Origin of the sequence: Phyllobacterium sp. SL163 (assembly GCF_049896885.1) — a bacterium.
In the GTDB taxonomy this organism is placed as follows: Bacteria; Pseudomonadota; Alphaproteobacteria; order Rhizobiales; family Rhizobiaceae; genus Phyllobacterium; species Phyllobacterium calauticae.
Map to the genome: position 1 here is coordinate 560465 of NZ_JAFCVE010000002.1, position 54930 is coordinate 615394.

Genomic DNA, 54930 nt, shown 5'->3' on the forward strand with positions numbered 1-54930 from the left:
TCTTGCTCATCGCATGTCTCCCAAAGGGCGGAATTAGTAGGCATACTCCAGAAAAGCGGGTTCAACCGAGCCGCCCCAGACCGTGTTGTACTGGCTGAGCATCTGCTCGGCGGAGGTCGTGCCGCGCGCGACAACTTCCTCCAGCGATGCAAGATAATGCGTCTCGTCAAAGCCTTCGCTGTTCAGCAGCGCGCGGTTTTTCAGGCCAAGGCGCGAAATCGCCAGCACGTCGCGGGAAATGTCGTGCACCGAGCGGTTGCGCAGCGTGGCGCGCAGGCCCTTTGCCGGCACCTCGTCGCGCAGGGCCTGCACTTCCGGGTAGGTCCAATCGCGGGTGAGGGCCTCCGCAGCATCCAGTGCCTCGGCGTCGTAGAGAATGCCGACCCAGAATGCCGGCAGCGCGCAGATACGCCGCCATGGGCCGCCATCGGCGCCGCGCATTTCAAGGAAGCGCTTCAGCCGCACTTCCGGGAACAGCGTTGAAAGGTGGTTCGTCCAGTCGCCCATGTTGGGCGTAGCGTCCGGAATGGCATCTTTCAGCGCGCCGTTCATGAACTGGCGAAAGGTCACATGCGTGCAGTCGTGGTAACGGCCATGGCGCAGGACAAAATACATCGGCACGTCGAGTGCCCATTCCACGTAATCGGCAAAGCCGAAATTTTCGTTGAAGATGAAGGGCAGCACACCGGAGCGGTTGTTGTCCGTATCGCGCCAGATATTGGAGCGCCAGGACAACAGGCCGTTCGGCTTGCCCTCGGTGAACGGCGACATGGCGAACAGCGCCGTGGCGATGGACTGCAGTTTCACCGAAACCTGCATCTTGCGGCGCATGTCGGTTTCCGAGGCGAAGTCGAGATTCACCTGAATGGTGCAGGTGCGGTACATCATGTTCAGCCCGTCCTTGCCGACCTTCGGCATATAGTTGGACATGATGTTGTAGCGGGATTTCGGCATGCGCGGCGTTTCGGCCAGGGACCATTTCGGACTGCCGCCAAGACCCAGGAAGCGGATGCCGAGCGGCTCGGCTATCTCGCGCACCTGCGCCAGATGCGCGTTGGTTTCGCGGCAGGTCTGGTGGATGGTGGACAGCGGTGCGCCCGACAGTTCGAACTGGCCCCCCGGCTCCAGCGAGATCGCGCCCTGTCCGGTCGGCTCGACGAGGCCGATAATATTGCCTTCGTCTATGATCGGTTCCCAGCCCAGTTTCGACTGCATGCCTTCCAGAATGGCGCGGATGCCACGCGGTCCGTCATAGGGAACCGGGCTGTTGTCTTCGGTATAGAACGGGAATTTTTCGTGCTCGGTGCCGATGCGCCATGCGGATTGCGGCTTGGAGCCCTGGGCGAGGTAGGTCGCCAGCTCTTCCGTGCCGGAAAGGGGCGTCTCGTCTGTTGTATCGCGCGCCATGGATGGTGCTTCCCCACTAGAATTTTGAACTTGCGGCGTGATTGGCTGTTTTCGGAAACGAGCGCAAGCAAATTTCGCTGATGCACTCATCAAGAGAATTTGTAACTCACCAATCGCCGATCGTCGCCTGAATAAGCGCGAGTGCGGCAACGGCGGCAGTGTCGGCGCGCAGGATGCGTTGACCCAGCGGAATGGCGGTGACGAACGGCAGCTTGCGCAGGGTTTCGCGCTCCGCATCCGAGAACCCGCCTTCCGGCCCGATGAGAACGCCAAGCGGCCCGCGCGGCAGGCTTTGTAGCAGCGGCAGCGGGTTATGGGTATCATGACCTTCGTCGCAGAAGATCAGGCGCCGGTCCGGATCCCAGCCATCCAGCAGTTTCTCGAGCCTGACCGGCTCGCGCGTTTCCGGGATGGCCAGAACGCCGCATTGCTCCGCCGCTTCGATGGCGTTGGCTTCGATCCGATCCACGCCGATTCTGGCGACCTGCGTGTGCTGGGTAATCACCGGTTGCAAAATGCCAGCACCCATTTCGACGGCCTTTTGCACGAGGTAGTCGAGTCGTCCCTGTTTGAGCGGGGCAAAGCAGTAGATGAGATCGGGTGATTCCGGCTGCCCCCGCGTCAGTTCGAGCGGCTCCAGCGCCAGCTTCTTCCTGCTTTCAAAGCGCAGGGCAGCGCGCCATTCACCATCCCGACCATTGAACACGAGGATTTCATCGCCGTCCTTCATCCGCAGTACATTGGCGAGATAGTTGACGGCTTCCGCCGGGGCGTCCGCCCGCCTGCCGGTCGCCAGATCCGCGGGAATATAAAGCCGTTGCATTCTGTAATTTGCGCGCATGGGAGATGGATGCCAGAGAGGGGATGGGGCGGTCAAGCAGGCGATGTCAGCCGAGAGGCGGCAGGCGCCGTTTCACCGGCGAGGATTTGACGATGGAGGTGTTGGTTTCGGCCTTTTCCGCCAGCCGGTCGAGCAGCGTATCCAGCTGTTCCATGGTGCGGAAATGCAGCTTGCCGACAAAGCAATCGTCGCCCGTCACCTTGTCGCATTCGGTGATTTCAGGCATCTCCTGGATCAGCCGCTCGACAATATGCAGCATGCCGGGCAGGGGCCTGACCCGCACGATGGCTGTCAGATTATAGCCGAGCGCCGCCGGGTCGATATCGACGGTGAAGGCGCGGATCACCTTCTTTTCCTCGAGCCGCCGCAACCTCTCGGACACGCTGGGAGACGAGAGCCCGACTTTCTGGCTCAGTTCCTTCAGCGAGATTCGCGCATCTTCGATCAGGATACCGAGGATGGTCTTGTCCATTTCATCGAGCATAGCAACCTCGTAAGGCAGATCAGGCATTTTGCCTGCATTAAACAGGTCAAGCGAACTTTACGCCTTTTTCCATATATATCAAATTGCCATTGCTCCGAATAGTCTCGTGGTGCGAGACGAAAGGACAAGTAGTATGGAACGGGATATGGCGAGAGGCAGCGTGGAAATGACCGCTGCGATGATGATTTCGGGTACGATCGGCTGGTTCGTGCTGATGTCCGGTCAGCCGGTCTTATCCGTCGTGTTCTGGCGCTGCGCCTTTGGTGCACTGACATTGCTCGGCGTTTGCACCGCACTCGGTCTGCTGCGTCCGAATGTTATTTCTTTGAAGCTGTTCGGCCTTGCTGTTCTTGGCGGCATCGCCATTGTCCTCAACTGGGTTCTGCTCTTTGCCGCCTATTCCCGTGCGTCCATTGCCATTGCGACGACGGTCTACAATGTGCAGCCGTTCATGCTCGTCGTGTTGGGCGCCCTGATCTTCAAGGAGAAGCTGACATTCACCAAGCTGTTCTGGCTGGCTGTCGCCTTTGCCGGGATGCTGCTGATCGTTCAGGCCAAGCCGGGCGGCAATTATACCGGAACGAACTACATGGCCGGTATCGGCCTGTCGCTGGGCGCCGCGTTTCTCTATGCGATTGCATCCATCGTGGCGAAACGGCTGAAGGGCACGCCGCCGCATCTGATCGCGCTGATTCAGGTCTGCGTCGGTATCGTGCTGATGGCGCCGCTTGCTGATTTCAGTGTCATGCCCAATGGCGTTGGCCAATGGGGCAGCATCGTCACGATCGGTGTCGTTCATACGGGATTGATGTACATTCTGCTCTATAGCGCCATCCAGAAGCTGCCGACCCATCTCACGGGATCGTTGTCCTTCATCTATCCCATCGCCGCCATCCTGGTTGACTATTTTGCCTTCGGGCATCAGTTGCAACCGATACAGTTCCTGGGTTCCGCAGCCATTCTCGTCGCAGCGGCCGGCACCAGTCTTGGATGGAAGCTGGGCCGGTCGGTGCCGGCAAGTGTCAAAATCTGATCGCGGATACCACTTGATTGCCATGCTAAATTTGTTCTATATGCATATAAAAAGCATATTATGTCTGACGTATATAGAGCAGGAACATGGAACTCCGCGCACTGAAACGCAGCGAGATCGAACAGGTCTGGACCATCGATCGCCGCGAGATCATTGAAAACCTTTATACGTTGCGGGGCGGCAAGCTCGTCCTGCACGCGGAATATTTTGATGTCCCTGGCTGGGAGGAAGGCGAGGCGGAGAAATACACGCCCCTGCTGCAGGAAAGTTTCGATCGTGGTGGAAAATTCTTCGGCTTTTTCGACGGCGATACACTGGCGGGCGTTGGGGCAGTGGATACCATCTGGCGTGGCCCGGGGAAGGATCTCCTGCAGTTGAGTTTCCTCCATGTCGGCAATGACTATCGCGGCCGGCGCCTGGGTATGCAGCTCTTTGAGCATTGCAAGGATATTGCCAGGGAGATGGGCGCCAGAGGTCTGTACGTTTCTGCGATACCATCCGAAAATACGGTCAATTTTTACCGGCGTCTTGGTTGTGTCGTATCGGAAGCGCCAGACGCGGAGCTGGCGGCCCTGGAGCCGGACGACATCCAATTGGAATGCATTTTCAAATAGAATAATGCATATGAGTTATATTCCCAGAACGACTGGGATATAACCGGCGGCCAAAGCCCGCACTGTCGAGGGTGGAGTCAGCAGGCTGATATCCTTTGTGGGCGGCGGGCAGGCCGCATAGCCATCCCATGACCAGAGATAGGTCTGGCCCCGATGCACCAGATAGGCATTGTCGCCGGAGGCGATCATGCTGCCGTCAGGCAGGTCCAGGATCGCCGTTGCAAGCGGGTGGTGTTTCTTGCCGCCGTTCCCCTCAAGGCGCTCCGCGTGCAGCACACGATCCATTTCCGGCGCCGATGGTTTGGTCGTGCCATCGGCCCATGCCGCCTGAAAAGCCTTCGCCCGTTGCCGCTGGCAATAGAAGCATGGGCGGTGTCCGGCGCTGAGCGCCGTCGCTTCATCGAGGAAGAACAGCTCGGTCCAGCTTTGCCGGGCCATAACTGCGCGCCGGACGTTCCTGAAGTCGCAGACGCAGATGATCCACGCTCTCGTCGACCAGCGCCGTTTCAGCAGGGTGCGGGTTGACGGGTCGTGGATGATGCCGCGATTGCCCATGAAGGTCCCGCGCTTGGAAACGGCGATGATATCGCCGAAGGGTGTGACACGGTTTTGCAGGGGCATTTGATGGCTTCCGGCTGTGAGGGGTCCATGCTATCGCAGGATCATCGTCAATGCGATTATCAGGCAGGTAGAATGCGCGTTCTCGTTGTACAGAATTATCAGAATACCGGATTGGGACTGGTTGGACAGGCCTTGGCGGAGGCAGGTGCACAGATTGATCTCGTGCAGGCCCATACCGGTGAAGCGCTGCCTGCCGATGATGCGGGTTACGACGCACTGATCTCGCTCGGCGGCGATCAGAACGCCCTTGCCGATGAGCAGTTTCCCTATCTTCCCGCGCTTGCCCGGCTGATCCGCCGTTTTGGCGATGCGGACAAGGCGGTGCTTGGCATCTGCCTGGGCAGTCAGCTTGTCGCACGCGGTTACGATGCCGAAAACATTCTCGGACGCCCGCAGGAATTCGGCTGGCATGCGGTCACGGCGACGGCCGAAGCGGCAGCCGATCCCGTGCTGTCCGTTGTTCCCCACACCTTTCCGATCTTCCATTGGCACAGGGATACATTTTCCCTGCCGGAAGGCGCCGTGCATCTCGCCTCGAGCACGATGACCCGCAATCAGGCCTTCCGCATCGGGCGGGCGGTGTACGGCATCCAGTTCCACTTCGAGGCAGACACTGCACTGGTCGAGGAATGGCGGCATGTTTTTCACGACGAGATCATGAGGGGCAACCCGGCCTGGCTTGAAAACTATCCGGCGCGGGTCGCGGAAAGTGGCGCTGCCGCCGATGCCGCGGGTCTTGCTTTGGCGCGCGCCTGGGTCGCACTGATCTAGGGTCAGGATCCATTAATATGATCGAAATGGCGCCAGAAACGGCAAAAAGATGCGAGGAGAGATGCGAAGGGCGGGGTCTTCCCCCCGACCGAGCAGCTCGACACTGCAGCTTGCAGCCGTTTCGGCGTCCGCAGGATATGCTCCATTTGCCCGGCTCCATCGTCGCAAAGGCTCGACAATGAGCCACATTGCCATCGCCTTTGCTCCTTGTATCCAGGCAAATGGCCTCATACCATTTCGACCAGATTAATGGGTCCTGACCCTAGCGGCGGGCGATTCAGTTGCATCTGTGCAACAGGCAAAATTTGAATCAAATTGCCCCGTCGGTATTCATGGGGAGCGTGGCTTTCGTTCACTTGCTGGAAAGAATTGTGCGCTGTAGTTGCCGGGCCGGTTAGCTGGCATGAAGCCAGGCCGTAGAGACTGATGGAAACGCCCGAATGACTATGAAAAGTGCCGCCCTTTTGACCGCAATGATGCTTGCATCGATCCTTTTCATGGGCGCCGAACTGGTATCTGTTGATGCCGGAGGCCGCACCGTATCGAGCGATGGCTACGGAATCAGCTCCGCCTCGCGTTAAGACTTGTTCTAGACAATCGCTTCCAGAAAAGACTTGCCTTCAGCGTCGATCTTGATGGCGCTGAGGCGCCCGCTGGCATAGGCGCCGGTATCGAGATTGACCCGGTTCTGCCGCACTTCCACATCGCTGGCCGGTGTATGGCCATGCACGACAACCTTGGAATGCAACCGGGGATCGTCGAGAAATTCCCAGCGAATCCAGATCAGATCTTCAGGATTTTGCCGGTCGAGATCAACGCCGGGTCTGATGCCTGCGTGACAGAAGAAAAAATCGCCCAGTGTCATCGAGCGCCGCAAACCGCGCAGAAACTCCACATGGGTTGCCGGTACGGCGCGCAGCAGGGCGGAGCGTCCCACCGATACCGAGGCCGGATCGTCAAAATCGATCGTCACGCCATAGGAGCGCGCCGTCTGCCTGCCGCCGTGCCGGGCGAAGATTCCATTTATGTCGCCGGTGGCCAGAAAATCCAGAAATCCGATATCGTGATTGCCCGCCAGCGTCAGCATGCGGTGATTCTTCCTCTGGGCATTGACCAGATGGTCCAGCACCCCCCTGGAATCCGGGCCCCGATCCACATAGTCGCCAAGATGCACCGCCACCCAGTCGAACGGCGGTGACTTGGCGTTTTCAGCCAGAATGCGCCGGTGCATCTCCTGCAACAGATCGAGGCGGCCATGCACGTCGCCGATGGCATAAACCCGCAGGCGGTCGGGACCGCGCGCATGCTTGAAGTCGACTGTCTTCATGGGCGGTCCAGCTCCCTCTGCCTGCGCCGCAGCCGCGACGTTTCCTGCCAGGCATTGCTGCGTGCCGCGTCCTTTTGCGCCTGCTCGATAAAGTCGATGTGCCTGTGCACCGCAGCCCGCGCCCCCTCGGGGTCTGACGCCATGATGGCATCGGCGATGGATGTGTGCTGTAGCAGCAGCTTTTCCCGGGCGCCGGGAAAACCGTAGATGATGGTACGATTGTAGAACACATCATCGGCGAGCAGCCGGTAGCACGACCGCAGCGTGTGCAGCAGAATGATGTTGTGGGCGCATTCCCCGATGGTGCTGTGCAGTTCGACATCCAGCTCGGCTTCCCTTTTGAAGTCATCGGTCTCGAAGGCGCGCTGCATCGCGTCAACGATCCCGCGCAAAAGCAGGCGGTCATCATCCGTTGCCCGGCGGGCGGCATAGTCCGCTGCGATGCTTTCAATCTCCCGGCGATATTCTAGATAGTCCGCCGCGGCCTTCGGATGGCTCGAGATCAGGTCCATGACCGGCTTGGAAAAGACCTCGCCGATGACATCGGCAACGAACGTTCCGCCACCGTGGCGCACGACAAGCAATCCCTTGGCCTCCAGCACTTTGAATGCGCTGCGCAGGATCGGGCGGGATACATCGAATTGTACGGCAAGGTCCCGTTCGCCGGGCAAACGGTCGCCCACGCGCAGAACACCCTCAAGGATCAATGTTTCGATCTGGCTGACGATGTCGTCGGCCGTTCGGGAAGAATGGATGCGGGCAAAGACCGGGCTGCTCATGTTGAAAGTCGTCCGCAGGAGTGATGTGTCGTGCCAGCGTATCGGCAAATCACGAAACTGGTCAATTCTTTGATCCAGTGGGCAAGCGTCGCATAGCCGCAGCCTTCCGGCGCAAAGGAGCATTGAAAGGGCCGGTCATTGCGTTCACCATCTTGTGAACAGTCTATACCAAGGGGCCGATATGAAGGGGAAAAGACTGAAAACCGCAGCGGCGTTTTCAAATTCCGCCACCAGTCCGGGCGTGATGGGCTTTCCGGGGCACGCGGAGCGTTCCGTGGCGCTGGGAGAAGTGCATGCGCGGCCCTATCCATTGATCGATACGCCGCGCATTCTTATCCAGCTTGCATTCATGACCGAGGGCGGTTCCACCGTCGATCATGCGGTTCTGGCGGAACTCAGCCGCAGCATAGGTGTAGCCTCTCCGGCGCGCGATGCCCGCCACCACATCATGCCCTGGGGCAATGGCACGCTGCGCTGGGAGCGGCACACGGAATTCTCGACCTATCTGTGGGAAGGCCCGCTGCCGCGCAACGGCCAGGCAGCACAGCATCCCTTCGGGGAAGGCTTCAATCCGCCCGGCACGGTGATCGACGGTGTGCGGCTGGAGATCATCCGCAAGGACGCGGGCGCCGCGGCTTTGATTGAGGCATTCGATCCGACAAGCCTCTGCTACAGCGATGTCGAGAACGGGCTTGCCTCCATCGTGACGGATTTCCGGCAGGACGGCGACGGAATGACCCGCATTCTCATCCTCGACGATGGCCTGTCGCCCGCCCGCGCCGGCGCCTTGTCGCAGCGTGTGATCGAAATCGAGACCTACCGTACGCTCGCCATGCTCGGACTGCCGCTGGCGCATTCCCTGTCGCCGCGCATCCGCCGCATCGAAGACCGCCTGGCTGGCCTGACGACGGAAATGCGCGCGCCGGATGCCGACAATCACAAACTGCTCGATGAGTTGACATCCCTTGCGGCGGAACTCGAAGCCGATGCGGCCTCGAGCCTCTACCGGTTCGGGGCAAGCCGGGCTTACAATGGCATCGTGCTGGAACGGCTGGCCGCGCTGCAGGAAGAGCCGGTGACCGGTTATGAAACCTGGGCAGCGTTCATCCAGCGGCGCATGGCACCGGCCATGCGCACATGTCATTCCGTCAGCGGAAGACAGGAAAACCTGTCGGAAAAGCTGTCGCGTGCCGCCACGCTGCTGCGCACGTCGGTTGATGTGGAACTGGAACGGCAGAATCGCGATCTCCTGAGCTCGATGGACCGGCGCGCGCAACTGCAATTGCGCCTGCAACGGACGGTGGAAGGCCTGTCGGTGGCCGCGATTTCCTACTATGTCGTTGGTCTGTTCTATTATCTTGCCAAGGGTGCCGAGGCTTATATGCCGGAACTGCACTCGTCGGTTGTCACTGCCGCCTTTGTGCCCATAGCGATCATTGCCATGTGGTTTCTGGTGAAATCGATCCGCAAATCCCACAATGATGACTGATCAGACCCGGTCCCATGGCGCCACGGGGCCGTAAAGGCCCGCGAGATAGTCGATGAACACCCGCACCTTTGCCGGGAGAAACTGCCGCGAGGGATAAATCGCGTAAATCGCGATATTATGCGAAGCAGCATAGTCGGTTAGCACGCGCACCAGCTGGCCGGCGGCAAGTTCCGGCCCGATATCCCAAGTGGAGCGCAAGGCTATGCCAAGCCCGCCAAGCACCGCGGCGCGCACCACCTCGCTGGAATTGGTCAGGATCGGCCCGGTCGGGCGCAGGGATACGCTGCCATCCGGTCCGTTCAACCGCCAGGGGTCGCCGTTGTGGGCGGCGAGGCAGATGTGGTTGTCAAGATCGGCAATGGAGCGCGGGGCTCCGTGTTCTGCGATGTAGCGCGGCGACGCGACAAGATACCGTTGCACCGGCGCAAGTTTGCGCGCGACCAGGCTGGAATCGGACAGTTCGGCAATGCGGATGGCCAGATCATAGCCTTCCCCGACGATATCGACGAATTCATCCGTCAGCACGAGATTGATGGACAGATCGGGATTGGCCCGCATGAAGGGTTCGAGATGCGGCGCAATATGCATGCGCCCGAAGGTGGTCGGCGCCGAGACTTTCAGCAGGCCATGCGCCTGTTCGGAACGGCGCGATACGAAAGCTTCCGCTTCCTCGACGCCCGACAGGATCGCCAGGACCCGCTCGTAATAGCCTTGCCCGGTTTCCGTCAGGGCAATCTGCCGGGTGGTGCGCTGCAGAAGGCGCGTGCCCAGTCGCTCCTCAAGCCGCCGCAGCCGCTTGGAAATGACGGCGGGCGATACGCCGAGCTCCCGTCCTGCCGCCGACATGCTGCCGGATGAAACCACGCGCGCAAAAATTTCCATGTCATTCAGATGATCCATCGGCGCACTCTTTCCGCGGGATCAGCACAAGGTCAAGCCCCTGAAGGGCCTGTCGCCCGGCGATAGGCGATGGCGCGCAGCAGCGGAACGCAGGGAATGTACAGCATCGCACCGGAAATCCAGACAAGGCCGCTCCAGTCGGTCCGTGTGGCGGCGTAGATGGCGGAAAACGCCACCGGCCCGATGATGCCGGTCAGGCTTGTTGCGCTGGCAAGGATGCCCTGAACTTCGCCGAGCCTGGTTTCATCCACCTGCCGCGTGATGATCGACTGGAGCGCGGGGCTGGCAATGCCGCCCATGGACAGGAAGACAAGGATCGGCAGGACCATCCAGCTCCCGCTCGCAAAGGCCATCAGCACATAGCCGATGCCATCCATGCCCATTCCGAGGATCAGCGTGCGCCTTTCGCCGAGCTTTTCAGTGATGGGACCGGTAAGCAGCCCCTGGACGAGCGCGTGGCACAGGCCGAATGCGGCAAGTGAGAGACCGACAGTCGAAACGCTCCAGGCGAACCGGTCCTGCGTGTAGATGATCCACAGCGCTGCGGGGACCTGACCGACGAGCTGCATCAGGGTGAACACGACAATGAGCGGCGTCAGGCTTTTGATGCCGGTCGCCCAGCGGAAACCGCCGAGCGGATTGAAGTTTTGGATCGCAAGTGGCGTTTTCACACCTTTGCCGGTTTCAGGCAGGAAGAAGAGTGCGAGCAGGAAGTTGACGCCGTTGAGCGCCATCGCCAGCAGAAACGGGTAGTGGATGCCGAATCCTCCAGCAATGCCGCCGAGCAGGGGACCGGCGATGAAACCGAGGCCGAAGCAGGCGCCGATCATGCCGAAGCGCTGTGCGCGGCCGTCTTCCGGGGTGATATCCGCGACGGCAGCGCTTGCGACGGACATGGTTGCGCCGGTGACACCCGAAATGACACGGCCGATATAGAGCAGCGGCAGCACCATGGCCGACGCCATGACCAGATAATCCAGCGTCGCCCCGGCCAGGGAGACAAGGATCACCGGCCGCCGGCCGAAACGGTCGCTCAGCGCCCCCAGAAGCGGCGCGCACAGAAACTGCATCAGCGCATACAGAGCAAGGAGAACGCCGTAATGCGCGGCAACGTTGTCCGCATGCGTCAGCCCCGTCAGCAATTCCGGCAGGACCGGCATGATCATGCCCACGCCGACAGCATCAAGGGTAACGGTCGTCAGAATCACGATCAGGGATTTGTCGAAAGTCATGGATAACTCTTATTTATCTTTGATAAGTAACTGGACGCATATCACTTATCGGTGATAAATTGTCAAGCATGGCAAAACGAAGTGATATCAAATTGCAGCGCGAGGCGGTCATACGAGCCGCTCTGGATCTGCTCGGCGAAACCGGGGTCGATGGCCTGACCACAAGACGCATTGCGGCGGCTCTGGGTGTCCAGCAGCCGGCATTGTACTGGCATTTCAAGGACAAGGCTGCTTTGCTCGATGCGCTGGCCGAGACCATCCTGATGGAAAACCACAGCCGCTCCCTGCCGCTGCCGGATGAAGACTGGCGGCATTTCCTGATCGAGAATGCGCGCAGCTTCCGGCGTGCCCTGCTCGCCTACCGCGACGGGGCCAGGGTCCATGCCGGGTCGCGTCCCAGTCCGGCGCTCTATCCCGCTGCGGAAGCGCAGCTCGGTTTCATGGTTGCCGCGGGATTTGATATTGTGGCGGCCGGGTACATCCTGCAGGCGGCCGGGCATTATGTCGTCGGTTCGGTGCTCGAACAGCAGGCCGCCATGGCAGCAAACGGACGGCTGGACCAGGGGACAGGGGCCGATCTGGCATCGGAAATAGGCGCGCAGTTTCCGCTGCTCGGTCAAGCCTTCGGGAAGCTCGACAATGTCTCGCCGGATGAAGGTTTTGAATTCGGGCTTGTCGCGCTCGTTGCGGGCTTTGAAAGTCTGCTGTGAGACGCGTCACTTTGGCTGTGTGCCACCTCCGTTCAACAGTTTAGACTGTTTACAAACTCGAATGGACACTGGTAAACATAATTTACCAGTTGAAGGAGTTTGCTGGGAGGAGGTTTCATGTCCGGATTGGTGATGCCGAAGGCCGATGCGGCGACCATGTCGCGCCGCAAGGAGATCGTTGCTGCCTTGCAGGCCATCGTTCCGGGTGAAGGCGTTGTCGACGTTACCAACGAAATGCGGGCGTTCGAATCCGATGCACTGACCGCCTATCGCCAGCTTCCGCTCGTCGTCGTGCTGCCGCAGACCGTGCGGCAGGTTTCGCAAATCCTGAAATATTGCCACGACAACACTGTGAAGGTCGTGCCGCGCGGGTCGGGAACATCGCTGTCCGGCGGCGCCCTGCCGCTCGAAGACGCGGTGCTGCTGGTCATGTCGCGTTTCAACCGCATCCTTGAAATCGATTATCCGAACCGTGTCGCTGTCGTGCAGCCGGGCGTGACCAATCTCGGCATCACCAAGGCGGTGGAGCACGAAGGTTTCTATTACGCGCCGGACCCCTCATCGCAGATCGCCTGTTCGATCGGCGGCAATGTCGCGGAAAATTCCGGTGGCGTGCATTGCCTGAAATACGGGCTCACGGCCAACAATGTCCTCGGGCTGGAGATGGTTCTGATTAGCGGCGAGGTCGTGCGGCTTGGCGGCAAGCATCTCGATTCGGAAGGCTATGACCTGCTCGGCCTGATGACCGGCTCGGAAGGGCTGCTCGGCGTGGTGACGGAAGTCACCGTCCGCATCCTGCAAAAGCCCGCAACGGCGCGGGCCTTGATGGTCGGTTTCCCCTCAAGCGAAACCGCCGGGCAATGCGTTGCCGATATCATCGCTGCGGGCATCATTCCGGGGGGCATGGAAATGATGGATCGTCCGGCGATCCACGCCGCCGAGGATTTCGTCCATGCGGGCTACCCGCTTGACGTGGAAGCTCTGCTGATCATCGAACTCGACGGGCCGGCGGTGGAGGTCAACCACCTGATCGACATGGTCGAGCAAATCGCCCGCACGAACGGCGCTTCCTCCTGCATCATATCGCAGAGTGAAGAGGAGAGGATGGCGTTCTGGGCAGGCCGCAAGGCGGCGTTTCCGGCCGTCGGGCGCATTTCACCGGATTACCTCTGCATGGACGGCACGATCCCGCGCAAGGAACTGCCGCAGGTTCTGGCGGGCATGCGCGCGCTTTCGGAAAAATACGGGCTGCGCGTCGCCAATGTCTTTCACGCGGGAGACGGCAATCTGCATCCGCTCATTCTTTACGATGCCAATATTCCCGATGAACTGCGCAAGGCCGAAGATTTTGGCGCCGATATCCTGCGGCTGTGCGTCAAGGTGGGCGGCGTTCTCACCGGTGAACATGGCGTGGGTGTCGAGAAACGTGAGCTGATGCCGGAAATGTTCAACGAGATCGATCTCAACCAGCAGATCCGCGTGAAATGCGCCTTCGACGACAAGCACCTGCTCAACCCTGGAAAGGTTTTTCCGCAGTTGCATCGCTGTGCCGAATTGGGGCGGATGCATGTGCATCGCGGCCAGGTGCCCTTTCCCGATATTCCGAGATTCTGATCGATGCTGTTGAAGATATACACGTTTGAGACCATGGCGCGCTGACATGACCATATTGACCCCTTCAACCGAGACCGAAATTGTCGAGGCGGTGCAATGGGCATTGTCCGAGGGCGCGCCGGTGGAAGTCTGCGGCCATGGGTCGAAGCGCGGGCTTGGCCGTCCGCTGCAGACCGAGCACACGATTGCCCTGTCGAACCATTCCGGCGTGACGCTCTATGAACCGGATGAACTGGTATTGAGCGCCAGGGCGGGAACACCCATCGCCGAGCTGGAAGCCCTGCTTGCCTCCAAGGGCCAGGCCTTTCAGTTCGAGCCCATGGATTACGGACCCTTGCTGGGACAGGCGGCGGGGCAGGGCAGTCTTGGCGGCGTCCTTGCCACCAATCTGTGCGGTCCGCGCCGGTTGAAAGCGGGATCCGCCCGCGATCACGTGCTGGGCGTGCGCGTCGTCTCGGGGCGCGGCGAACTGTTCAAATCAGGCGGCCGGGTGGTCAAGAACGTGACCGGCTATGATCTGTCCAAGGGCATGGCCAATTCCTGGGGCACCCTTGGCATTGCAACGGAAATCACCTTCAAGGTTTTGCCTGCGCCGGAGACGGAGACGACACTGGTCGTTCGCGGCCTGATGGATGACGAGGCCGCACGGGCCATGGCCATCGCCATGGGGTCGAGCGGCGAGGTGGCGTCTGCCGCGCATTTGCCGGTGAACATTTGCGGACGGATTATCGACGGCGTTCTGAAAGGCGAGTCTTCGACGCTGCTCCGGCTGGAGGGCTTTGCCCCCTCCGTTGCCGACCGTGTGGCGATGCTGCGGGGCCTGCTGTCGTCCGCCGGTGCCATCGAGGAAATTTCCGGGGAGATATCACGCAAGCTCTGGCAGGAAGTGCGCGATGTCATTCCGTTCGCCGATGGAACCGAGCGGCCGGTCTGGCGCGTGTCCATGGCACCGATGGAGGCCCACAAGCTGGTAGCATCCATGCGCATGGGCGCTGCGGCCGACGCCTATTATGACTGGCAGGGCGGACTCATCTGGATGCGGCTCGACGGAGAGCCCGAAGCGGAGGCAGTCCGGGCGCTCATCCGCAAATATGGCGGCGGCCATGCCACGCTGGTGCGCGCGCCCGACGCGGTCCGCGCGGCCACCCCCGTCTTCGAACCGCAGCCCGCAGCTCTGGCGGCCCTGTCGAAGCGGCTGAAACAGCAGTTTGACCCGGACGGTATCCTCAATCCCGGCCGCATGGTTGCAGGAGTGTAGCATGCAGACCAACTTCACCCCGCAGCAGTTGCTTGACCCCGGTGTTGCCGAATCCGAAAAGATCCTGCGCAAATGCGTTCATTGCGGGTTCTGCACCGCCACATGCCCGACCTATGTCACGCTGGGCAATGAACTCGACAGCCCGCGCGGCCGCATCTATCTCATCAAGGACATGCTGGAAAATGGCCGACCTGCCGATGAGCAGATCGTCAAGCATGTCGACCGCTGCCTGTCCTGCCTTGCCTGCATGACAACCTGCCCGTCGGGCGTGAACTACATGCATCTGGTCGACCATGCCCGGGCTCACATCGAAAAAACCTATAAACGCCCCGTGATGAACCGTTTCATCCGGGCGCTGCTGGCTTTTGTTCTGCCGCATCCCCAGCGCTTCCGCCTGTCATTGGCGGCAGCGAAATTCGGCCGTCCCTTGGCGCCGCTGTTCCGGTCCGTCCCGGCACTGAAACCGGTTGCAGCCATGCTTGAACTCGCGCCGAAATCCGTTCCGGCAAAGTCACGCTTTGCCGAACCGGGCCTGCACAAGCCGGCGCGGGAAAAGCGGGGCCGTGTCGCCATCCTGACAGGCTGCGCCCAGCCGGTGCTGAAGCCCGGCATCAACGAGGCGACGATCCGTCTTTTGACCCGCCTCGGCGTTGAAGTCGTCGTGCCGAAGGGCGAGGGCTGCTGCGGCTCCCTCGTCCACCATATGGGCCGCGACGAGGCTGCGCTGGATGATGCCCGCCGCAACGTCGATGTCTGGACGCGTGAGTTGAACACAGGCGGGCTCGACGCCATCATCGTCACGGCTTCGGGCTGCGGCACGACGATCAAGGATTACGGCCATATGCTGCGGCTCGATCCGGACTACCGTGACAAGGCGGCTGTCATCTCGGGGCTTGCCAGGGATATCACCGAATATCTGACGACCCTCGATCTGCCCGCACCGTCGCAACCGGCGGATCTCGTCGTCGCCTATCACTCCGCCTGTTCCATGCAGCATGGCCAGAAACTGACACGGCAGCCGAAGGATTTGCTGAAAGCCGCTGGCTTCACCGTTCGCGAGCCAGCCGAGGGGCATCTTTGCTGCGGGTCCGCCGGGACCTACAACATCATGCAGGCGGAGATTGCCCGCACGCTGCGCGACCGTAAGGTGAAAAACATCGAGGCGACCGGGGCCAGTGTCATTGCGACAGGCAATATCGGCTGCATCACCCAGATTGCCAGCGCTGCGAAACTGCCCATCGTCCATACGGTCGAATTGCTGGACTGGGTTTACGGCGGACCGCGGCCCGAAGGCGTGCCTGCGCCTGTCATGCGCGCTGCCGAGTAGAGGCAAAAGAAAGGCGGTGGTTCCATCGGAACCACCGCCCAGTTTCGGCACCGCCCCCGGTGCCGTCCCCACTAACTCTCACATCACAACGACTTTTGTGCCGACTTTGACGCGTTCGTAGAGATCCGTAACATCCTCATTGCGCATGCGGATACATCCGCTGGAGACGGCGTGGCCGATCGTCCAGGGCGCGTTGGTGCCGTGAATGCGATACAATGTATTGCCAAGATAAAGCGCGCGGGCGCCGAGCGGGTTGGCCGGGCCGCCTTCCATGTGAACCGGGAGAATCTTGCCCTTTTCTCTCTCGCGCTCGATCATTGATGCGGGCGGGCGCCAGTCCGGCCATTCCGCCTTGCGGGTGATGTTGTTGGTGCCGTTCCAGCCAAAGCCTTCCTTGCCGACGCCAACGCCATAGCGGCGGGCCTGGCCATCGGCTTCGACGAGAAAGAGGAACCGCTGGGAGGTATCGATAACGATGGTGCCGGGTGCCTGCGGGCCACTATAGGCAACGGTCTGCGGCAGGAATTTCGGGTCCATGGCGCGCTTTTTGGGCTGCGCATCCGCGCCGGGTTCTGCGGGGCGGCGGAACGACACTTCGCGCACGGCCGGGTTCGCCGCCTCTTCGGTCCGGGCGGAACGGCGTGCCTCGCGGCGATGCACGCTTGTGCCGCGAGCCGGCGGGTCGCTCAGGACAACGCGGTCGCGCATATTGGCCGAGGTGCCAACGGGGCGTTCCCGCAGCTGCATCACCCACGGCGCGGACAGGTCGGGGCTCATAACCACCGGCGGCCGGGTCGCGTAGCGCTCGCTGGCATTGGCGTGGACTGTAAAGGCGGTCAGGCAGGAGGTGACAAGCAGCAATGCGGTCTTCATCGGGCAATTCTCTTGGCAATCAACGCTCCTGACAGGATTTGTCAGGTTTCGGATTGAGTTTGCGCGCGTGGCGGTAGAAAAAAGTGAACGAGGATCAATAAAAAGCGATTCTTTCCGGAAACTATTTGTTGTGGTTACCGGATGGTTTCGGTCACTGGTTAATGCCAGATGAACATGTTCCGGAAGGACAGGCAGATGACGGAAGAAGCGCCGGTAAAGACGGGTTTGATGACGGGTGAGGATGGGCAAACCAGGTGTTCCTGGCCCGGAGCGCTGCCGGAATATATCCACTACCACGATCACGAGTGGGGACGTCCCGTCACGGACGACCGCCGGCTGTTTGAAAAGATATGCCTGGAAGGCTTTCAATCCGGCCTGTCATGGCTGACCATCCTGCGCAAGCGCGAAAACTTCCGCGAGGCGTTCGACGGTTTCGATTTCGAGCGCATCGCCCGCTATGGCGAGAAGGATATCGAGCGGCTGCTGGCCAATGCCGGGATCATCCGCCATCGCGGCAAGATCACCTCGACCATCAACAATGCCAGACGCGTCCTTGAACTCCTTGAGGAGAAAGGTTCGCTTGCCGCCTATTTCTGGAGCTTTGAACCGCCTGTTGAGGAGCGACCCAGACTTGCCGACTATGGCACGCTGATGGCCAATCCGACGACACCGGCGTCGGTGCGCCTCTCCAAGGATTTGAAGAAACGCGGCTTCAGCTTTGTCGGCCCCACCACCATGTATGCGCATATGCAGGCCATGGGGCTGGTGAACGACCATGTCGAAGGCTGCAAGTGCCGGGCGGAGATCGAAAAAATCCGCGCCAATTTCAAACGGCCTGTCTGATCCACCTGTAGTAAACTGAAAACGGCATGCGGGCTTGCTTTGCTGCGGCAATTGCGAGCCGGTAATTCCTTGCCCTCCATGCCCTGATCGGTTAGAGCAAACTCCAATTCACTTCAAGGCATCGGATCAAAATCATGACAACGAAGGCAGACAGGTTGAAGGCGCGGCTGCCGCGCGGTTTTGTGGATCGGGTTCCCGATGATCTGCGTGCTGCCGACGCGATGATGGCCGACATCCGCAAGGTCTACGACCTCTATGGTTTCGAGCCTGTGGAAACACCGCTCGTCGAATATACCGATGCGCTCGGCAAGTTCCTGCCCGACCAGGACCGGCCGAACGAGGGCGTGTTTTCCTTCCAGGATGATGACGAGCAGTGGCTGTCGCTGCGCTACGACCTGACGGCGCCCTTGGCGCGCTTTGTGGCCGAGAATTTCGAGAGCCTGCCAAAGCCCTACCGCAGCTATCGTGCAGGCTGGGTGTTCCGCAACGAGAAGCCGGGTCCCGGCCGTTTCCGCCAGTTCATGCAGTTCGATGCCGATACGGTCGGCGCGCCCTCCGTCTCGGCGGATGCGGAAATGTGCATGATGATGGCTGACGTGATGGAAGCTGTCGGCATCAAGCGCGGCGATTACGTCATCCGCGTCAACAACCGCAAGGTTCTGGACGGCGTGCTGGAGTCCATCGGGCTGGGCGGCGATGACAAGATGGGCCAGCGTCTGGTCGTGCTGCGCGCTATCGACAAGCTCGACAAGTTCGGCGTCGATGGCGTGCGTCTCTTGCTCGGTAAAGGCCGTCTCGACGAAAGCGGCGACTTCACCAAGGGCGCGGGCCTCGACGAGGCGGCGATCGCCAAGGTGCTGGCATTTACCTCAGCCGGTGGAGCCAATGGCAGTGAGACCATTGCCAATCTGGAAGCCGTTGTCGCCGGAAACGACAAGGGTGTCGAAGGCGTTGCCGAACTGGCCACCATCGAGGCCCTGTCGTCCGCGGCCGGTTACGGCGCGCGCATCCGCATCGATCCGTCCGTGGTGCGCGGCCTTGAATATTACACCGGCCCGGTCTTCGAAGCCGAACTGACCTTCGATGTCACCAATGAGAAGGGCGAAAAGGTCGTTTTCGGCTCCGTTGGCGGCGGCGGCCGTTATGACGGTCTGGTGTCGCGCTTCCGCGGCGAGCCCACGCCGGCAACGGGCTTTTCCATCGGTGTATCGCGTCTGATGACGGCGTTGAAGAACCTTGGCAAGCTCAACACGTCGGATAATGTCGGGCCGGTGGTCGTGCTGGTCATGGACCGCGATACGGCAAGCCTCGGCCGCTACCAGAAGATGGTTTCGGACCTGCGGCAGGCGGGCATTCGCGCCGAAATGTATCTCGGCGGTTCCGGCATGAAGCCGCAGATGAAATATGCCGATCGGCGCGGTGCACCCTGCGTGATCATTCAGGGTTCGCAGGAACGCGACAATGGCGAAGTGCAGATCAAGGACCTGATCGAAGGTGCGCGTCTTTCGGCCGAGATCGAGGACAATACCGTGTGGCGTGAAGGCCGTCAGGCGCAGATCACCGCCAGGGAAAGCGATCTCGTCGCGGAAGTGCGCAAGATTCTCGAAGCCCAGGCTGAGGATCGCGCCAACGCCTTGAAGGCTGGCTGATCCGCTATGACCGGTTCCCGCGCTCCTGTCTTTGCCCGTGATCTTGCCGCGCTGATTTCCGCGCGGGATGCGGAGCTTGTGGATATTCCGGTTATTCAACCCGCTGACCAGTTTCTGGATATGGCGGGCGAGGACTTGCGCCGCCGGATTTTCCTCACCGAGAACGAGAACGGCCAGAGCCTGTGCCTGCGCCCGGAATTCACCATACCGGTCTGCCGCAACCATATTGAGCTCAATGCCGCGACGCCCAAGCGTTATGCCTATCTCGGTGAGGTCTTCCGCCAGCGGCGCGAGGGCGGCAACGAGTTCTTTCAGGCCGGGATCGAGGATCTGGGCGATGCCAACCGCGCCCGTGCGGATGCCCGTTCGCTGGCCGATGCCATTGCCTCCATCCGGCTTGTCGCGCCGAAAGCCGAACTTGAAACGCTGCTCGGCGATCAGGCGATTTTCGAAGCGGTTCTCGCGGCACTGGGCCTGCCACGCGGCTGGCAGAAAAAGCTGGCGCGCGCCTTTGGCAATCCGGGTCAGCTGAAGAGCCTGCTCGCCGATCTCTCGTCCAGCCAGAAGAACGGTTCTCTGCCCGGCCGTCTCACTGCGCTGGTAGCGGACGGTGACGAGACCGGACTTGCCGCCGCGCTGGAACAGGACATGCAGGTGGCGGGTATTTCGCCGGGTGCAGGGCGCAGTCCGCATGAAATTGCGCGCCGTCTGATCGAAAAAGCCAATCTGGCTTCGGTCAAGCTGCCGGCACAGGCCTTTGCCGCGCTCGAAACATTTCTCGCCATCCGGGTGCCATTGCAGACGGCTTCAACACACCTGCGCACTTTCTCGCGCGCCAATGAGTTCGATCTCGGACCGGCGCTCGATCAGTTCGAGGCCCGGGTTGTCGCCGTGCGCGAAGCGGGGATCGAACAGGAAAATATCGTTTATGACGCAGCCTTTGGCCGTCCGCTCGATTACTACACCGGGCTTGTCTACGAGACTCGCGCGCTCGCCAGTCCTGATCTTGGCGCCATTGTCGGCGGCGGGCGTTATGACCGGCTTTTGACCATGCTTGGCGCTGTCGATTCCATTCCCGGCGTCGGTTTTTCGATCTGGCTGGATCGGCTGGAGAAAATTGCCGGAGATGCGCGATGACCATTACCCTTGCGCTTCCCTCCAAGGGCCGCCTCAAGGAACAGGCCCTTGAGGTCCTTGAAAAAGCCGGGCTGAAAGTCATCCTGCCCAAGGATCAGCGCAACTATCGCGCGCAGGTCGAGGGTGACAGCAGGATCGACATCCTGTTTCTGTCGGCCTCGGAAATCGCCCGCGAGCTTGGCTATGGCAGCGTTGATCTCGGGGTAACCGGCGAGGACCTCATCCGTGAGAGCCTGTCGGCAGCCGACGAGCGCGTGCAGATCGAAGCACGGCTTGGCTTCGGCCATGCGGATGTGGTCGTGGCCGTGCCCGAGGTCTGGTACGACGTGTCGACGATGGCTGACCTTGACGACGTGGCTGCCGAGTACCGCCAGCGTCACGGCCGGCGTTTGCGGATCGCCACCAAATACTGGCGCCTGACCCAGCAGTTTTTCTCGCAGATGCACGGTATCCAGGTCTACCGCATCGTTGAAAGCCTTGGCGCCACCGAGGGCGCTCCGGCATCGGGATCTGCCGATATCATCGTCGATATCACCTCGACCGGCTCCACCCTGCAGGCCAATCACCTGAAGGTTCTGGAAGACGGCATCATCCTCAAATCCGAGGCGTGCCTCGTTTCCTCGCGCCGCAGTGCCGATCCGACGGCGGTTGCGGCTCTGGCGCAACGCATACAGGCGGCGATAGCGCGCGGCTAAGCATCAACTATCCGTGATATCACGTGGCTTTGTAACTTTTACGGCCGCTCATACGTATTTCCCAACGAGATGACTGATATGTTTCGGTCATCCTGTTCAGGGAGACTTTGTCATGATGACACGCCGATCGCTTTTTGGCGGAGCTGTTCTGGGGCTTGGAGCGCTGATTGCCGCGCGCTTTTTCCCCCACCCCAAAGCCTATGCAGCCGGTACTTTTGAAGTCGAGCATACGGATGCCGAATGGAAGAAGCTGCTCACCTCAGACCAGTATGACGTGCTGCGCAAGGAAGGCACGGAGCGCCCGTTCACCAGCCCGCTCAACCACGAAAAGCGCAAGGGGACATTTGCCTGCGCCGGGTGTGATCTGGCTCTCTTCGATTCCGACACCAAATTTGACAGCGGCACCGGCTGGCCGAGTTTCTGGGCGCCGATCAAGGGTGCTGTCACGGAAGTGTCGGACAGTTCCTTCGGCATGACACGCACCGCCGTCAACTGCCACCGCTGCGGCGGCCATCTGGGCCATGTCTTTGACGACGGGCCGCAGCCGACCGGTCTGCGCTATTGCATGAACGGCGTCGCCCTTACCTTCAAACCAGCCGCCGCCTGATATCCGGGAAAGGATTATCGATATGAAATTGCGTCAAATTCTGCTCGCTTCCTGCCTCATCTTCACGCCGGTCACTGCCTTTGCCGAAAGCATCACCATGGTTCCGCCACCCGCCATGGACCAGACGGCAACCGCAAAGACGGAAACGATCGTTCTCGCCGGCGGCTGCTTCTGGGGCGTGCAGGGTGTCTACCAGCACCTGAAGGGTGTCACCAATGCCGTGTCCGGCTATTCCGGCGGCAAAAAGGAAACCGCGAGCTACGAGATCGTCAGTTCCGGCAACACCGGCCATGCGGAATCCGTCGAGGTGACGTTCGATCCCAAGGTGGTCAGCCTCGGCAAGATCCTGCAGGTCTATTTCTCCGTGGTGCACAATCCGACAGAGTTGAACCGGCAGGGCCCGGATTCTGGAACGCAGTATCGCTCGGCGATTTTCACCACAAATGAGGATCAGGCGAAAATTGCCAGCGCCTATATCGCCCAATTGGACAAGGCAAAGGCCTATTCGGGACCGATCGTCACCAAGATTTCCGCGCTGGACAAGTTCTATCCCGCGGAGGGCTATCATCAGGATTACGCGACGCTGCATCCTTCGCAGCCCTATATCGCCTATTATGATCTGCCGAAGATCGAGGGCCTCAGCAAACTCTTCCCGCAGGACTACCGGGACAAACCTGTTCTGGTCAGCGAGGCGAAAGCGTCAAACTGACGGGAAACCGGGACAATAAAAAGGCCGCGTTAAGCGGCCTTTTTCATGCAACATGGATCGATTTCAGCGAAGCTTGGCATCGACCGAAAGCGTGCCTGCACCATGCTGGGCCAGAACGAAGAAGCCGCCGGCGATTGCAAGGTTCTTGAAGAACTGGATGCTTTCGAAGGGTGCCCAGTGACCGACATAGGCGGCGCCGAGTGTAAAGAGGCCGAGAAGAATGGCTGCATAGCGCGTCTGGAAGCCGAAGAGAACGGCAAGGCCGCCTACGAGTTCGACGAGACCGACGATAGCGGCTGTTACCGTTGGCAGCGGCAGGCTCTTGGCTGCAAAATATTCAGCCGTACCGGCCAGGTTGGTCAGCTTGCCATATCCCGCCGGGATGAACAAAAGAGTCAGCAGAATGCGGCTGAGCAGCGTGACGATGGCATTGCTGGACGTTGTTGAGTTGGCAAGTGCGTTGTCTGACATGGGATCGTTCTCCAGAGTTTGTCGTGACAACCGAATACCTAAATTCGATTGTCAAACAAAGCCACTATTTTCTCGACGCATTGTTCACAATGAAATGATTTTCTCTTCTCATTCCGGTGCGATCATGCGTTCTGGACGAACGAGACGGTCGTAATCCTCGGCCGAAACGTGGCCGCTGGCCAGTGCTTCCTCGCGCAAGGTCGTGCCATTCTTGTGGGCGGTCTTGGCGATTTTGGCTGCATTGTCGTAGCCGATGGCGGGCGCAAGCGCCGTGACCAGCATCAGGGAACGCTCGAGCAGGTCCTTGATGCGCACTTCGTCCGCTTCGATACCCTCGACGCAATTGTCGGCGAAGGACACCATCGAATCGGCAAGCAGGCGGATTGACTGCAGGACGTTGAGCGCAATAACCGGCTTGAACACGTTGAGCTCGAAATGGCCCTGGCTGGCGGCGACGGTAACTGTCGTATGGTTGCCGAATACCTGTGCCGCGACCATCGTCAGCGCTTCGGCCTGCGTCGGGTTGACCTTGCCCGGCATGATCGACGAGCCCGGTTCGTTTTCCGGCAGCTTCAGTTCACCGAGGCCGGAGCGGGGCCCTGAACCCAAAAAGCGGATGTCGTTGGCGATCTTGAAGAGATCGGTGGCAAGCGCGTTCAGGCTGCCGTGGAAGTTGGCGAGCGCGCCGTGGCTGGCAAGCGCTTCGAACTTGTTCGGTGCAGTCCTGAAGCTGAGACCGGTGATATCCGACACTGCTTCGGCAAAGCCGGTATCGAAACCAACCGGTGCATTCAGGCCGGTGCCGACGGCGGTGCCGCCCTGCGCCAGCAGGAACACATCGGCAAGGCTCTGTTCGATGCGCTTGCGGGCATATTCCAAAGCGGCGCGATAGCCGGAGAATTCCTGGCCGAGCGTGACTGGTGTCGCATCCTGCGTATGCGTACGGCCGATCTTGATGATGTCGGCAAAGGCCTTTTCCTTCTTCGCCAGGGCGGCGGTCAGATGGTCAAGGGCAGGATAGAGCCGCTTGGTCGCCTCGACGGCAGTGGCGATATGGATGGCGGTCGGGAACGTATCGTTCGACGACTGGCTCATGTTGACGTGATCGTTCGGATGAACCGGCTTCTTCGAGCCCTTTTCCCCGCCGAGCATCTCGATGGCGCGGTTGGAAATGACTTCATTGGCGTTCATGTTCGACTGGGTGCCGGAACCGGTCTGCCAGACGACGAGCGGAAAATGATCGTCCAGCTTGCCTTCGATGACCTCTTCCGCCGCAACGGTGATGGCGCGGCCGGTCACGTCGTCGAGCTTGCCGAGCGCCATGTTGGTCTCTGCGGCAGCACGCTTGACGATGCCGAGGGCGCGGACGAGCGGGATCGGCATTCTTTCGCCGCCGATCTTGAAATTATGCAGCGAGCGCTCGGTTTGCGCGCCCCAGTATTTGTCCGCGGCGACTTCGATGGGACCAAACGTATCTGTTTCGGTGCGGGTATTGCTCATCGTGCTTTCTATCCTGTTGGAAGTTGCCGGAAGAACTACTGCTAACCTCCGCGCGAGGCAAGGTTTGCCAGGAGAATGTTGTTCTGGAAATCGTTCGGCAATGGGATAAAATCGATTATACGGCGTTCTGCGCAAACGAAAATTTCGGCAAGGTTACCCATGAATTCACCCCAGGAGACGCCTGTTCTTGCCAATTGCTCGGGACAGTATCGTGAGTCGGTGCCCCAGGCGGCGCTGAGGCCGCATTTTCTCTGTGTCTGGAGCCATGTAAGCCCGCATGCCTGGGGAAAGCCGGTGACCGTTGTCCCCGATGGTTGCGTCGATATTCTGTGGTCGCAAGGCCGTTTGAGTGTCGCTGGTCCCGATATCGCACCCCATGTGGTTGATCCCGGCATAACGAGCGTTGTCGGCATGCGTTTCGCGCCCGGCGCGGCCGCAAAATGGCTCGGCCTACCCATGTCCGAACTCGTGGGATTGCGTGTTGATCTCGGCGAATTGTGGGGTGCAAAAGCCGAAGCGCTTGTGGACACACTGAGCCCGGCGCAATCGGAGACAGAGGCAATGCAACGGCTGGAATCGGCTATTGCCGCAATGGCGGGTTCGATGGATCGGCCCGATGAGGTCATGTCCCATACCTTTTCGGCACTCGGCCGGGTGGGCGAAGGGTCGCACGTATCCCGGCTCGCAAGGCTTCTCGATATGAGCGAACGCACGTTGCGGCGGCACTGCCGGACACATTTCGGCTATGGTCCAAAGATGCTCGAACGCATCCTGCGCTTCCAGCATTTCCTCCGGTTGGCACAGTGTACGCCGGAAAGCCGCCTTGGCATGCTGGCATTTGAGGCGGATTATGCCGATCAGGCGCATTTGAGCCGGGAGGTAAAAGCGCTGGCGGGCATATCGCCCGGCGATGTCTTGCAGCAGATGGCGGCCTGATTGGCCGTTTTGTTCAAGACAGGCCGGTGCGATAAGCGATAGGTAACATGCAAATGGGGAGGACAGGCCGTGGTGACGCGTGACTCGCGAACTCTACAGGTTTCCATCGAACGGGATTGGCATGCGGTCTACGACTTCGCGTCGAATCCGGAGAATGTGCCGAAATGGGCATCCGGGCTGGCATCCGGTTTGCAAAAGCTCGGGGATGAGTGGCTTGCGGACGGGCCGGTTGGGAAACTGCGCATCCGCTTCGCCCCGTTGAATGCTTATGGGGTTCTGGATCATTGGGTTATGACGGAAACCGGCGGGGAGGTCTATGTGCCGTTGCGCGTGATCCCGAACAATGATGGCTGCGAGGTCAGTTTCACGCTGTTCCGCATGCCTGACATGAGCGAGGGGAAGTTTGCGGAAGACGCCGCATGGGTTTTGAGAGATTTGACGGCATTGAAAGCCGTTTTGGAAACGCAGCAGATATGAAGGACGGATGATGGCTCAATCGGGCAGGGACAAACGGATCGACTATATCGAATTCAACGTCAGCGATATCGGCAGCATGCGCGCATTCTATGGCGAGGCGTTCGGCTGGACATTCAAGGATTACGGGCCGGAGTATTGCGAATTTTCCGATGGCAATCTCACGGGCGGCTTTGCCGCCGGCGGTGACGTGCGAACCGGCGGCCCGCTGGTCATTCTGTTCGCCGATGATCTTGCCGATGTCCAGAAACGTGTCGAAAGCGCCGGTGGGAAAATCGTCAAGCCTGTTTTTGATTTCCCGGGCGGGCGGCGCTTTCATTTCGCCGACCCGGATGGCTATGAACTCGCGGTCTGGTCCGACAAATAGGCGGGCCGTTCAGGCGGCAAGTTTCAGCATGTGCGCGTCGTAGCGCTCCATGAACTGGCGCAACAGCTGCGGATATTCCGGCGTGACCGCCGCCTTGACGCTCGGACGCTCCGACAGGGCCTGGCGCCACGCCCGGACCTTCTGGTAAGCGGCAAACACGCCATGTTCCGTGAGTGTGTCGAAGGTGTCGAAATAGCGGAAAACGGGTGCGAACACCGCATCGACAAGGCTGAATGTCTTGCCGGCAAAGAACGGCCCGTCGCCGAGAACCTCTTCGAGGCGGGCAAACTTGGCTTTCAGTGTCGCAAGCTTGTCGTTGAACAGCGCGGCATCCCCTGTGGTTTCCAGTGACCAGATATCCGAAAGGATGGTCGAGCCGAATTCCATCCAGCCACGATGGCGGGCACGCTCGAGGGCATTGTCCGGGTGCAGGCGCGGTTCTCCCTCGGTCTCTTCGATATATTCGGCAATGACCGAGCTTTCGAACAGGACAGCCTCGGAGCCATCGTCCTGTTCCACCTTCAGCAGCGGGACCTTGCCCAGCGGCGATATCTTGAGGAACCAGTCCGGCTTGGCATTGAGATCGATGTAAATCTTCTCGAAGGGCACGCCTTTTTCCGCCAGTGCAATCGCTGCGCGCTGCACGTAGGGGCAAAGGAGATGGCTGATCAGGGTCAGTTTCTTGGTCATGGCGGGTCTCCCTATTCGTGATGGCTGAACAAGCAAAAAGGGCGGCCGTCGAAACGGCCGCCCTTTGGAATTTATGCGGAGCGCGCTGCCTTCAGGGCCTTGCCCCACCAGACGATCTGATCGAGCTGGTTGGTGGCTGCCTCATTCAGATGGGCATAATCGCCAAGCGTCTTTTCGCCCTTGACCACGCTCAGATATTCCGGGAACGAGATGTGGATACCTGTCTTGACCGAGGCTGCACTCATCTCGACGAAAATCCCGCGCAGGTGCTCGATGGCCCGTGCGCCGCCGACACCGCCATAACCGACGAAACCGACCGGCTTGTGGATGAAGTCGCCAAGATCGATCGCGTTCTTCAGCACGCCCGTTGGTGCGTGGTTGTATTCGGCGACCGTAATGACATAGGCATCGAATTCACGCAGCTTCTTCTTCCAGCGTTCCGCCGTCTCGCTCTGTTCCGTGGTTGCGCGCTCTTCACCGAAAAACGCCATCGGATAGTCGATGAGATCAAGGATTTCGACCTCGACATCGTCGCGTTTGCCCGCAACGTCGGCGATCCATTTCGCCGGGAACTCGGCAAAGCGGCCAATGCGCGTGCTGCCAACGATGATGCCGATCTTCAGTTTCGTCATATTCAGAATTCCTCAGGTTTTTTGCTGTGGTAACTATTGGTTACTGGCGCTATATAAGTGACTGTTGAAAATACCCGCAAGGAGGCACTTTTTTGAAACCGAAGCACTTCCAAGTAACCTCTGCCTGTACGGCGGTGAATCACATTCTGGCCCGTGTCGGTGACAAATGGACCGTGCTGGTTATCAACTATCTGGGCAATGGTTCAATGCGCTTTAACGAGTTGAAGCGAACCATCAACGGGATTTCGCAGAAGATGCTGACCAGCACGTTGCGCGGGCTTGAGCGTGACGGCTTCGTCACCCGGACTGTCTATCCGACCATTCCGCCGCGTGTGGATTACGAGCTGACCGATCTTGGCCGCGAGCTGCTGGTGCCGGTTCGCGGGCTGGCAGATTTTGCCATTCAAAACGAGCAACGTATCGCCAATGCGCGGGCACGGTTCGACAACGCCGCCGGTGTCGCTGACATTGCTGCATCATTCGCGGAAGCGGCGGAGTAACGCGTTCACCATCATCCTTGAAAGTAAGGTAAAAATGCCTTACTTTGTTGCGGGTTAAACGGGTGGCGATGTGATGAGCGTACTGACAGTGACGGCAAAGGGCCAGGTTACTCTTCGAAAAGATGTCCTTCAGCATCTGGGTGTGCAGCCCGGCGATAAAATCGTGGCGGAGCTTCTGCCCAATGGAAAAGTTGAGGTTCATGCCGCCAAGCGGTCTGGTTCCATCGAGAATTTTATCGGACTTCTAAGCCGCCCGGATCAAAAGCCGCTCAGCGTCGAAGAGATCAATGAGATCATTGCTGACGGATGGACTGGTCTCAAAAAATGAAGGCCACGCTTGATACCAACGTTCTCCTCAGGGCCGTTGTCCAAGACGATCCGGTCCAGTCCGTCACCGCCGCCAACCTCCTCAGAGACGTTGAATTGGTGGCCGTCAGCACGACATCCCTGTGTGAATTCTGCTGGGTGCTCGCCAGAGGCTATAAGTTTGATCGAAGCGATATTGCGCGAGCCGTGCGTGCATTGACCGAAAGTGAAAATGTGGCCTCCACCAAAGCTGCCGTCGAGGCCGGTCTTGCGGTGCTCGACGCGGGTGGCGACTTTGCCGATGGCGTGATCGCCTTCGAAGGGCAGCGATTGGGCGGTGAAGTATTCGTCACTTTCGATAAAACTGCTGCCACTCTCGTTGGAGCAAGTGGTGTGTCGGTAAAGCTCCTATCGGCTTAACAGGCTGTATCCGAGCGATAATCCTCTTCGATAGAACGGTGCTTGAAATACAGGCAACAAAAAAGGCGGGCCAAGGCCCGCCTTTTCCGTATGCGATTGGCGTGGACTGATTAGAAGTCCATACCGCCCATGCCGCCCATTCCGCCGCCTGGCATCTGGGGAGCGCCGCCATTGTCCTTCTTCGGAGCTTCGGCGATCATGGCTTCTGTCGTAACAAGAAGACCGGCAACCGATGCTGCATCCTGCAGAGCCGTACGAACAACCTTGACCGGGTCGACGATGCCCATGACGATCAGATCGCCATATTCACCATTGGCCGCATTGTAGCCGTAGGTTTCCTTCTTGCTCTCAAGGATCTTGCCGACAACGATGGAAGCTTCGTCACCTGCGTTCGTTGCGATCTGGCGAGCCGGAGCCTGCAGCGCACGACGAACGATGTTGATGCCAGCGTCCTGATCGGAGTTTGCACCCTTGAGTGTCAGGTTTGCCGAAGCGCGGAGCAGGGCAACGCCACCGCCAGGAACGATGCCTTCTTCAACAGCAGCACGTGTTGCGTTGAGAGCGTCGTCGACGCGGTCCTTCTTTTCCTTCACTTCAACTTCCGTTGCACCGCCAACGCGGATAACGGCAACACCGCCAGCGAGCTTGGCAAGACGTTCCTGCAGCTTCTCACGGTCGTAGTCCGAAGTGGTTTCGTCGATCTGCTGCTTGATCTGGCCGACGCGGGCGTTGATTTCGCCCTTCTTGCCATGACCGTCAACGATCGTGGTGTTTTCCTTGGTGATCGACACCTTCTTGGCGCGGCCGAGCATGTCGAGCGTAACGCTTTCGAGCTTGATGCCGAGATCTTCGGAAATAACCTGACCACCGGTGAGGATCGCGATGTCTTCCAGCATGGCCTTGCGGCGATCGCCGAAGCCAGGAGCCTTGACGGCAGCAATCTTCAGGCCGCCGCGCAGCTTGTTGACGACGAGCGTTGCAAGAGCTTCGCCTTCGACGTCTTCGGAGATGATGACGAGCGGCTTGGAAGTCTGGACGACAGCTTCGAGAACCGGCAGGAGAGCCTGGAGGTTCGAGAGCTTCTTTTCGTGCAGAAGGATGTAGGCGTCTTCGAGGTCAGCAACCATCTTTTCAGGGTTGGTGACGAAGTATGGGCTGAGGTAGCCGCGGTCGAACTGCATGCCTTCGACGACTTCGAGTTCGGTGTCAGCGGTCTTGGCTTCTTCGACGGTGATAACACCCTCGTTGCCGACCTTCTGCATTGCCTTGGCAATCATTTCACCGATTTCAGTCTCGCCATTGGCAGAGATCGTGCCAACCTGCGCAACTTCTTCCGAAGTCTTGATCTTCTTGGCGCTCTTGCCGAGCTGCTTGACGACTTCTGCAACAGCAAGATCGATGCCGCGCTTCAGGTCCATCGGGTTCATGCCGGCAGCAACAGCCTTGCCGCCTTCCTGAACGATTGCCTGGGCCAGAACAGTCGCAGTCGTGGTGCCGTCACCGGCAATGTCGTTCGTCTTCGAAGCGACTTCACGGACCATCTGTGCGCCCATGTTTTCGAACTTGTCTTCAAGTTCGATTTCCTTGGCAACGGTTACGCCGTCCTTGGTGATGCGCGGAGCGCCGAAGGACTTGTCGATAACGACGTTGCGGCCTTTCGGGCCGAGCGTTACCTTGACAGCGTCCGCAAGGATATTGACACCGCGCAGCATGCGCTCACGCGCGTCGCGGCCGAATTTTACTTCTTTGGCAGCCATTTTATCTCTCCTGGGATTGAACCCGGTTTGATCGAAATTCGTTGATTAAAGGGAAAACCGGCTGATTAGCCGAGGATGCCCAGAATGTCGGATTCTTTCATGATCAGCAGATCTTCGCCGCCGATCTTGACTTCCGTGCCCGACCACTTGCCGAACAGGACATGATCGCCTGCTTTGACATCGAGCGGGATGAGCTTGCCGGCTTCGTCACGAGCGCCGGTACCGACGGAGACGATTTCGCCTTCCTGTGGCTTTTCCTTGGCAGTATCCGGAATGATGATGCCGCCTGCAGTCTTTGCTTCGGATTCGATACGGCGTACGACGACGCGATCGTGAAGCGGGCGGAACTTGGTCTTGGCCATGGTTAGAACCCTTGATGTTGGTGTCAAAACGGTGAAGCGAACGAGTGATCGTCCGCGTTATTAGCACTCACAAGTGACGAGTGCTAACTGGGCTCGGAAATAGTGGGCAGCCATGGAAGAGTCAAGGGAGAGGTTTGCCGAATTTCGGCGAAAGACTGAAAAGCAATGCACGCTGGCGCGTCTTCAGTCATGCAAAATCATCCCATGCAATTGTGAACCAATGATGACGCGTCTGCGTTTATGCGGCCTGCGACCGCACCGTTGCAGCCTTTGCCGCTTCGGAGCGCAGATGGGTATCTCCCCAGACCTTGAGGGCCGATATGATCGGCTCCAGGCTGCGGCCGTGCTCCGTCAGGGAGTATTCCACCTTGGGTGGTACCTGTGCATAGACCTTGCGTGTGATGAAGCCGTCGGCCTCCAGCTCGCGCAGCTGGTTGGTCAGCATGCGCTGGGTAACGCTGTTCAGGTGACGGCGGATTTCGTTGAAGCGCAGCGTACCGGACATCAGGTGAAAAAGGATCATGCCCTTCCATTTGCCGCCGATGAGATTGAGCGTTCCTTCCACGGGACAACCCGGTGCACAATCAAAATTCGTATGGCGGATGCGCGGCATCACGGTATCCTTTATGACACTATATGCAATTTATGTGCATTCTTGCACTGTTCGAACATAGCGCGCATTTGAACAGCGTCAACTTATCTGGAGAATGCCTATGCGCGCCGTCGCCTATTATGAAGCGCAGCCGATCACTGCGGAAACCTCACTCGTCGATATCAATCTGCCCAAGCCCGAAGCGCAGGGGCGCGACCTTCTGGTCGAAGTGAAAGCCATATCGGTCAACCCCGTCGATACGAAAATCCGCGCAGGTGCAAAGCCGGAAGCGGGCCAGCCAAGAGTTCTCGGCTGGGATGCGGCCGGTATCGTTACTGCGGTGGGGCCGGATGTCCGGCACTTCAAGGTTGGCGACGAGGTGTTCTATGCGGGAGCGGTGGATCGCCCGGGAACCAATGCCGAATATCATCTTGTGGATGAGCGCATCGTTGGCACGAAGCCGAAGTCCCTCGATTTCAGCGCCGCCGCCGCCCTGCCGCTGACCTCGATCACCGCATGGGAAATGCTGTTTCACCGGCTCCACATCGACATTCCGGTGGTTGGCGCAGCCAACGCTATTCTGATTATCGGCGGCGCCGGTGGGGTCGGTTCTATTGCCGTGCAGCTCGCGCGCAAACTGACCAACCTGACGGTGATCGCCACGGCCTCGCGCCCGGAAACCCGCCGATGGGTGGAGGAGCTGGGCGCACACCATGTCATCGATCATTCAAAGCCGCTCGCCGCGCAGGTGGAAGCGCTCGGTCTCGGCGCCCCCGCCTTTGTCTTTGCGACGACAAACTCTGATACGCATCGCACGGAGATTGCGGCACTGATTGCGCCGCAGGGCCGGTTCGGTCTGATCGATGATCCGAAAAGCTACGATATCATGCCGTTCAAATGGAAAAGTGTTTCCATCCACTGGGAGGTGATGTTCACCCGCTCGCGTTACGATACCGCCGATATCGAGGAGCAGCACAAGCTGCTCAACCGGGTGGCGGAACTCGTGGATGCCGGCACGCTGCGCACCACCCTTGCCGATGATCTCGGCCCGATTTCAGCCGCCAATCTGAAGAAAGCCCATGCGCTTATTGAAAGCGGCCGTGCCCGCGGCAAGATTGTCCTGACCGGCTTTTAAACAACTGCAGCGGGCAGGGCGTCCATGCTCTGCCCGCTATCGCGTTATCGCGCAAACCGCAGCCAGCCGATGATGGCCACGGCAAGATAGGTGCCGCCGCAGATGAGGAGGAGATCGACGGGGCTGACGCGGCTGCTCATCATCGGGGCAACCAGCATGCCGACGAGCATGCCGGCGTGGGAGGTCACGATATAGATGCGTGTGGCCGGTGCGATATCGGCTGACGGCAGCAGGGTCTGGCGCAGGGTTGCAAAGGCGACGTCCTTGAAGGGGCCGCCGAAACCCGACACTCCCGAAGCAATGACAAAGCCGACGAGACGCCAGTGCACAGGCATGGGTGCAAGGGCGGCCAGAGCCATCAGCAGGATACCTGTGCCGGTTGTACACACGCCGAGATAGATCATCCGCGCCGGATGTTCCGGCATGGGACGATTGCCGACAACGAGATTGGCGATGAGATTGCTCACCCCGAATGCCGCGATCACCAGACCGTAGAGCCCGAAACCGGTTGTCAGCGACGCATCGAACTGGCTGGAAATAATCAGGGGAACAGCGAGGAAGAAGGCCACATACCATGCGCCGCCAATGAAGGCATTGCTGTCGAGCAGGAAGCCGAGCAGCGGTTGCCTGTGCATGGCGCGATAGCCGTAGGACAGGCTGGCGAGCGGGTGTTTTTTCTGCTGGCTCACGGGCGGCGCGACCGGTGTCGAAGACAAAGGCAATGCCATGATTGCTGCAGCCGAAAGCAGGAAACTCAGCGCATTGGCCGTAAAGAAATGAATGGGAGCGATGATCGCACCAGCCAATGCAATCAGTCCGGGGCCAAGCAATCGCGCCAGCCTGTTCGTCGCATCGAGCAACGCATTGGTGCCGGCCAGCAGGCTCGGCTCATTGGCGATCAGCTGCGGCAGAATGGTCTGCAGCGCCGGCAGGAACAGGGCTTCCCCGGCGGCAAGAACCGCGACGGCCAAGGCAAGCACCCAGGCGTCCGGTTGTCCTTCGATCATCCAGAAGAGAACCACGAGCACCAGCACTGCGCAGCGGCAAAGGTCGGCGCCGATCATCGTGCGGCGGCGGTCCCAGCGATCCGACATGGCGCCCCCGAAAAACAGCACGGCAAGGATGATCGCCGATTTGACCGCGGCGATGTAACCGGCGGCCGGGCCGAATATATCAACGGCAATCCAGCTCAGCGCGACCGTATAGAGCTGGTCACCGATGGCGGACAAGGCAAGGCCGGACCAGAGCAAACCGATGGAGCGTCGGCGAAGCAGTGTGATGAATTGCATGGGGCGAAAACAGGCTTGCGGAGGAACGATCCGGCCAGACTAGTGCAAAATCTTTGCAGTGAATATGACAACCCTGACGGTTTGTGTCAGGAGCCTTCAACCGTCCTCGCGCACGTGGTGGGCCATATCCATCAGCATGCCGCTGACATGCGCATCGGAAAGCGCATAGAAGATTTGCTTGGCACGCCGGTCGCCGCGCACGAGGCGGGCGCTGCGCAACAGGCGCAAGTGATGGCTGACCAGCGATTGCGACAGGTGAAGGCTTTCCGCGATATCGCCGACGGATCGCGGCGCATCGAGGCAATAGAACAGAATGCGCAGGCGGGTCGGATCACCGAGGAGTTTGAAGGTTTCAGCCAGGCTTGCGGTATCGGATTCCGTTGGCATCGTCATGGCCGTCAATGCTTGTGTCCTGCGTGGCTGTGATCATGGCCGACGTGATTGCCGTCCGTCTCGTGATCTCCCGAGGCGGAGGCGGGCTGTAGCCCGATTTCGCTTTCGTCATGCGGCATATCCGGCCAATCGATGGCGATGGTGGCATGCTGGATGTCGAAGCGTTTGGCGAGCTCCGCCTCGACAGTCTTCACAAGATGGCGCGGGTCGGTTCCGTCCTTTGGCTGGACATGCAGCGTGGCAAGCGCCTTGCCTGACGTGATCAGCCAGACATGCACGTGCCTGACGGCAGCAAGCCCTGCAACCGCTCCCATGAGATAGGTCTGGATTTCTTCCGGTTTGGCATTTTCAGGCGCGCCTTCCAGCAGGATATGCAGCGCGTTGCGCAGCAGGGCCCAGGCACTGCGCAGGATCAGCACGGAAACCAGGATGGAGAGAATCGGGTCGATGGGCGTCCAGCCGGTAAAATAGATGACGATGGCTGCGCTGATGGCGCCGACGGAGCCGAGAAGGTCGCCCATGACGTGCAGGACGGCGCCCTTGGTGTTCACATGTTCCTTGTCGCCGCGGGTCAGGATCCAGAACACAAGCATGTTGATGAGCAGCCCGACGACGGCCACGAGGAACATGGGGCCCGCCAGAATTTCACCGGGTGAGCGGAAGCGGTTGATCGCTTCGATGGCGATCCAGACGACAATGGCAAAGAGCGCGATGGCATTGATGAGGCCGGCAATAACCTCGAAGCGCAGGTAGCCATAGGTGCGGCTTTGGTCTGCCGCGCGCTGGCCAAAGCGGAACGCGGCATAAGACAGGGCAAGCGCACCGGCATCGGTCAGCATATGTCCCGCATCGGCAATCAGCGCCAGCGAGCCGGACATGACGCCGCCGATCACCTCGATGATCATGTAGGAGAACGTGATGACGAAGGCGATCAGCACCTTGCGCTGATTGTCATTGGTTATTTTGGGGCCGTGGTCGTGCCCTGCGTGCGACTGCGACATTGTTCCGGCTCGTCCCGTTGATAACATATAAATACATGTTCATATATTGTATGTCAATCGCAGCGGGTCCGAACGGCAGCGTGTTCGATCCGCCGGAAGGGCTCCCGGCGGATCGTCATCGGCGCGATCAGGCGGCCAGCCGCGTTCCAGCCTCATCCAATGTGATGTGGCCGAGAAACTGGCCGCTGGTGACAGCCGGGGTTTCGTCCTCGATGGCGTGGGCAAAAATCACGGCGTTGTCGGCTTCCAGCTTCTGCAGATAGGCATGAAGGTCGGGATACTCCGTTTTGAGGTCGAAGAGACCGAGATCCTCGCCCCAGCGGGCGATGCCGATCATATAAGCGTCGGCAATCGTCCTGTTGGTGCCGACAAGCCAATCCCGCCCCTGCAGATGGGATTGCAGATAGGCGTAGCCGGAGGCGGCTTTCTCCTGCGCCAGGTCGCGCAGTATTTTGATCGCCGGATCGCCCTCTTTCAGCTTGTAGGCGGTCCAGGCCGACGCAAAGGCCGAGTGAAAGCTGGTGTGCAGATAGGCCAGCATCTGGTTGAGCCTGTCATGCGCCTCGGTGCCCTGGGCAAACCCCAGTTGCTTCCCGAGATCGCGTGCGGCGATATTGTGGAGAATGGCAAAACTTTCACGCAGGCTCCTGCCGTTTTCCACAAGCAACGTCGGTGTCTGGTGCATGCTGTTGACGCGGCCATAGATGGCGCTCTTCGACTTGGCCAGCATGTCGATACGGGCAAGGCGATAGGGTTGGCCGAGCCATTCCAGCGCGACGATTGAACCGAACGAGCAGCCGTGCGGCACGCCATAAAACAATACGGGTTCCATTTTCATTTCCTCATTTTTTGAATGTCATACCGCGGTGAAAATGAAGATGGCGATATCGGTCACTATTGTAAAGAAGGCACAAAAATGTCATGTTGGTACAAATTTTATACCAATAGTCAGATGGAATGGGCGTCATGAAAGACCTGGTTTCCAAATGCCCCGTCGAAAATGCCATGCTGGTGCTGGGCGGGCGCTGGCGCATCCTGCTCATTTACTATCTGCTGGAGGGAACGAAGCGTTTCAGCGAACTGCGCCGTGACATGCCGAAAATTTCGCAGCGCATGCTCACCCTCGACCTGCGCGCACTCGAAGAGGCCGGCTACGTGACCCGCACGATCATTCCGCAGGTTCCGGTGCGTGTCGAATACAGCCTGACGGAGGAAGGGTGGCGCCTCAAGACGCTGGTCGATGTGCTCGGTGAATGCGGTGACCGGCTGGCCAGCCGCGGCTACGTCAAGGCTGCAGCGTGATTACCACGCACGATTGTTCTGCCACATTCCAGATGAGCTGAAGAGCCAGAAGCGACAATCACAGGTGACACGATTGCCGCTATCGGCTAAGCGATGCCATCTTATTCGCTCCGGCAATCTGAAAGGATCGGCATGACCGACATGGTACATTTGCAGCGTCTCGATGCGCTCAGAGACCGTTATGATGTTCTTCTGTGTGATGTCTGGGGTGTTCTGCACAATGGTATTGATTCCTTCGCGGCCGCATCCAATGCGTTGCAGCGGGCGCGGGAAGCCGGGCAGACGGTGATCCTGATCACCAATGCGCCGCGGCCATTTGCCGGTGTGGCCCAGCAGATCAAGATACTCGGTGTACCCGACGCCGCCTATGACCGCATCGTCACATCGGGCGATGTCACGCGCGACCTGATCCGCAACGCGCCGCGCCGCGTGTTCCATCTGGGGCCGGAACGCGATGAAACCTTGTATGAAGGGCTTGATGTCGAGCTGACTGAAGAGCGTGAAGCGGATGTCGTGGTCTGCACCGGCTTTTTCGATGATGATGCCGAAGGTCCGGACGACTATGCCGACATGCTCACGCGCTTTCGCTCGCGCAACCTGCCGTTCATCTGCGCCAATCCCGACATCGTCGTCGAGCGCGGCGACCGGCTGATCTGGTGTGCAGGTGCCCTCGCGCGCGATTATGGCCAGTTGGGCGGGCGCACGCTCATTGCCGGAAAGCCGCATCGCCCCATTTACGAAGCGGCCATTGCCGCGGCGGAGGCCGTGCGCGGCAGGCCTGTCGACCTTACGCGCGTGCTCGCCATTGGTGACGGCATGCTGACGGATGTGAAGGGCGCCGATCTCTTCGGAATCGATGTGCTCTATATATCCGGCGGCATTCACGCCGGCGATTATGTGAGAGGCGGCATATTTGATCTGGAAAAGCTGCTCGGCTTTCTCAAGAAGCATGGCAGCAATCCAGTTGCGACCATGCCGGCTCTCGCCTGAGGTACACGCACATGCCGATTCTACGCCTGACCGACCCTTCGCATCTGCCGCAGCATCTGAAGGGCGCTGTGGTGGCGATCGGTAATTTTGACGGTGTGCATCGCGGCCATCAGGCTGTTCTGGGGCGGGCGCTTGATGCCGCCCACACCGCCGGAAAGCCTTCGCTGGTTCTCACCTTCGAGCCGCATCCGCGTAGCGTCTTCGTGCCGGATCAGCCGGTCGACCGGCTGACACCCGCAGCGGAAAAAGCCTCCATCCTGGAAGCGCTCGGTTTCGATGCTGTGGTGGAATGCCATTTCACCCGGGATTTCTCACAGCTTACGGCCGATGTGTTCGTGGACGAGATTCTCATTGCCGGTCTTGGAGCGAGCCGCATCGTGGCGGGGTTTGACTTCCACTTCGGCAAGGGCCGTCAGGGCGGTCCGGCCTTTCTCATGGATGCCGGGGAAAAGCGCGGCTTTCAGGTCACGCTCGTCGATGCGTTCCGCGACGAGGGCGGGCAGGCCATTTCATCCAGCCGCATCCGCGAACTTCTGGGCGCGGGCGACATTGTCGAAGCGTCGGGCCTCCTGGGGTACCGCCACCGGATTCGCGCGGAAGTGGTGCATGGCAAGCAGCTTGGCCGCACGATCGGCTTCCCCACGGCCAATATGGTGCTGCCACCCGAGACGCATCTGCAGGAAGGCATTTATGCCGTGCGTTTTCGCCGTGCGGACGGCACACTCCATGATGGCGTGGCCAGCTTTGGCCGCAGGCCCACCGTGGATACCGATGGCGCGCCGCTGCTCGAAACCTATGTTTTCGATTTCACCGGCAATCTCTACGACGAAATCTGCGCGGTTTCGTTCTTTGGCTATTTGCGCGGCGAGGAAAAGTTCGACGGGCTTGAGCCGATGATGCAGCAGATCAGGCGCGACGAGGAAGAAGCGCGTGCTCTGTTGCAGGGGGTGAAACCGTTATCCGCTCTGGACGACACGATTAATTTTCGATGAAACGGTAAATTGTTTACCATAAGAATAAATCCAATTTTATCTATCCTTCGCTAGCGTCATTCTCAAATCTGCCGCCCTCCCAGGCGAAATTTTGGAGTGATTTCATGCATGTTCGTCTCGTCGCCGCTCTTTCGGGCGCCCTTATACTTGCCGGTGCCGTCCCGGGCTCTGCCGATGATTATTATTACGAAGGCCAGCAAAACCAGACGGCGGCTGCGCCCCGCCAGCATTGGTGGTCGGGCGACTGGTACCTGACCCTCGGCGCCAAGGGCTTCATCGCCCCGCGCTATGAAGGCGCCAAGGACTATCTTCTGCGCGCCGCGCCGGTTATCTCGCTGGGCCGTGCCGGAGCCGCCGCCCGTTTCAGCTCCCTTAATGACAATGCGTCGATCGGCCTGATCGATACGGGCGTGTTCCGCACCGGTATCACCGGCAAGCTGATCACCGGCCGCGACAGCGGCGACGCGAATCTCAAGGGCGTGCATGATGTCGATTGGGGTGTCGAAGTGGGCGGCTTCGCCGAATTCTATCCGACGGACAATATCCGCGGCCGTGTCGAGGTGCGTCGCGGTATCGGTTCGCATGACGGCGTCGTTGCCGACTTTGCCGTCGATGCCTTCAAGGACCTGACGCCGACTGTGCGCGTTTCGGCCGGACCGCGCGCCACCGTAGCGTCGCGGGATTACTTCAAGCAGTATTACGGGGTGAACCCGACGGAAGCGGCTGCATCCGGCCTATCGACCTACCGTCCCGATGGCGGCGGTCTGAAATCGCTTGGTCTCGGCGGCCAGATCACCTGGAAGGCGACGGACAAGATCGAAACCAGTGCCTATGCGGAGTATAGCCGCCTGATGGGACCGGCGGCCGATTCCAGCATCGTCAAGGAGCGCGGGTCGGCCAATCAGGCGACCTTCGGCCTGCAGGCAACCTACCGTTTCGACTTCGCGCTTTGATCGATATATCGGGCTGACGCGAAGTTTATTGCGTCAGCCCCTTTATTCTGGAAGCAGTGATTGCTAAAAGCGCGCTCATGAAAACTGTTTCCTGGACCCTTGCACAGTCCATACCGCTTCAGACACCACGAATTACTGGCCCGGCCTTCCGGTTTGCCTGAAGCCTAGGCTTGCGGGTGCGGAAGGTCCGGGTTTTCCGGATGCGCCATCGCGCTCTTTTTTGATTTTCGTCACATCTTTGCCTGCTGCGATCACGCGCGGGCCTGTTCACAAGCTGGAAAAATGACCGACACCGCCAACCCACTCGACTATTCGAAGACACTTTATCTGCCGCAGACCGATTTTCCGATGCGCGCCGGCCTGCCCGCCAAGGAACCGGAATTCGTCAAGCGCTGGGGCGAGATGAATCTCTACAGGAAATTGCGCGAAGACGGGAAGGGGCGCCCGCTCTACGTGCTGCATGACGGTCCTCCCTATGCCAATGGCAACATCCATATCGGCCATGCGCTGAACAAGATCCTTAAGGACGTCATCACCCGCTCGTTCCAGATGCGCGGTTTCGATTCCAATTATGTTCCCGGCTGGGATTGCCACGGCCTGCCGATCGAATGGAAGATCGAGGAACAGTACCGCGCCAAGGGCAAGGACAAGGACGACGTGCCGATCAACGAATTCCGCAAGGAGTGCCGTGAGTTCGCCGCCAATTGGATCAAGATCCAGTCCGCCGAATTCAAGCGCCTCGGCATCGAGGGCGATTTCGACAATCCCTATACGACGATGGCTTTCCATGCGGAAAGCCGCATCGCCGGGGAATTGCTCAAGTTCGCCATGTCCGGCCAGCTCTATCGCGGTTCGAAGCCGGTGATGTGGTCGGTGGTCGAGCGCACGGCGCTGGCGGAAGCCGAGGTCGAGTATCAGGACTATGAAAGCGACACCATCTGGGTGAAATTCCCGGTCGCAGATGGCGCGGGCGATCTTGGCGCGGCGCATGTGGTGATCTGGACCACGACACCATGGACCATCCCGGGAAACCGTGCGGTCAGCTATTCCCCGCGTATTGCCTATGGGCTTTACGAGGTCGAAACCGCAGAAAATGATTTTGGACCCCGACCGGGCGAAAGGCTGATCTTCGCCGACGCGCTTGCGGAGGAATCCGCGGCCAAGGCCAAGCTGACCTTCAAGCGGATCAAGACCGTTTCGACCGACGAGTTTGCCGCCATGACCCTGGCGCATCCTTTCAAAGGGCTGGGCGGCGGCTATGAGTTTGTGGTTCCGCTGGTTGCCGGTGATCACGTCACCGACGATGCCGGTACCGGTTTCGTGCACACCGCCCCAAGCCATGGCCGCGAGGACTTTGACGCTTGGACCGCTGCTGCGCGTGAACTCGAGGCGAAGGGTATTTCTCCGGCTATCCCGTTCACCGTTGATGATGCCGGTTTCTATACCAAGGACGCTCCGGGCTTTGGTCCGGATCGGGAAGGCGGAGCCGCGCGCGTCATCGACGACAACGGCAAGAAGGGCGATGCCAACAAGGCCGTCATCGAGGAGCTTATCGCGCGCAGTGCGCTGTTTGCCCGCGGCCGGCTGAAGCACTCATATCCGCATTCGTGGCGTTCGAAGAAGCCGGTGATCTTCCGCAACACGCCGCAATGGTTTGTCTATATGGACAAGGATCTGGGCGATCTGACCACATTGCGTTCGCGCGCCCTGGCGGCGATCGACGAGACCCGTTTCGTACCTGCCGGCGGCCAGAACCGGCTGCGTGCCATGATCGAAGACCGTCCCGACTGGGTCCTGTCGCGCCAGCGCGCCTGGGGTGTGCCGATCTGCGTGTTTGCCGATGAGAATGGCAACGTGCTCAAGGACGATGCGGTCAATGCCCGCATTCTCGAAGCATTCGAGCAGGAAGGCGCCGATGCCTGGTTTGCCGAAGGCGCGCGCGAGCGTTTCCTTGGCGAAAAGGCAAACGAGCCGTGGGTGCAGGTGCGCGACATTCTCGATGTCTGGTTTGACTCCGGCTCGACCCATGTCTTCACGCTGGAAGATCGTCCTGACCTGAAATGGCCTGCCGATGTCTATCTGGAAGGCTCCGACCAGCATCGCGGCTGGTTCCACTCGTCGCTGCTGGAAAGCTGCGGCACCCGCGGCCGTGCGCCCTACAACACCCTCGTCACCCATGGTTTCACCATGGATGAGGAAGGGCGCAAAATGTCGAAGTCGCTCGGCAATACGGTCACGCCGCAGGATGTGATCAAGGATTCCGGTGCCGATATCCTGCGTCTGTGGGTCATGACCACGGATTATTGGGAAGACCAGCGTCTGGGCAAGAACATCATCCAGACGAACATCGATTCCTATCGCAAGCTGCGCAACACCATTCGCTGGATGCTTGGCACCCTGGCCCACGATGCCGGGGATGAAATCGCCTATGCTGATATGCCGGAACTGGAAAAGCTGATGCTGCACCGTCTCACCGAGCTCGATGAGGTGGTCCGCTCGAGCTATGATGCCTTCGAATTCAAGCGCATCACGCGTTCCCTCATCGATTTCATGAACGTCGAATTGTCGGCGTTCTACTTCGATATCCGCAAGGATGCGCTGTATTGCGACGCGCCGTCCAGCATCAAGCGCCGTGCGTCCCTGCAGGTTGTACGTCACCTGTTCGACCGTCTGGTGACCTGGCTTGCGCCCATGCTGCCGTTCACCACGGAGGAAGCCTGGCTCGACCAGTATCCCGCCGCCGTCTCGGTTCATCTCGAGCAGTTCCGCGCGACGCCGTCCGAATGGAAGAACGAAGCCCTGGCCGAGAAGTGGCGCAAGGTGCGCGATGTCCGGCGGGCCGTCACAGGCGCGCTGGAGCTGGAGCGGGCGGACAAGCGCATCGGTTCGTCGCTTGAGGCTGCGCCGGTGGTCTTTGTCACCGATCCGGAATTGTTCGCTGCCGTTTCCGATCTCGATATGGCTGAAATCTGCATCACCAGCGCCATCACGATCAGGAACGAAGCGGCTCCGGCCGGGGCCTTCATTGCCGAGGACGTGAAGGGCGTGGCGGTCGTTCCCGAGCGCGCATCGGGTACAAAATGTGCCCGTTCATGGCGTTATACCCATGATGTTGGCTCCGATCCGGCCTATCCGGATGTCTCGGCCCGCGATGCGGCGGCACTGCATGAACTAGCAAAACTCGGCAAACTCGCCATTTAAGTGTATAAATGCGGATCATTCTCTGGATGATCCGCATTTTGCTTAACAATAGGTTGCTTCGGCTTGCTTATTGGGACAGGCCTCATGTAAAAGGCTTGCCATTGAGTTGCCTGATTTAACAGGCAGGGCATTGATCAAGCATATTGACTCGGCGGAGTCGGCAATATGAGCTTGAGGCGAAAGTGGCGAGTATGGATTTGAACGGACGTATTACGGTTCTTGGTGCAATGCTGGCGTCCTTGACGCTGGCCGGGTGCATGTCGTCACCAACCTATGGCACCAACAAGACATCTGGCAGCCAGTTGCTGGACGACGTTTCCAATATCGCTTCGTTCAGTCCCAAGAAAAAAGACCCGATAACCTATAATCCGCGCCCGGATCTCGTTCGCCCTGTCGCTGGCAAGCCAGGCCAATTGCCGGCGCCACAGGAAAATGCCGTCGCCGCGAACGCTGCGAAGTGGCCGGAATCACCGGAACAGCGGCGCAAGCGTTTGCGTGACGACGCTACGGCCAATCAGAACAATCCCAACTATGTGCCGCAAATCGAAAATGACACGCCGCCCGCAACAAGGGCTGTCGATAATGGCGAGCACGGCGTCTACAACGACAGAAACCCGCCGCCCTCGGGCGTGAGCACGGCAAGCAAGCAGTCTGCGGAATTCCGCGCTCGCCGCCTTGCTTCGACCGCCGGTTCGGCGACCACGCGGCGTTATCTGAGCGAGCCACCGCTGGCCTATCGCGCCCCGGCACCGACGGCCGCTGCCGATGAGCTTGGCGAAGACGAAGCCAAGAAGGAACGCGACCGCAAGGCCGCTGCCCGCAAGGACAAGGGCTTCAGCTTCAAGAACCTCATTCCCTGGAATTGATGCCACCGGAATTTGAACCGCTGCATGACACGTGAAAGGCTCCTTCAGGGAGCCTTTCTTTTTGGGACGTCAGAAAGCGTCTTGCCTTTGCCTTGATGTACCGGGACTATTGCGTCACAGCTTGTCAGTTGAGGGCCACCGATCTTGCGTCTTTTGCGTCTTCCCGGATTGATTATTCTCATTCTCCTGACAGCCTTCGGTTTTTTCTGGGGCGGATTTGCGCTCTGGTATCAACTTCCTCTCGACCTGCCCGGTGTGACGGGCGGTGTGATTGTCTGGGTCCTGATCGGGCTTGTGGTTCTTTGGCTCGAGGTAACGGGGCGGGTGCGGCGCGCCCTGATCGTGCTCATTCCGGTCATGGCGGCCCTCCTGTTCTGGTGGAGCACCATAACTCCGTCGCTCAATCGCATCTGGGCGGATGACGTGGCGCAGACCGTCACGGGAACACTGGTCGGCAACCATGTGACGCTGGCCAATGTCCGCAATTTCGAATGGCGCAGCCAGACGGATTACACGCCGCGCTGGGAAGTCCGGTCCTATGATCTGGAAAATCTGGCTTCGGTTGATGTGTTTCTGTCGTACTGGTCGAGCCCGGCCATTGCGCATACGCTGGTGAGTTTCGGTTTCAACAATGGTGATCAGGTGGTTTTCTCGGCCGAGATCCGCAAGAAGCGGCACGAGCAGTTCTCGGAAATCGGCGGCTTTTTCAAACAGTTCGAGCTGGCGATGATCGCCGCCGACGAGCGTGACATCATCCGGCTGCGCAGCAATATCCGCAAGGAGGATGTGTATCGGTATCGGGTCAACCTGACGCCGGAAATGCGGCAGGCGCTGTTTCTCTCCTACCTCGACACCGGCAACCGGCTGTCCAAGCAGGCGCAATTCTACAATACGGTGACGGCCAATTGCACAACGGTGATCTTTGACATGATCCGGGCAATCACCCCCGGTGTGCCGCTGGACTACCGCGTCATCCTTTCCGGTTACCTGCCCGGTTATCTCTATGATCTTGGCGCCATTGACCGGAGCAGGCCGCTCGACGCGGAGATCGAGGCGGCTTCGATCAACCAGCGCGCCATGGATGCCGACAAGGCGGAAGACTTTACCGCCCGGATACGCGCCGACAATTAGAGCCTTTTTGCGCGGAAGAATTCCTTGAGGATGGTTTCAGCTTCCTGCTCGCGGAAGCCGGAATAGACCTCCGGCGCGTGATGGCAGGTGGGCTGGGCAAAAAATCGCGCGCCGTTTTCCACGCCGCCGCTCTTGATGTCCTGCGCTCCGTAGTACAATCGCCGGATACGGGCGAAGGAAATGGCGGCAGCGCACATCGTGCACGGCTCGAGCGTGACATAGAGATCGCAACCCGTCAGACGCTCATCGTTCAGCGCTTCGCAGCCCTGCCGGATGACCAGAATCTCCGCATGGGCGGTGGGATCGTTGCGTTCCCGGGTGCGGTTTCCGGCCTGGGCCAGAACCACGCCGTCCTTCACCAGAACGGCACCGACGGGCACTTCGCCGCGTTTTGCCGCGGCCTTCGCCTCGGCCAGGGCAAGGTCCATGGGTCCCATAGGATCAGTTTTTTGGTTCACGCTGCACTCATGGTCCAGAATTTACTCGCAAGCTGCCGTCATAGCTGGTAGTTAGCCCCGCTGAAAGGCAAACATTCCATGACCAGTTCAAATGATGACGGAAAGGGCGGTAAACGTCCCTTTGAAAAGCGCAGCTTCGACAAGAAGGGCGCCGATGGCGGCCGCGGTGGCCGTCCGGCTCCGCGCAAGTTCGATGACGGAGCGCGGGATCCCGCGACGCGCGGTCCGCGCAGATCATCGCACGAGGAAGCGCCGGTCGACGACAGCGAGCGCATTGCCAAGCGGCTTGCCCGCGCAGGGATAGCCTCGCGCCGGGAAGCCGAGACAATGATTGCTGCAGGCCGTATCTCGGTCAATGGCAAGGTGCTTGCCAGCCCCGCGATCAATGTCAAGCGCGAAGACCGCATCGAAGTCGACGGCAAGCCGTTGCCGCAGAAAGAACGCACGCGCCTGTGGCTCTACCACAAGCCGGCCGGTCTGGTGACAACCAACCGCGATCCGGAAGGACGCCAGACGGTTTTCGAATCCCTGCCGAAGGATATGCCGCGTGTCCTTTCCGTCGGACGTCTGGATATCAATACCGAAGGTCTTCTGCTGCTGACCAATGATGGCGGCCTGTCGCGTGCGCTTGAACTGCCGTCCACCGGCTGGCTGCGCCGCTACCGCGTGCGTGCCCATGGCAGCGTGACCCAGGAAAAGCTCGATACGCTGAAGGACGGCATTGCCGTCGAAGGCGTATTCTACGGCGCGATCGAAGCCACGCTCGAACGCGAGCAGGGCTCGAACGTGTGGATCATGATGGGTCTGCGCGAGGGCAAGAACCGCGAAGTCAAGAATGTGCTCGGTGCGCTTGGCCTGTCCGTCAATCGCCTGATCCGCATTTCCTATGGCCCGTTCCAGCTTGGCGATCTGCCGGAGGGTTCGGTGCGGGAAATGAACGGCCGCACCCTGCGTGACCAGCTTGGTGAGCGCCTGATCGAAGAATCCGGTGCCGATTTCGAGGCGCCGATCATCAATGTCTTTTCCAACGATGCGGTGAAGGGCGAAGCGGTACAGCAGCCGGCTGCCGATCGTCCGGCGCGCCGTTCCTCCGAATGGATATCGAGTGCGCCGGTGGCGAAAAGCCGTGGCCCGCGCAAGTCCAAGGACGAAAGGCGCGAAGAAGGCCTGTCGCGCCTGACGACCGATCGCAGCGAACGGCCTGGAGCCTCGCGCGATGCACGCGGCGGCCGCGACGAACGTCCGGCTCGTGCACCGCGTGCGGACGACCGCAAGCCGCGCGATGCGGCAGGCCCCAAGGGTGCGCGCGGCGCAAAGGCAGAAGAGGCCGCGCCTCCACGTGCCCGTTCGGCCAATGTCTGGATGGCGCCGGGTGCACGCCCGGTTGGCAAACCCAAGGCAAAGACCGGCGAACCGCGTGGCGAGCGCCGTCACTCCGATGCACCGCGCACGGAACGGCCGCGCCGTTTTGAGGAAGGTTCCGCGCGTCCTGCGGGTGACCGGCCGCAGCGTGAACGTCCTGCCGGTGCCTATGCGGGCGGCGACAAGCCGCGCAGCTATTCCCCGCGTCCGCCCCGCGGCGATGACGAGCGGGCCGAGCGTCCGAAGCGTTCCTTCGGATCGGATCGGCCGGAAGGTTCTCGCGATGGCCCGCGTCCACCGCGCCCGCCACGGGTGGGCAAGCGCGAACGCGCCGAACTGAAGGAGCGGGAAGCCGCCGGCGGCAAACCGTCTTTCCAGTCCGAGCGCCCCAATCGCGCCGAACGTCCATATGGCACCAGCGGTCGCCCAACCCGGCAGGATGGCCGCTCCGGTGACCGGCCCTATGGCGGACCGAAAGGCGCGGCACCGCGTGGTGCGCCATCGGGTGCTCCTAAAGGTCCGCGCGGCGGTTCCGGCGGTGGCGCAGGCCGTCCGCCACGCAAGCCCAAGCCATAGGCGTGGACTTGATGCGGATTGTCGGCGGCAAATTTCGCGGGCGGGCATTGGCGACGCCGAATACCAATGCCATCCGGCCGACGACGGACCGGACGCGGGAAAGCCTGTTCAACATTCTGGTGCACAATTATCCGGAAAAGTTTGAAGCGACCCGCGTGCTGGATCTTTTCGCCGGAACAGGCGCCCTGGGGCTTGAAGCCATATCGCGGGGCGCGCGCTATGGCGTCTTCATCGAGGAGTCGACGGAAGGGCGCGGCCTGATCCGCACCAATGTCGAAGCCTTCGGTTTGCTGGGCAACACCAAGATTTTCCGCCGCGATGCCGCCAAACTCGGCGATGCCGGTACGATCGAGCCGTTCGATCTCGTTTTTGCCGACCCGCCCTATGGCAAGGGCCTGGGCGAACTCGCCTTCAAATCCGCTCTTGAAGGCGGCTGGCTCAATCCCGACACACTTCTCGTGCTTGAAGAAGAGGCCGAGGCCGCGATCAACCTGGATTCGCGATTCTCGGTGGCCGAAGAACGCCACTACGGCGGAACAATCATACGATTTGTCACGTTGAGCGGCTAAGCAAACGACCGGACCGGAAAACTTCCGGCTTTGAACAGAATTGCGAAGGAAGATTGATGTCGCAAATAGTGAGCCGTACCATTGCGGCATTGGTTTTGGCCGGAACAGTATCGACCGCCGGTTTCATTCTTCCCGCACACGCCCAGACGATGGCGCAGCTCACCGCGGAGGTCCAAAAGGCCGATAGTGCCGGTGTCTCGTCCTTCCGTTTGGACAATGGTCTCGAAGTGGTAGTGATACCCGACCATCGCGCGCCGGTCGTTACCCATATGCTCTGGTATCATGTCGGATCGGCCGACGAAGATCCGGGCAAGTCGGGCATTGCGCATTTCTTCGAACATCTGATGTTCAAGGCCACCATGACCTATCCGGTCGGTGAATTCTCCCGCAAGGTGGCTGAAATCGGCGGGCGTGAGAATGCGTTCACCTCCTATGATTACACCGCGTTCTTCCAGCAGGTGTCGCCGCAGGCGCTTGAAATGGTCATGACCTATGAGGCGGACCGCATGGAAAACCTCATCCTGAACGAGGATGTGGTGAAGACCGAGCGCGACGTGGTGCTCGAAGAGCGCCGGTCGCGCACCGATACCAATCCCGCTGCCCTGTTGTCGGAAGAGGTCAACGCGACGCTCTATCAGAACCACCCCTACCGCTTCCCGGTTATCGGCTGGTTGCACGAGATGCAGCAGCTAAACCTCAAGGATGCGCTCGCCTTCTACGAAAAATTCTACACGCCAAACAATGCGACGCTGGTTGTCTCGGGCGACGTCGATGCAGCGGCGGTAAAGGCGCTGGCGGAAAAGACCTATGGCAAGGTGCCGCGCCGTTCGGAACCCGGCAAACGCATGCGGCCGCAGGAACCGGAACAGAACACCAAGCGCACCGTATCCCTTGCCGACCCGCGCGTATCGCAGCCAAGCTTCCAGAAAATATGGCTGGTGCCATCCTATAACAATGCCAAGCCCGGTGAAGCCGAGGCGCTTGATCTTCTGAGCGAAATCCTCGGCGGGTCCACGCGCAGCCGCGTCTATCAGGCGCTGGTCGTGCAGGATGGATTGGCCGCCAGCGCCGGCGTCTATTACCAGGGCGGCGCGCTCGATGACGGCACATTTGCCGTCTATGGTGCACCGCGCGGTTCAGCCTCCCTGCAGCAGGTGGAAGCCGGCGTGGATGCGCAGATTGCCCGCATCATCAAGGACGGCATTACATCAGATGAACTGGAGAAAGCCCGCAACCGCTTTCTGAAGAGCGTTATCTTTGCCCGCGACAGCCAGGCGGGCATGGCCCGCATCTATGGCTCGACGCTGTCGACCGGTCAGACGATCAAGGACATTCAGGAATGGCCGGATCGCATCCAGGCGGTGAAGGTTCAGGACATTCAGGACGTGGCCAAGCGCTATCTCGTCGATTCGCGCTCGGTGACCAGTTACCTGATGCCGGAGAACGGCAAGCCTGACGAGAATATACCGTCGACGGGAGAGACCGCGCCGATGCAACCACAGACCGAGGGAGTCATCCAATGATCCGCCTGTTGACACCCGCTTTCAACCGGATGGCCGCCGCCTTGCTGCTGGTCATCCTCGCCGTGGCACCGGTCTATGCGGTGGAAATCAAGGAAGTCGTTTCGCCCAAGGGGATTCGTGCCTGGCTGGTGCAGGATGACTTCGTTCCGCTGATTGCCCTGCGGTTTTCCTTCGAGGGCGGTTCGGCGCAGAACCCCAAGGGCAAGGAAGGCCTCGCCAATCTGATGACCGGGCTTTTCGACGAGGGCGCCGGCGATCTCGATTCCGATGCATTTCAGGAAAAGCTCGACGATGTCGGCGCTGAAATGGCTTTCAATGCCGAGGATGACCGTATTTCCGGCGCCATGCGCATGCTTGCCGACAAGCGCGATGAAGCGGTCGATCTCTTGGCGCTTGCCGTCAATGAGCCACGCTTCGATCAGGCGCCGATCGACCGCATCCGCCAGCAGGTGGTTGCCAACATCAAGGCCGCCGAGCGCGATCCGAATACCATCGCCGGCCGCAAGTTCGCCGAAGCGCTGTATGGCGATCATCCCTATGGCCGCCAGTCGCAGGGCACCGAAGCCAGCCTGGCATCGATCACCCGCGATGATCTCGCCGCCTATCACAAGCGGGTCTTTGCCCGTGACCATCTCATTGTCGGCGTTGTCGGTGCAATCAGTCCGGAACAGCTGGGACCGCTGCTCGACAAGGTGTTTGGCGATCTGCCGGACAAAGCCCAGCTTGATCCGATTGGCGATGCCAAGCTGGCCTTGGGCAAGACAACCCGCGTCGATTATCCCCTGCCGCAGACATCCATTTCCATGGTCTATCCGGGCGTGCGGCGTCAGGATGCGGATTTCTTCCCGGCCTACATCATGAATCACATTCTGGGCGGCGGTACCTTCTCCTCGAGAATTTACAGCGAAGTGCGCGAGAAGCGCGGCCTTGCCTATTCCGCCGGTTCCGCCCTCATCAGCAGGGATCACATGGCAGCCCTGACCATATCCACGGCAACCCGCTCCGACAGGTCCGGGGAAACCCTGCAGATCCTCAAGGATGAGGTTGCCCGCATGGCCAAGGACGGTCCGACCGAGCAGGAATTGGTCGAGGCCAAGAAATATCTCGTCGGCTCCTATGCCATCAACAATCTGGATTCGTCATCGGCCGTCGCCAGCACGCTGATCGGCCTGCAGGATGAGCATCTGGGCCGCGACTATATCGACAAGCGCGCGGATCTGATCAATGCTGTGACATTGGATCAGGTGAAGGCAGCAGCGCGCAAACTGCTTGAAACCGATCCGGCCATTCTGATCATCGGGCCGCCCCAATCCTGATCAGCCGGGGATATGTCATGAGCGCACGCGATCTCGAAAGTGTTTCCGGTTCTGCGGGAACCAGCGTCGTCAGCTGTTCGCCAAGCTTTGCGGTTGCTTTTGGTGGCGGCGGGGCGAGGGGACTGGCGCATATCAATGTCATCGAGGCGCTGGACGAACTCGGCATCAGGCCGGTCGCCATTTCCGGTTCTTCCATCGGCGCCATCATGGGCGCGGGCATGGCAGCGGGCATGTCCGGCCGGGACATACGCGACTATGCGGTGGCAACATTGTCCCGGCGCGCCGAAATCGCGGCGCGGCTCTGGCGCCTGCGCCCGGCGACCTTTGGCGAAATGTTCGGCGGCGGCATCCGCTTCAGCCAGTTCAACATCGAAAAGCTGCTCAAGACCTTTCTGCCGGAACAGATACCCGATACGTTCGAGGAACTGCCCATTCCGCTCAGCGTCACCGCAACGGATTTTTACGGTCAACGGGAAATTCCCATCCATCAGGGTGATCTCTTCAACGCCATAGCCGCTTCCGCGGCCATCCCGGCGCTGTTCCGTCCGGTGCGCCGCGACGACCGTGTGCTGATCGACGGCGGGATCTACAATCCGGTGCCCTTCGATCATCTCAAGGACAAGGCTCAGTTCGTCATCGGTATCGATGTGGTCGGCGGCCCGGAAGGCGACGGCCGCAAGTTTCCGTCGTCGATTGACGCAATGTTCGGCGCAAGCCAGCTGATGATGCAGTCGATCATCGCCACGCGGTTGCGGACCGATCCGCCGGCAATTTTCCTGCGGCCCAGCGTTGCCCGGTTTGGCGTGCTGGATTTTCTGCGGGTCGAACAGGTGCTGAACGAGTCGATCGGTATCAAAGATGAATTGAAGCGCGCTGTTGATGCCGCCATTGCCTATACGGAACATGCCGAACAGGAATAGCGGCCTATAATCAAGAGGTGGCCTGTTCCGTTGGCCGTGTCCATTCACAAGAACGACAGGACCTCGAGATAGACGGCCCACCAGAAACCTATTCCGAACGCCGCCATGCCATACCACAGGAGTGCCATGGCGAGACGGTTGAGCTTTCCTGTCCGAAACCCGCGATATAGGGCGGGTTTTGGTTTGTCGGCGGCTGCAAGAGCGAATGTCACCATGATAAATGAGCCTGACTGAGTGTACGTTCGTCACCTTTTATCAGGATCACGGTTTCATCAGAATCCGTAGTCTTACCGACCTCACTCCGCCGGCTCGGGATCGGGAAGCATCTCTTCCGTATCGATACGCTTGGATTCCCGCGTTGGCTTGATCAGCGGTTCCGGGGTGACCGGGCGTGTCAGCAGCAGGTCATTGCCCGCCATCAAGCCTTCGGCGGCCTGGATGTGCAGCCGATCCTCGTCACGGCGGCGGATGTCCTCCATGATCTCGTAGGCCACATCTTCGCTGGTTCCGAGCTCTTCAAGTGTGCGGCGGCCGAACAGCAAGCCTGATTCAAAGGTCTCGCGCAATTCGTACTGCACGCCGCGGGCGCGCAGTTTCAGCGTGTGGCCCCGGTCATAGGACCGCACGAACAGCTTGATATCGGGATATTCCGACTGGATGAGCTCGACGATCCGGTCGGTGGTCTCCTTCTTGTGTGTGCAGATGGCAACGATTTTCGCCTGGCGGATACCGGCTGCCTCCAGCACTTCCTTGCGCGTGCCATCGCCGAAATAGATGCGGAAGCCGAATTTCGAGGCGGCGCGGATGCGGTCGGCCGAGGCATCGATCAGCGTGACGCTGGTGCCGCCCGCCAAAAGGATCTGCGCCGCGATCTGCCCGTAGCGGGAAAAGCCGATCATCAGTACGTCGGCACCGGCAGCACCGTCGAAATCCTCGTCGATCTGTTCTTCCGCATGGGCGTCGACAAGGAAGCGGTTGCCAAGGGCGACCGACAGCGGCATCACGGCCATGGACAGCGTGACCACCGCGATCATCTCCGATGCCGTCGAGGTGCTGAGCAATCCGGCCGCCGCCGCCGTGGTGAACAGGACGAAGCCGAACTCACCGCCCTGCGGCAGGAAGAACGCGATGCGGGTCGCATCATTGTGATTGCACCGGAACAGCCGCGCGAGGATGTAGACGACGAGCGCTTTCACCGCCATGAACACGGGCACCGCAAGAAGAATCGCCTCCCAGTCGGCAAGGATGACCTTGAGGTCAATCGACAGCCCGACGGCCATGAAGAACAGGCCGAGGAAAATACCGCGGAACGGTTCGATGTCCGCCTCCAGCTCGTGCCGGTAGGACGATTCGGCCAGAAGGACGCCGGCGATGAACGCGCCCATGGCCATGGACAGCCCGGCAAACTGCATCAGCAGCGCGGCGCCGAGCACGACGAACAGGGCGGCGGCAATCATCACTTCCCGCGCGCCGGTATTGGCGATGAACCGGAACAGCGGATTGAGGAGATAGCGGCCCACCGCAACGATGGCGCCGATGCAGACGATGGCGATGAGGAATTTACCGAGAGGATCGGCCTGGTGCTGGGCGGAACCGGGTGCAAGCACGGGAATCATGGCCAGCAAGGGAACGATCGCCAGATCCTGGAACAGCAGGATGGCGAAGGATGTCTGCCCGTGCGGCATATTGGTCTCGCCGCGCTCTTCCAGGATCTGCATGGCGAACGCCGTGGACGACAGGGCAAGGCCGAAGCCGATGACCAGAGCCGCCTGCCAGTTGACGAGATGGAAGGCGAGGATGAGCCCGGTCAATGCCGCACCGGAGACAATGACCTGCGCCGCGCCGAGGCCGAAAATCGCATGGCGCATGTTCCACAGGCGCGTGGGTTTCAATTCGAGGCCGATCACGAACAGCAGGAAAACCACGCCGAGTTCGGAAAAATGCAGGACCTGTTCACCATCGGTGATGAGATTCGCCAGCGGCCCGATCAGCAGGCCCGCCGCGAGATAACCCAGCACCGTCCCAAGCCCGAGTCGTTTAAACAACGGGGCGGCAATGATCGCCCCAGCCAACAGAGCCAGAGCCTGAAAGTAGAGATTGCCGCTTTGTGAAAGCATGAGCCTGACCCAGTCTGTTGCGAATGTTACCAGTGTTTGCCTTGATAGACCCCAATTTGCACCATATAGGAGGCAGTGCATTGTCTGATCATTGGTCAGATATGTCCTTGCATCCTATCATGCAATCAACTCTAGGGATGAATATGATCGAGCCGGCCAATTCCCGCGAATTCGTTGACAATGCTGCTGCGCTTGTCGAAGCCGCCCGCCGGGCCGGAGCCGACGCCGCCGATGCGGTTGTCGTGCGTTCGCGGTCCACGGGTGTCAGCGTCAGGCTTGGCAAGGTCGAGGCGACCGAATCGTCGGAAAGTGACGATTTCTCCCTGCGCGTCTTTGTTGGCAGGAAAGTGGCAAGCATATCGGCGACCGCCGGTTCCGATCCAAAAATTCTGGCCGAGCGTGCCGTGGCCATGGCCAGGGTTTCGCCGGATGATGCGTTTGAAGGCCTGGCCGATCCGGCCAATCTGGTGCGCGATATCCGTGACCTCGACCTTTTTGATCCGACGGTTGTCGCCGCAGCGCGGCTGACCGAGGACGCATTGGCTGCGGAGGCTGCTGCCCTTGAAGTTGACGGCGTTACCAATTCCGGCGGTGCGTCGGCTTCCGCCGGGCTCGGCGGCATGGTTCTGGTGACATCGGGCGGTTTTGTCGGCCATTACATGGGGTCGCGCTTTTCCCGTTCGGTCAGCGCCATCGCCGGCACGGGTACCGGGATGGAACGCGACTATGATTTTTCCTCGCGTCAGCATTTCGATGCGCTCGATGACCCCGCAGCCATCGGCCGCTCTGCCGCCGCGCGCGCGGTCAAACGCCTTGGCGCCCGGCAGGCCAAGACCGGCGTGGTCAATGTGGTTTACGACCCGCGCGTGGCACGCGGCATCGCGTCCCATCTCTCCAGCGCCATCAATG

The 54930-nt window shown here is 60.0% G+C and carries 59 protein-coding genes (2 of these 59 only partly in view); 35 read left to right on the forward strand and 24 right to left on the reverse strand.

The genetic code is table 11. The annotated features are described in order from the left end of the window. From ACP7B1_RS06335 to ACP7B1_RS06350, 4 genes are all read right to left on the reverse strand, one after another. Positions 1-10 carry the 5' end (the start) of an SDR family oxidoreductase gene (locus ACP7B1_RS06335; RefSeq protein WP_346307546.1) on the reverse strand. 734 nt of this gene lie to the left of the window's left edge, so 10 of the gene's 744 nt are visible here — the first part of the coding sequence; it begins with the start codon at positions 8-10; its stop codon lies beyond the left edge, outside the window. Between the two features lie 23 nt (positions 11-33). Beyond that, positions 34-1407: a glutamate--cysteine ligase gene (locus ACP7B1_RS06340; RefSeq protein ID WP_403170040.1), complete on the reverse strand. Its 1374-nt coding sequence runs from the start codon at positions 1405-1407 to the stop codon at positions 34-36. Positions 1408-1513: 106 nt separating this feature from the next. Then, on the reverse strand, positions 1514-2248 hold the full coding sequence (locus ACP7B1_RS06345; protein WP_346307544.1) for a 16S rRNA (uracil(1498)-N(3))-methyltransferase: 735 nt from the start codon (positions 2246-2248) through the stop codon (positions 1514-1516). A gap of 46 nt (positions 2249-2294) precedes the next feature. Then, entirely contained in the window at positions 2295-2759 is a 465-nt protein-coding gene (locus tag ACP7B1_RS06350) for an Lrp/AsnC family transcriptional regulator (protein WP_346307543.1), read from the reverse strand. A gap of 106 nt (positions 2760-2865) precedes the next feature. Here ACP7B1_RS06350 and ACP7B1_RS06355 point away from each other — a divergent pair, with 106 nt between their 5' ends. Next, entirely contained in the window at positions 2866-3765 is a 900-nt protein-coding gene (locus tag ACP7B1_RS06355; protein ID WP_346307542.1) for a DMT family transporter, read from the forward strand. A gap of 86 nt (positions 3766-3851) precedes the next feature. After that, positions 3852-4379 carry a GNAT family N-acetyltransferase gene (locus ACP7B1_RS06360; RefSeq protein WP_346307541.1) on the forward strand — a complete coding sequence of 176 codons (528 nt, stop codon included), beginning with the start codon at positions 3852-3854 and terminating at the stop codon, positions 4377-4379. A 15-nt stretch (positions 4380-4394) separates the two neighbouring features. On the opposite strand, the gene ACP7B1_RS06365 is transcribed toward ACP7B1_RS06360, so the two are convergent. Next, positions 4395-5000, reverse strand: a complete 606-nt coding sequence (locus tag ACP7B1_RS06365; protein ID WP_346307540.1) for a hypothetical protein — start codon at positions 4998-5000, stop codon at positions 4395-4397. A gap of 72 nt (positions 5001-5072) precedes the next feature. On the opposite strand from ACP7B1_RS06365, the gene ACP7B1_RS06370 reads away from it, so the two are divergent. Together ACP7B1_RS06370 and ACP7B1_RS06375 are read left to right on the forward strand one after the other, a co-directional pair. After that, positions 5073-5771, forward strand: a complete 699-nt coding sequence (locus ACP7B1_RS06370; RefSeq protein WP_346307539.1) for a type 1 glutamine amidotransferase — start codon at positions 5073-5075, stop codon at positions 5769-5771. A gap of 440 nt (positions 5772-6211) precedes the next feature. After that, complete coding sequence (locus tag ACP7B1_RS06375) at positions 6212-6352, forward strand: hypothetical protein (protein ID WP_165401767.1); 141 nt, start codon at positions 6212-6214, stop codon at positions 6350-6352. 8 nt (positions 6353-6360) lie between these two features. On the opposite strand, the gene ACP7B1_RS06380 is transcribed toward ACP7B1_RS06375, so the two are convergent. Both ACP7B1_RS06380 and ACP7B1_RS06385 read right to left on the reverse strand, forming a co-directional pair. Beyond that, entirely contained in the window at positions 6361-7098 is a 738-nt protein-coding gene (locus ACP7B1_RS06380) for a metallophosphoesterase (protein ID WP_346307538.1), read from the reverse strand. Further along, positions 7095-7877 (reverse strand): FCD domain-containing protein, encoded by a 783-nt coding sequence (locus tag ACP7B1_RS06385; protein ID WP_346307537.1) that lies wholly within the window; start codon positions 7875-7877, stop codon positions 7095-7097. The genes ACP7B1_RS06380 and ACP7B1_RS06385 overlap by 4 nt, the downstream gene beginning before the upstream one ends. Positions 7878-8058: 181 nt before the next feature. Here ACP7B1_RS06385 and ACP7B1_RS06390 point away from each other — a divergent pair, with 181 nt between their 5' ends. Beyond that, positions 8059-9366, forward strand: coding sequence for a DUF3422 family protein (locus tag ACP7B1_RS06390; protein WP_403170059.1), 1308 nt, complete (start codon positions 8059-8061; stop codon positions 9364-9366). On the opposite strand, the gene ACP7B1_RS06395 is transcribed toward ACP7B1_RS06390, so the two are convergent. Together ACP7B1_RS06395 and tet are read right to left on the reverse strand one after the other, a co-directional pair. Further along, positions 9367-10266, reverse strand: a complete 900-nt coding sequence (locus tag ACP7B1_RS06395) for a LysR family transcriptional regulator (RefSeq protein ID WP_223611704.1) — start codon at positions 10264-10266, stop codon at positions 9367-9369. Between the two features lie 32 nt (positions 10267-10298). After that, positions 10299-11498 carry a Tet(A)/Tet(B)/Tet(C) family tetracycline efflux MFS transporter gene (gene tet, locus ACP7B1_RS06400; protein ID WP_346307535.1) on the reverse strand — a complete coding sequence of 400 codons (1200 nt, stop codon included), beginning with the start codon at positions 11496-11498 and terminating at the stop codon, positions 10299-10301. A 68-nt stretch (positions 11499-11566) separates the two neighbouring features. Between tet and ACP7B1_RS06405 the strand changes: the two genes are divergently transcribed. The 4 genes from ACP7B1_RS06405 to glcF all read left to right on the forward strand — a co-directional run bounded on the left by ACP7B1_RS06405 (position 11567) and on the right by glcF (position 16407). Further along, entirely contained in the window at positions 11567-12208 is a 642-nt protein-coding gene (locus tag ACP7B1_RS06405; protein ID WP_346307534.1) for a TetR/AcrR family transcriptional regulator C-terminal domain-containing protein, read from the forward strand. A gap of 117 nt (positions 12209-12325) precedes the next feature. Next, positions 12326-13822, forward strand: a complete 1497-nt coding sequence (locus tag ACP7B1_RS06410; protein ID WP_346307533.1) for an FAD-linked oxidase C-terminal domain-containing protein — start codon at positions 12326-12328, stop codon at positions 13820-13822. Positions 13823-13868: 46 nt separating this feature from the next. Beyond that, the gene (glcE, locus tag ACP7B1_RS06415) at positions 13869-15080 is read left to right on the forward strand and encodes a glycolate oxidase subunit GlcE (protein ID WP_346307532.1); all 1212 of its coding nucleotides are present in this window, start codon (positions 13869-13871) and stop codon (positions 15078-15080) included. Between the two features lies 1 nt (position 15081). After that, positions 15082-16407 (forward strand): glycolate oxidase subunit GlcF, encoded by a 1326-nt coding sequence (glcF, locus tag ACP7B1_RS06420; protein WP_346307531.1) that lies wholly within the window; start codon positions 15082-15084, stop codon positions 16405-16407. 78 nt (positions 16408-16485) lie between these two features. Here glcF and ACP7B1_RS06425 read toward each other — a convergent pair whose 3' ends face one another. After that, positions 16486-17280 carry a L,D-transpeptidase gene (locus tag ACP7B1_RS06425; RefSeq protein WP_426136752.1) on the reverse strand — a complete coding sequence of 265 codons (795 nt, stop codon included), beginning with the start codon at positions 17278-17280 and terminating at the stop codon, positions 16486-16488. 195 nt (positions 17281-17475) lie between these two features. Between ACP7B1_RS06425 and ACP7B1_RS06430 the strand changes: the two genes are divergently transcribed. The 6 genes from ACP7B1_RS06430 (at position 17476) to msrA (ending at position 22920) form a co-directional block, all read left to right on the forward strand. Further along, the gene (locus ACP7B1_RS06430) at positions 17476-18123 is read left to right on the forward strand and encodes a DNA-3-methyladenine glycosylase I (protein WP_346307552.1); all 648 of its coding nucleotides are present in this window, start codon (positions 17476-17478) and stop codon (positions 18121-18123) included. Between the two features lie 134 nt (positions 18124-18257). Then, positions 18258-19772: a histidine--tRNA ligase gene (hisS, locus tag ACP7B1_RS06435; RefSeq protein WP_346307529.1), complete on the forward strand. Its 1515-nt coding sequence runs from the start codon at positions 18258-18260 to the stop codon at positions 19770-19772. A 6-nt stretch (positions 19773-19778) separates the two neighbouring features. After that, entirely contained in the window at positions 19779-20909 is a 1131-nt protein-coding gene (locus ACP7B1_RS06440) for an ATP phosphoribosyltransferase regulatory subunit (RefSeq protein WP_346307528.1), read from the forward strand. Next, on the forward strand, positions 20906-21604 hold the full coding sequence (gene hisG, locus ACP7B1_RS06445; RefSeq protein WP_223611694.1) for an ATP phosphoribosyltransferase: 699 nt from the start codon (positions 20906-20908) through the stop codon (positions 21602-21604). Before ACP7B1_RS06440 ends, hisG begins: the two co-directional genes overlap by 4 nt. 112 nt (positions 21605-21716) lie before the next feature. Continuing rightward, positions 21717-22211: a peptide-methionine (R)-S-oxide reductase MsrB gene (msrB, locus tag ACP7B1_RS06450; protein WP_346307527.1), complete on the forward strand. Its 495-nt coding sequence runs from the start codon at positions 21717-21719 to the stop codon at positions 22209-22211. Between the two features lie 22 nt (positions 22212-22233). Further along, positions 22234-22920: a peptide-methionine (S)-S-oxide reductase MsrA gene (gene msrA / locus ACP7B1_RS06455; RefSeq protein WP_223611692.1), complete on the forward strand. Its 687-nt coding sequence runs from the start codon at positions 22234-22236 to the stop codon at positions 22918-22920. A 63-nt stretch (positions 22921-22983) separates the two neighbouring features. Here msrA and ACP7B1_RS06460 read toward each other — a convergent pair whose 3' ends face one another. Together ACP7B1_RS06460 and fumC are read right to left on the reverse strand one after the other, a co-directional pair. Next, positions 22984-23391 carry a DoxX family protein gene (locus tag ACP7B1_RS06460; RefSeq protein WP_346307526.1) on the reverse strand — a complete coding sequence of 136 codons (408 nt, stop codon included), beginning with the start codon at positions 23389-23391 and terminating at the stop codon, positions 22984-22986. Positions 23392-23499: 108 nt separating this feature from the next. Beyond that, the gene (gene fumC, locus ACP7B1_RS06465) at positions 23500-24891 is read right to left on the reverse strand and encodes a class II fumarate hydratase (protein WP_346307525.1); all 1392 of its coding nucleotides are present in this window, start codon (positions 24889-24891) and stop codon (positions 23500-23502) included. A 159-nt stretch (positions 24892-25050) separates the two neighbouring features. On the opposite strand from fumC, the gene ACP7B1_RS06470 reads away from it, so the two are divergent. The 3 genes from ACP7B1_RS06470 to ACP7B1_RS06480 all read left to right on the forward strand — a co-directional run bounded on the left by ACP7B1_RS06470 (position 25051) and on the right by ACP7B1_RS06480 (position 26668). Continuing rightward, complete coding sequence (locus tag ACP7B1_RS06470) at positions 25051-25827, forward strand: helix-turn-helix domain-containing protein (RefSeq protein ID WP_346307524.1); 777 nt, start codon at positions 25051-25053, stop codon at positions 25825-25827. A gap of 69 nt (positions 25828-25896) precedes the next feature. Beyond that, positions 25897-26304, forward strand: a complete 408-nt coding sequence (locus tag ACP7B1_RS06475) for an SRPBCC family protein (RefSeq protein WP_346307523.1) — start codon at positions 25897-25899, stop codon at positions 26302-26304. A 10-nt stretch (positions 26305-26314) separates the two neighbouring features. After that, positions 26315-26668 (forward strand): VOC family protein, encoded by a 354-nt coding sequence (locus ACP7B1_RS06480; RefSeq protein WP_346307522.1) that lies wholly within the window; start codon positions 26315-26317, stop codon positions 26666-26668. Between the two features lie 9 nt (positions 26669-26677). Here the strand turns inward: ACP7B1_RS06480 and ACP7B1_RS06485 are convergent, their stop codons facing one another. Then, positions 26678-27358 carry a glutathione S-transferase family protein gene (locus ACP7B1_RS06485; protein WP_346307521.1) on the reverse strand — a complete coding sequence of 227 codons (681 nt, stop codon included), beginning with the start codon at positions 27356-27358 and terminating at the stop codon, positions 26678-26680. Between the two features lie 71 nt (positions 27359-27429). Further along, positions 27430-27990: an NAD(P)H-dependent oxidoreductase gene (locus ACP7B1_RS06490; protein ID WP_346307520.1), complete on the reverse strand. Its 561-nt coding sequence runs from the start codon at positions 27988-27990 to the stop codon at positions 27430-27432. 92 nt (positions 27991-28082) lie between these two features. Between ACP7B1_RS06490 and ACP7B1_RS06495 the strand changes: the two genes are divergently transcribed. From ACP7B1_RS06495 to ACP7B1_RS06505, 3 genes are all read left to right on the forward strand, one after another. After that, positions 28083-28490 carry a helix-turn-helix domain-containing protein gene (locus tag ACP7B1_RS06495; protein ID WP_346307519.1) on the forward strand — a complete coding sequence of 136 codons (408 nt, stop codon included), beginning with the start codon at positions 28083-28085 and terminating at the stop codon, positions 28488-28490. A gap of 73 nt (positions 28491-28563) precedes the next feature. Further along, complete coding sequence (locus ACP7B1_RS06500) at positions 28564-28818, forward strand: AbrB/MazE/SpoVT family DNA-binding domain-containing protein (protein ID WP_346307518.1); 255 nt, start codon at positions 28564-28566, stop codon at positions 28816-28818. Beyond that, positions 28815-29216 (forward strand): type II toxin-antitoxin system VapC family toxin, encoded by a 402-nt coding sequence (locus tag ACP7B1_RS06505; RefSeq protein ID WP_346307517.1) that lies wholly within the window; start codon positions 28815-28817, stop codon positions 29214-29216. The genes ACP7B1_RS06500 and ACP7B1_RS06505 overlap by 4 nt, the downstream gene beginning before the upstream one ends. A gap of 110 nt (positions 29217-29326) precedes the next feature. On the opposite strand, the gene groL is transcribed toward ACP7B1_RS06505, so the two are convergent. From groL to ACP7B1_RS06520, 3 genes are all read right to left on the reverse strand, one after another. Continuing rightward, on the reverse strand, positions 29327-30973 hold the full coding sequence (gene groL, locus ACP7B1_RS06510; RefSeq protein WP_105736257.1) for a chaperonin GroEL: 1647 nt from the start codon (positions 30971-30973) through the stop codon (positions 29327-29329). A 65-nt stretch (positions 30974-31038) separates the two neighbouring features. Beyond that, positions 31039-31335, reverse strand: a complete 297-nt coding sequence (gene groES, locus ACP7B1_RS06515; protein ID WP_105736255.1) for a co-chaperone GroES — start codon at positions 31333-31335, stop codon at positions 31039-31041. A 238-nt stretch (positions 31336-31573) separates the two neighbouring features. Next, positions 31574-31948, reverse strand: a complete 375-nt coding sequence (locus ACP7B1_RS06520) for a winged helix-turn-helix transcriptional regulator (protein WP_346307516.1) — start codon at positions 31946-31948, stop codon at positions 31574-31576. A gap of 100 nt (positions 31949-32048) precedes the next feature. Between ACP7B1_RS06520 and ACP7B1_RS06525 the strand changes: the two genes are divergently transcribed. After that, complete coding sequence (locus ACP7B1_RS06525) at positions 32049-33062, forward strand: zinc-binding alcohol dehydrogenase family protein (protein ID WP_346307515.1); 1014 nt, start codon at positions 32049-32051, stop codon at positions 33060-33062. 44 nt (positions 33063-33106) lie between these two features. Here the strand turns inward: ACP7B1_RS06525 and ACP7B1_RS06530 are convergent, their stop codons facing one another. The 4 genes from ACP7B1_RS06530 to ACP7B1_RS06545 all read right to left on the reverse strand — a co-directional run bounded on the left by ACP7B1_RS06530 (position 33107) and on the right by ACP7B1_RS06545 (position 36577). After that, entirely contained in the window at positions 33107-34351 is a 1245-nt protein-coding gene (locus ACP7B1_RS06530) for an MFS transporter (RefSeq protein ID WP_346307514.1), read from the reverse strand. A 96-nt stretch (positions 34352-34447) separates the two neighbouring features. Continuing rightward, entirely contained in the window at positions 34448-34744 is a 297-nt protein-coding gene (locus tag ACP7B1_RS06535; RefSeq protein ID WP_346307513.1) for a metalloregulator ArsR/SmtB family transcription factor, read from the reverse strand. A gap of 5 nt (positions 34745-34749) precedes the next feature. After that, positions 34750-35745, reverse strand: coding sequence for a cation diffusion facilitator family transporter (locus ACP7B1_RS06540; RefSeq protein WP_346307512.1), 996 nt, complete (start codon positions 35743-35745; stop codon positions 34750-34752). 127 nt (positions 35746-35872) lie between these two features. Continuing rightward, a complete protein-coding gene (locus tag ACP7B1_RS06545) occupies positions 35873-36577 on the reverse strand; it encodes a glutathione S-transferase family protein (protein ID WP_346307511.1) in 705 nt (234 codons plus the stop codon). A gap of 134 nt (positions 36578-36711) precedes the next feature. Here ACP7B1_RS06545 and ACP7B1_RS06550 point away from each other — a divergent pair, with 134 nt between their 5' ends. The 7 genes from ACP7B1_RS06550 to ACP7B1_RS06580 all read left to right on the forward strand — a co-directional run bounded on the left by ACP7B1_RS06550 (position 36712) and on the right by ACP7B1_RS06580 (position 45180). After that, positions 36712-37047 carry a winged helix-turn-helix transcriptional regulator gene (locus tag ACP7B1_RS06550; RefSeq protein WP_288192067.1) on the forward strand — a complete coding sequence of 112 codons (336 nt, stop codon included), beginning with the start codon at positions 36712-36714 and terminating at the stop codon, positions 37045-37047. A 141-nt stretch (positions 37048-37188) separates the two neighbouring features. After that, on the forward strand, positions 37189-38037 hold the full coding sequence (locus ACP7B1_RS06555) for a TIGR01459 family HAD-type hydrolase (RefSeq protein WP_346307551.1): 849 nt from the start codon (positions 37189-37191) through the stop codon (positions 38035-38037). An 11-nt stretch (positions 38038-38048) separates the two neighbouring features. Further along, positions 38049-39029 carry a bifunctional riboflavin kinase/FAD synthetase gene (locus tag ACP7B1_RS06560; RefSeq protein ID WP_346307510.1) on the forward strand — a complete coding sequence of 327 codons (981 nt, stop codon included), beginning with the start codon at positions 38049-38051 and terminating at the stop codon, positions 39027-39029. A gap of 104 nt (positions 39030-39133) precedes the next feature. After that, positions 39134-39982 (forward strand): MipA/OmpV family protein, encoded by an 849-nt coding sequence (locus tag ACP7B1_RS06565; protein ID WP_346307509.1) that lies wholly within the window; start codon positions 39134-39136, stop codon positions 39980-39982. Positions 39983-40264: 282 nt separating this feature from the next. Next, on the forward strand, positions 40265-43183 hold the full coding sequence (ileS, locus tag ACP7B1_RS06570; RefSeq protein WP_346307508.1) for an isoleucine--tRNA ligase: 2919 nt from the start codon (positions 40265-40267) through the stop codon (positions 43181-43183). A 191-nt stretch (positions 43184-43374) separates the two neighbouring features. Beyond that, a complete protein-coding gene (locus ACP7B1_RS06575) occupies positions 43375-44049 on the forward strand; it encodes a hypothetical protein (RefSeq protein ID WP_346307507.1) in 675 nt (224 codons plus the stop codon). A gap of 144 nt (positions 44050-44193) precedes the next feature. Then, entirely contained in the window at positions 44194-45180 is a 987-nt protein-coding gene (locus ACP7B1_RS06580) for a DUF4105 domain-containing protein (RefSeq protein ID WP_346307506.1), read from the forward strand. On the opposite strand, the gene ACP7B1_RS06585 is transcribed toward ACP7B1_RS06580, so the two are convergent. Continuing rightward, a complete protein-coding gene (locus tag ACP7B1_RS06585; protein WP_346307550.1) occupies positions 45177-45608 on the reverse strand; it encodes a nucleoside deaminase in 432 nt (143 codons plus the stop codon). The two genes, ACP7B1_RS06580 and ACP7B1_RS06585, sit on opposite strands and share 4 nt — an antisense overlap. 108 nt (positions 45609-45716) lie before the next feature. Here ACP7B1_RS06585 and ACP7B1_RS06590 point away from each other — a divergent pair, with 108 nt between their 5' ends. From ACP7B1_RS06590 to ACP7B1_RS06610, 5 genes are read left to right on the forward strand one after another with little or no spacing between them, the layout of a single operon-like run. Continuing rightward, positions 45717-47576, forward strand: coding sequence for a pseudouridine synthase (locus ACP7B1_RS06590; protein ID WP_346307505.1), 1860 nt, complete (start codon positions 45717-45719; stop codon positions 47574-47576). Between the two features lie 11 nt (positions 47577-47587). Next, positions 47588-48145, forward strand: a complete 558-nt coding sequence (rsmD, locus tag ACP7B1_RS06595) for a 16S rRNA (guanine(966)-N(2))-methyltransferase RsmD (RefSeq protein ID WP_346307504.1) — start codon at positions 47588-47590, stop codon at positions 48143-48145. 56 nt (positions 48146-48201) lie between these two features. Then, positions 48202-49668 (forward strand): M16 family metallopeptidase, encoded by a 1467-nt coding sequence (locus ACP7B1_RS06600; RefSeq protein WP_426136765.1) that lies wholly within the window; start codon positions 48202-48204, stop codon positions 49666-49668. Continuing rightward, positions 49665-50984 (forward strand): M16 family metallopeptidase, encoded by a 1320-nt coding sequence (locus ACP7B1_RS06605; RefSeq protein ID WP_346307503.1) that lies wholly within the window; start codon positions 49665-49667, stop codon positions 50982-50984. Before ACP7B1_RS06600 ends, ACP7B1_RS06605 begins: the two co-directional genes overlap by 4 nt. Before the next feature lie 17 nt (positions 50985-51001). Then, entirely contained in the window at positions 51002-51904 is a 903-nt protein-coding gene (locus tag ACP7B1_RS06610; protein WP_346307502.1) for a patatin-like phospholipase family protein, read from the forward strand. Positions 51905-51948: 44 nt separating this feature from the next. Here the strand turns inward: ACP7B1_RS06610 and ACP7B1_RS06615 are convergent, their stop codons facing one another. Together ACP7B1_RS06615 and ACP7B1_RS06620 are read right to left on the reverse strand one after the other, a co-directional pair. After that, positions 51949-52119: a hypothetical protein gene (locus tag ACP7B1_RS06615; protein ID WP_346307501.1), complete on the reverse strand. Its 171-nt coding sequence runs from the start codon at positions 52117-52119 to the stop codon at positions 51949-51951. Positions 52120-52200: 81 nt separating this feature from the next. Next, the gene (locus tag ACP7B1_RS06620) at positions 52201-54021 is read right to left on the reverse strand and encodes a monovalent cation:proton antiporter-2 (CPA2) family protein (protein ID WP_288191970.1); all 1821 of its coding nucleotides are present in this window, start codon (positions 54019-54021) and stop codon (positions 52201-52203) included. A gap of 143 nt (positions 54022-54164) precedes the next feature. Between ACP7B1_RS06620 and ACP7B1_RS06625 the strand changes: the two genes are divergently transcribed. Beyond that, positions 54165-54930 carry the 5' portion of a TldD/PmbA family protein gene (locus tag ACP7B1_RS06625; RefSeq protein WP_346307500.1) on the forward strand. The gene runs 578 nt beyond the window's last position, so only the first 766 of its 1344 coding nucleotides appear in the window; the start codon lies at positions 54165-54167; its stop codon lies off the right edge, out of view.

Coding starts and splice junctions, on each gene's coding strand:
- ACP7B1_RS06390 (WP_403170059.1), top strand. CDS start 8,059: ATGAAGGGGAAAAGACTGAAAACCGCAGCGGCGTTTTCAAATTCCGCC.
- msrB (WP_346307527.1), top strand. CDS start 21,717: ATGATGACACGCCGATCGCTTTTTGGCGGAGCTGTTCTGGGGCTTGGA.
- ACP7B1_RS06345 (WP_346307544.1), bottom strand. CDS start 2,248: ATGCGCGCAAATTACAGAATGCAACGGCTTTATATTCCCGCGGATCTG.
- ACP7B1_RS06610 (WP_346307502.1), top strand. CDS start 51,002: ATGAGCGCACGCGATCTCGAAAGTGTTTCCGGTTCTGCGGGAACCAGC.
- msrA (WP_223611692.1), top strand. CDS start 22,234: ATGAAATTGCGTCAAATTCTGCTCGCTTCCTGCCTCATCTTCACGCCG.
- ACP7B1_RS06505 (WP_346307517.1), top strand. CDS start 28,815: ATGAAGGCCACGCTTGATACCAACGTTCTCCTCAGGGCCGTTGTCCAA.
- groL (WP_105736257.1), bottom strand. CDS start 30,973: ATGGCTGCCAAAGAAGTAAAATTCGGCCGCGACGCGCGTGAGCGCATG.
- ACP7B1_RS06430 (WP_346307552.1), top strand. CDS start 17,476: ATGACGGAAGAAGCGCCGGTAAAGACGGGTTTGATGACGGGTGAGGAT.
- ACP7B1_RS06600 (WP_426136765.1), top strand. CDS start 48,202: ATGTCGCAAATAGTGAGCCGTACCATTGCGGCATTGGTTTTGGCCGGA.
- ACP7B1_RS06470 (WP_346307524.1), top strand. CDS start 25,051: ATGAATTCACCCCAGGAGACGCCTGTTCTTGCCAATTGCTCGGGACAG.
- ACP7B1_RS06520 (WP_346307516.1), bottom strand. CDS start 31,948: ATGCCGCGCATCCGCCATACGAATTTTGATTGTGCACCGGGTTGTCCC.
- ACP7B1_RS06350 (WP_346307543.1), bottom strand. CDS start 2,759: ATGCCTGATCTGCCTTACGAGGTTGCTATGCTCGATGAAATGGACAAG.
- ACP7B1_RS06355 (WP_346307542.1), top strand. CDS start 2,866: ATGGAACGGGATATGGCGAGAGGCAGCGTGGAAATGACCGCTGCGATG.
- fumC (WP_346307525.1), bottom strand. CDS start 24,891: ATGAGCAATACCCGCACCGAAACAGATACGTTTGGTCCCATCGAAGTC.
- ACP7B1_RS06535 (WP_346307513.1), bottom strand. CDS start 34,744: ATGACGATGCCAACGGAATCCGATACCGCAAGCCTGGCTGAAACCTTC.
- ACP7B1_RS06530 (WP_346307514.1), bottom strand. CDS start 34,351: ATGCAATTCATCACACTGCTTCGCCGACGCTCCATCGGTTTGCTCTGG.
- ACP7B1_RS06620 (WP_288191970.1), bottom strand. CDS start 54,021: ATGCTTTCACAAAGCGGCAATCTCTACTTTCAGGCTCTGGCTCTGTTG.
- ACP7B1_RS06605 (WP_346307503.1), top strand. CDS start 49,665: ATGATCCGCCTGTTGACACCCGCTTTCAACCGGATGGCCGCCGCCTTG.
- ACP7B1_RS06405 (WP_346307534.1), top strand. CDS start 11,567: ATGGCAAAACGAAGTGATATCAAATTGCAGCGCGAGGCGGTCATACGA.
- ACP7B1_RS06525 (WP_346307515.1), top strand. CDS start 32,049: ATGCGCGCCGTCGCCTATTATGAAGCGCAGCCGATCACTGCGGAAACC.
- ACP7B1_RS06425 (WP_426136752.1), bottom strand. CDS start 17,280: ATGAAGACCGCATTGCTGCTTGTCACCTCCTGCCTGACCGCCTTTACA.
- ACP7B1_RS06615 (WP_346307501.1), bottom strand. CDS start 52,119: ATGGTGACATTCGCTCTTGCAGCCGCCGACAAACCAAAACCCGCCCTA.
- ACP7B1_RS06460 (WP_346307526.1), bottom strand. CDS start 23,391: ATGTCAGACAACGCACTTGCCAACTCAACAACGTCCAGCAATGCCATC.
- ACP7B1_RS06385 (WP_346307537.1), bottom strand. CDS start 7,877: ATGAGCAGCCCGGTCTTTGCCCGCATCCATTCTTCCCGAACGGCCGAC.
- ACP7B1_RS06365 (WP_346307540.1), bottom strand. CDS start 5,000: ATGCCCCTGCAAAACCGTGTCACACCCTTCGGCGATATCATCGCCGTT.
- ACP7B1_RS06540 (WP_346307512.1), bottom strand. CDS start 35,745: ATGTCGCAGTCGCACGCAGGGCACGACCACGGCCCCAAAATAACCAAT.
- rsmD (WP_346307504.1), top strand. CDS start 47,588: ATGCGGATTGTCGGCGGCAAATTTCGCGGGCGGGCATTGGCGACGCCG.
- ACP7B1_RS06410 (WP_346307533.1), top strand. CDS start 12,326: ATGTCCGGATTGGTGATGCCGAAGGCCGATGCGGCGACCATGTCGCGC.
- ACP7B1_RS06590 (WP_346307505.1), top strand. CDS start 45,717: ATGACCAGTTCAAATGATGACGGAAAGGGCGGTAAACGTCCCTTTGAA.
- ACP7B1_RS06545 (WP_346307511.1), bottom strand. CDS start 36,577: ATGGAACCCGTATTGTTTTATGGCGTGCCGCACGGCTGCTCGTTCGGT.
- ileS (WP_346307508.1), top strand. CDS start 40,265: ATGACCGACACCGCCAACCCACTCGACTATTCGAAGACACTTTATCTG.
- ACP7B1_RS06360 (WP_346307541.1), top strand. CDS start 3,852: ATGGAACTCCGCGCACTGAAACGCAGCGAGATCGAACAGGTCTGGACC.
- hisG (WP_223611694.1), top strand. CDS start 20,906: ATGACCATTACCCTTGCGCTTCCCTCCAAGGGCCGCCTCAAGGAACAG.
- ACP7B1_RS06560 (WP_346307510.1), top strand. CDS start 38,049: ATGCCGATTCTACGCCTGACCGACCCTTCGCATCTGCCGCAGCATCTG.
- ACP7B1_RS06550 (WP_288192067.1), top strand. CDS start 36,712: ATGAAAGACCTGGTTTCCAAATGCCCCGTCGAAAATGCCATGCTGGTG.
- hisS (WP_346307529.1), top strand. CDS start 18,258: ATGACAACGAAGGCAGACAGGTTGAAGGCGCGGCTGCCGCGCGGTTTT.
- ACP7B1_RS06440 (WP_346307528.1), top strand. CDS start 19,779: ATGACCGGTTCCCGCGCTCCTGTCTTTGCCCGTGATCTTGCCGCGCTG.
- ACP7B1_RS06380 (WP_346307538.1), bottom strand. CDS start 7,098: ATGAAGACAGTCGACTTCAAGCATGCGCGCGGTCCCGACCGCCTGCGG.
- ACP7B1_RS06565 (WP_346307509.1), top strand. CDS start 39,134: ATGCATGTTCGTCTCGTCGCCGCTCTTTCGGGCGCCCTTATACTTGCC.
- ACP7B1_RS06490 (WP_346307520.1), bottom strand. CDS start 27,990: ATGACGAAACTGAAGATCGGCATCATCGTTGGCAGCACGCGCATTGGC.
- glcE (WP_346307532.1), top strand. CDS start 13,869: ATGACCATATTGACCCCTTCAACCGAGACCGAAATTGTCGAGGCGGTG.
- ACP7B1_RS06485 (WP_346307521.1), bottom strand. CDS start 27,358: ATGACCAAGAAACTGACCCTGATCAGCCATCTCCTTTGCCCCTACGTG.
- ACP7B1_RS06375 (WP_165401767.1), top strand. CDS start 6,212: ATGACTATGAAAAGTGCCGCCCTTTTGACCGCAATGATGCTTGCATCG.
- ACP7B1_RS06480 (WP_346307522.1), top strand. CDS start 26,315: ATGGCTCAATCGGGCAGGGACAAACGGATCGACTATATCGAATTCAAC.
- glcF (WP_346307531.1), top strand. CDS start 15,082: ATGCAGACCAACTTCACCCCGCAGCAGTTGCTTGACCCCGGTGTTGCC.
- groES (WP_105736255.1), bottom strand. CDS start 31,335: ATGGCCAAGACCAAGTTCCGCCCGCTTCACGATCGCGTCGTCGTACGC.
- ACP7B1_RS06585 (WP_346307550.1), bottom strand. CDS start 45,608: ATGGACCTTGCCCTGGCCGAGGCGAAGGCCGCGGCAAAACGCGGCGAA.
- ACP7B1_RS06555 (WP_346307551.1), top strand. CDS start 37,189: ATGGTACATTTGCAGCGTCTCGATGCGCTCAGAGACCGTTATGATGTT.
- ACP7B1_RS06395 (WP_223611704.1), bottom strand. CDS start 10,266: ATGGATCATCTGAATGACATGGAAATTTTTGCGCGCGTGGTTTCATCC.
- ACP7B1_RS06340 (WP_403170040.1), bottom strand. CDS start 1,407: ATGGCGCGCGATACAACAGACGAGACGCCCCTTTCCGGCACGGAAGAG.
- ACP7B1_RS06575 (WP_346307507.1), top strand. CDS start 43,375: ATGGATTTGAACGGACGTATTACGGTTCTTGGTGCAATGCTGGCGTCC.
- tet (WP_346307535.1), bottom strand. CDS start 11,498: ATGACTTTCGACAAATCCCTGATCGTGATTCTGACGACCGTTACCCTT.
- ACP7B1_RS06500 (WP_346307518.1), top strand. CDS start 28,564: ATGAGCGTACTGACAGTGACGGCAAAGGGCCAGGTTACTCTTCGAAAA.
- ACP7B1_RS06370 (WP_346307539.1), top strand. CDS start 5,073: ATGCGCGTTCTCGTTGTACAGAATTATCAGAATACCGGATTGGGACTG.